Here is a 57,671-nt window from a genome sequence, read left to right as displayed (position 1 = left end):
GGACGGCATGCTCTGGGGCCGCGGCGCTGTCGACATGAAGAACATGGATGCGATGATCCTCGCTTCGCTGACGGACATCATCGGGGCCGGTCAGGCGCCGGAACGCGACCTCGTGGTCGCGTTCTTCGCCGATGAGGAGGCCGGGGGAGTATTCGGCTCGCACTACCTGGTGGATAACCGGCCCGGGCTTTTCGCCGGGGCCACGGAGGCGATCAGCGAGGTGGGGGGCTACTCGATCACCCTCGGCGGTCAGCGCGCCTACCTGCTGCAGACGGGTGAGAAGGCTCTGATCTGGATCAAGCTCATCGCCCGGGGCAGCGCTGCCCACGGTTCGCGGCTCATTCACGACAACGCCGTCACTCGCCTGGCCGAAGCCGTTGCGGCGGTCGGGCGACGGGAGTGGCCGATCCGCCTCACCAACACGACGACCCAGTTGCTCGGCGAGCTGGCCCGCATTCTCGACGTCGACCCTCAGAAGGTCGGTCCCGACGAACTCGCCCTCGCCACGGGCACCGCGTCCGGTTTCATCCAGGCGAGCCTGCGCACCACGACAAACCCCACAAAGCTCACCGCGGGCTACAAGCACAACGTGATTCCCGACACGGCCGAGGCGCTCATCGACATCCGTTCCCTGCCCGGCGAAGAGGACCAGGTTCTGGCGCAAATCGCCGACCTCGTCGGCCCCGACATCGAGATCGTCATCGTGCACCGCGATGTCGGGCTCGAGACCGAGTTCAGCGGCCCGCTCATCGACGCGGTCATCGACACCCTCGGACGCCACGACCCGGGCGCGCCCGTGCTGCCGTACCTGCTTTCTGCCGGAACCGACAACAAGGCCCTCAGCAAGCTCGGCATCAAAGGTTACGGCTTTGCTCCGCTGCGGCTGCCCGCCGATCTGGATTTTCCGGCGATGTTCCACGGTGTTGACGAGAGAGTTCCCCTCGACGCATTAGTCTTTGGCAGGCAGGTCCTCACCGACCTGCTCTCGGGCTACTAGTCTCCAGCCCCGATATCTGAACGGAAGCGGCGCGCGTGGACATCATCAATGCGATCATCCTGGGCCTGGTCCAGGGCCTGACCGAGTTTCTCCCGGTCTCCTCGAGTGCCCACATCACCATCGTCGGGCAATTCCTGGGCACCGGCGAAGACCCGGGTGCACGCTTCACCGCGATCACCCAGATCGGCACCGAACTCGCCGTCGTGCTCTTCTTCTGGCGTGACATCGTGCGCATCATCGGGCAATGGTTCCGCTCGCTCATCGGTCGTGTTCCGCGCACCGACGGCGACGCCCGCATGGGCTGGCTGATCATCCTCGGATCTCTTCCAATCATCGTCCTGGGTCTGCTGTTCCAGGACCAGATCGAGACCGTGCTGCGGTCGCTGTGGATCACGGCGATCATGCTCATCGTGTTCGGGGTGCTGCTCGGCGTCGCCGACTACGTGGGCGCGAAGCGTCGCGCGCTGAAAGATCTCACTGTCGGCCATGGCGTAGTCTTCGGCTTCGCCCAGGCCCTCGCCCTCGTGCCCGGGGTCTCCCGCTCGGGAGGCACCATCACGGCCGGTCTGTTCATGGGCTACGAACGCGCCGCCGCCGCCCGCTACGCCTTCCTGCTGGCCATTCCCGCAGTGCTCGGCAGTGGTTTCTACCAGATCTTCAAAACCATCGCGGACCCCTGCGTCGAAGCGGCGGGCAACTGCACCCCCGAGATCTTCGGCCCGCTGGAAACCCTGATCGCGACCGTTATCGCGTTCTTTGTCGGTCTGGCCGTCATCGCCTTCTTCATGAGTTACATCTCGAAGCGCAGTTTTCTGCCGTTCGTCATCTACCGCATCCTGCTCGGCGGCACCCTGCTCGTACTGCTGGCAAATGGCACCATCGCGGCCTAGTTAGGCTGGATGCATGCGTGCATGGCAACACCCCCAGATTCCGTCCGTCCCCGGCCCCTCCACCGCTCCCTGGCTGCACGATACGGCCAGCGACAGCCTGGTGGAAGCGAAGCCGACCACCGTGGCTCGCCTCTACGTATGCGGTATCACTCCGTACGACGCCACGCACCTCGGCCACGCGAACACCTATCTGGCCTTCGACACCCTGCAGCGAGTGTGGCGGGACGCCGGATATCGCGTGCACTATGCCCAGAACGTGACGGATGTCGACGACCCGCTTCTCGAGCGAGCCACGGCCACCGGCGTCGACTGGCGTGACCTCGCCGAGTCCCAGGTCGACCTGTTCCGTTCCGACATGGCAGCCCTCCGCATCATCCCGCCGGACGACTTCGTCGCCGTGACCGAGGTCATCGATGAGATCGCTGCCGCCGTCGGCCAACTGGTCACGGCCGGAATGGCCTATTCGGTGCCCACCCTGGATGCGCTCCACCCGGGCGGCGCCGATGTCTATTTCGACAATGCCGCCGCCGAACGGCTCACCGCCTGGCGTCTCGGTGACGAGAGCAACCTGGACCGGGTACGCATGCTCGTGTTGTCCGCTGAGCGGGGTGGGGACCCCGATCGCCCCGGTAAGCGTGATCCGCTCGACCCGATGCTGTGGCGCGCCGCTCGCGCCGGCGAGCCGGCCTGGGAGTCCGAGGTCGGGTTGGGGCGTCCCGGCTGGCACATCGAGTGTTCCGTCATCGCGCTCAAGGAGCTCGGCACGGACTTTACGGTGCAGGGCGGGGGAGCGGACCTGATTTTTCCGCACCACGATATGAGCGCGGGCCATGCGGCCGCGCTCTCGGGGCATCCGCTCGCCGGCGTCTACAGCCACACCGGAATGGTCGGCTACCAGGGCGAAAAAATGAGCAAGTCGCTCGGCAACCTCGTGCTCGTCTCAGCGCTGTTGAAGCAGGGGGCGGATGCCCGGGCCATCAGGCTCGCACTGCTCGCCCAGCACTACCGTTCCGACTGGACCTGGACCGACGCCCACCTCACAATCGGAACGGCCCGGCTTGCTCGGTGGAGCGCCGCCTTCGGCGCCGACGCCGTGCCCGGCACCGCGACGAGCTCCTTCGTCGTCGGCGCCGTGCGCACCGCGCTGGTCAACGACCTCGACACGCCGACCGCGCTGGCCCTGCTGGACAGGGCCGCACTCAGCGGAGTCAGCAACCCCCCGTTGGTCGCCCACGCAGTGGACGCCCTGCTGGGCATCGACCTGTAGCGGCGTCGCCCGGCCGGGGTGCGTGGCCCGAACGGGACGGGTCAGGACTGGCGTGGTCCGTCGGGCGCGGTGCCGGGTCCGCCGCTGCGGCCGTCGCGGCCGTCGCCGCGCTTGCGGAGGTATTTCTCGAACTCGTGGGCGATCGCTTCGCCGCTCGCCTCGGGCGAATCGACGGTATCGCGGGCCTGTTCGAGCTGGTTGATATAGGCCGCCATGTCGTCGTCCTCCGCCGCGAGGGCGTCGATTCCGGTCTGCCATTCGGCGGCCTCGGTCACGAGGGTGCCCCGAGGAATGACGACGTCGATGATCTCTTCAAGTTTGTCGATGAGCGCCAGCATCGCCTTGGGCGACGGCGCGTTGTGCACGTAGTGCGGCACGGATGCCCAAATCGAGACCGTCGGGATGCCGAGCTGTTCGGCCAGGTCGGAGAGCACGCTGAGGATGCCGACCGGTCCTTCGTAACTGCTGCGCTCAATCTGAAGTTCGCTTCTCACGGCAGCGTTGTCGCTGGAGACGAAAATGGAGATGGGCCGGGTGTGGGGGACATCGGCGAGCATCGCCCCGAGAAAGACCATGCCGGTGACGTCGGCGGCCAGGGCGGCGTCGAGGATCTCGGACGCGAAGCTCTTCCAGCTGCGGCTGGGTTCGGTGCCGAGCAGCAGGTAGATGTTTCCCGCGTTGCTCTCGCTCACCCGGAGCTGGGCGTCTTCGGCGAGAGGGACGCTGGCGGCGCTCGGCACGGACGGCCCGTAGATGACCGCGCCGGGCCATTCGAGCTGGCGTTGGCCGTCTTCACCCGTTGAGACGGTCGGACGGTTGAACTGGTAGTCGAAGTAGACCTCCGGGTCGACCTCGGCGATCTGGGTCACGTCGAGCAGGTCTTTCAGGGTGCGCACGGCACCGGTCGCCGCCTCGCCGGCATCGTTCCAGCCCTCGAAGGCCACAACGAGCAGTCGTCCACCCAGGAATCCATTGCCGTCAGTCACCGTCGTGAACCCTCGCTTCTTCGGTGTCGTATTCCGCGCCGCGCGACGCGCCATCAGTCAAGGATAGGCGGTGCCCGGTACACTTGAACCCCGTGACACCGATCCCCGCGAATTCAGCCCTGCCCGCCGCCGTACTCTGGGATATGGATGGGACGCTCGTCGACAGCGAACCGTTCTGGATGCGCGCCGAAACGGAACTGGTCGGCTCCTTCGGCGGCACCTGGACCCACGAGGACTGCATGCAGCTCGTCGGGTCGGGCCTCTGGAACTCCGCCGCGATCCTGCAATCCCACGGCGTCGACATGCCCGCGGATGCCATCGTGGCGTGGCTGACCAGCCGCGTGCAGGAGCAACTGGCCGCGGAAGGCATCCCCTGGCGCCCGGGAGCCCAGGAGCTGTTACTGGAGCTCAAGGCGGCCGGCATTCCCACCGCCCTCGTCACGATGTCCGTGGAGCGGATGGCCCGCCAGGTCGCCGATTTGGTCGACGTGTCCGATCTGCACGCCGCGGCCTTCGACACCATCGTCGCCGGCGACATGGTCGTCGAGAGCAAGCCCCACCCCGAGGCCTACCTGACCGCCGCACGCATCCTCGGGGTCGACCCGGCCCGGTGTATCGCCATCGAGGATTCCGTTCCCGGGGTCGCGTCGGCCGTGGCGTCCGGCGCACTGACCATCGCCGTTCCCCACCAGATCGACCTGCCCGAAAGCGCAGACTACGTGCGCTGGGAGTCCCTGGCCGGCCGCGGCCTCGCCGACCTCGCCGCCCTGCTCGCGAACCGTCCCACTCCGCTTCCCACTCCATCACTCACCCTGAACACCGCCGAGGACACCGTTACCGCATGAGCCACAATCAAGTTGTCCAGAACAGCGGGCCGTTTCGCGCCGGCGACCGTGCCCAGCTCACCGGCCCCAAGGGACGCCTGAATACGATCACGCTCGAACCCGGCAAGGTCTTCCACACCCACCGCGGCATCGTTGCCCATGACGACATCATCGGCCTGCCCGACGGTTCGGTCGTGACCAACAACGTGGGCGTCGAGCATCTCGTGCTCCGTCCCCTGCTCGTGGACTTCGTCATGTCCATGCCACGCGGCGCCGCCATCATCTATCCCAAGGATGCGGCCCAGATTTTGGCGCAGGCCGACATCTTCCCGGGCGCGACCGTGGTCGAAGCCGGTGTCGGGTCCGGAGCGCTGTCGCTCTGGCTGCTGCGCGCGATCGGCCCGTCCGGCCGCCTCGCGTCGTTCGAACGTCGCGAGGAATTCTCCGACGTAGCCCGGGATAACATTGCGACGTTCCTCGGATCGGACCCCGAAAACTGGACGATCACCCTCGGTGATCTCGCCGAGACCCTGCCCGACACCCTCCCGGCCCAGAGCGTGGACCGTGTCGTGCTCGACATGCTCGCACCGTGGGAGTGCCTCGAGGTAGTCTCCGATGCCCTCAAGCCCGGCGGGGTGGTGCTCTGCTACGTCGCGACGGTCACCCAGCTGTCCCGGGTCGCCGAAGCCATCCGTGGCACGGGGCTGTACACAAACCCGGATTCCAACGAAACCATGATTCGCGGCTGGCACGTCGAGGGACTTGCGGTGCGTCCCGACCACCGCATGATCGGCCACACCGGCTTCCTGATCACGGCGCGTCGCCTCGCGCCCGACACGATCCTGCCCGAGCTGAAGCGTCGGCCGTCGAAGACCGACTTTGACGACGCCGACTTTGAAGCCTGGACTCCCGGTGCCCTCGGCGAACGCACCGCGAGCCCCAAGAGCCTGCGCAAGCGCGTGCGCGCCGCGGGAACCAGCGCGGCCCTCTCGAAGGCCCGCGACCTGGATGCCCCGGCACCGGCCGAACCGGCACCGGCCGAACCGGCACCTGCGGCCCCCGCGCACGCTCCCACCGTCACCGACGCAGATTAGGATGGGCGTCGCCCGGTTTCGCACAGCCCACACAGGCAGTACAGCCAGCACCGCCGCAGCCTCGCACCACCCGAAACCTTCCTGCACCACCCGCGCCGCCTCCGCGAGCGCTCCCAGATCGAGAAGAGGACCCGTGCGCAAGCAAATCGCACTCATCGCCACCGCCGGCCTGTTGATGGCGGCACTGACGTCGTGCAGCAGCCCCAACGCGAGCGCCGCAGACTGTGACGCTCCGGTGACGGATGGCCCCGCCTCCGACCTCATCGCGGCCACCGGTGACCTCGGCGCGGTTCCCACCGTCGACTTCCCGACACCGCTGAAGTCGGAGTCCACCGAGCGCAGCGTGCTCATCGCGGGCCAGGGTGAGCCGACCGTATCCGGCCAGCGGCTGTCCATCGAACTCAGCGTCTACAACGGTACGTCCGGCGAACTCATCGAGCAGAGCCCCTACGGCCCGACGTCGGCCGCCCCCGTCACTCTGAACGACCAGGCCCTCACCGGCCTGCGCCTCGGCCTGACCTGTGCCCAGGAGGGCTCGCGGGTCGCCGTCGTAGTGGCTCCCGACGACGGTTTCGGCCCGCAGGACGGAAATGCCCAGCTCGGCGTCGCGGCGACCGATTCGCTCGTCTTCGTCGTGGACGTCGTGAAAACCTACCTGACCCGCGCGAACGGCGCGAACCAGGCCCCGGAACCAGGTCTTCCCTCGGTCGTGCTGAACGAAGACGGACGCCCGGGAATCACGATTCCGGCCGGTGACGTGCCCACCGAGCTCGAAATGGGTGTGCTCAAGAAGGGCGCCGGCGAGACGGTCAAGGACGGCCAGGTGGCCACCCTGCACTACACCGGAGTTCTCTGGAACGACGACAAGACCGTCTTCGACTCCAGCTGGGAAAACGGCGCCCCGGTACCGCTGCTCGCGGCCGACGGATCCACCACCCAGGGCGGCATCATTCCCGGCTTCGCCACCGCGCTGATCGGCCAGACCGTCGGCTCTCAGGTCGTCGCGGTCATCCCTCCCGACCTGGCTTACGGGCCGACCGCCTCGGGCACGATTCCCGCCAATTCCACCCTGATCTTCGTCATCGATATCCTCGGCGTGGACGACGCCCCCGCCCTGGGCTAGGCGATCGTGGCGGCGATCGCGGTCGAGGAGCGGCTCTTCAGCCTCGTCCTCGCGCTCATCGCGACCGAAACCGGACTGAGTCGTGACCAGGTCTTGTCCACGGTTCAGGGCTACCGGCAGCGGTATGTGCGCGACAAGGACAATACCGGTCTCGAGCGCCAGTTCGAGCGTGACAAGGACGACCTGCGCGAACTGGGAATCCCGCTCGAAGCGCTCGACCCCTACGACCACGTGCAGGCGCGATACCGCATCCCGAAGGGACTCTACGACCTCCCGAGTGACGTGCGGTTCTCGCCCAACGAACTCATGCTCCTGAAGCTCGCCGCCACGGTGTGGCGCGAGGGCTCCTTGTCCGCCGAGTCCCGCCGCGCGCTCACCAAGCTGCGGTCCCTCGGGGCCGGCGCGAGCGACCCCGTGCTCGGATACGCCCCGCACCTGCGGGCACTCGATTCATCGTTCGAGCCCTTGAATCGGGCGCTCGATCGAGGCGAGGTCGTGGCGTTCCGATACCTGAAACCGGGAGACGCTGCCCCGCGCCGTCGGGTCGTAGCGCCGCGCGCCATCGTGCAGTTCGACGGCCGCTGGCACCTGTTCGCCTCGGACCAGGAGGTCGGGGCGACCCGCACCTTCCTGCTCTCCCGCATCGTCGGAGCCGTGGTTGCCGTGCCGCGCAGCACCTTCGAACCCGACCCGACCCTGACCGCACGGCTGGCCCTCGACGAGCTCGAGGCCCTCTGGCAGTCCAATGTCGCCGAGATCGACGTCGAGCCCGGCAGCGATGCCGCGGTTCGACTCGGCAAAAGGGGCATTGCTCCGGCCGACGCGGCGTCCCCCCGGGTGAGCCTGCACTTCACCGACCTCAACATTCTGGCCGACGAACTCGCGGGCTTCGGCCCCGAGGTGCGGGTTCGTTCTCCCGAGAGCCTGCGCGCCGCGGTGCTTCAGCGTCTGGCCGGCGTCGCCGCCCTGCACCGCGATCCGCCGCAGCCCGGCGATCCGGAACAGCACGGTATTCCCGAGCAACACGGTATTCCGGACCAGCACGGTATTCCGGAGCAGCACGGCGATCCACACGTGCGCCCGGACCGGGAGCAGCGCTGATGCCCGGCGCCCTGCGTGGCCCCGATCGGCTGGCCTTCCTGCTGGCCCTCGTGCCCTACCTCCAGGACCACGACACCGTGAGCGTCACCGACGTTGCAGCCCACTTCGACGTCACCCCCGAGCGCGTGCGCGACGCCGTCACACTGATCGCCGTGTCGGGCGTGCCGGGCGCCACGAACCAATACCAGCATGGGGACCTCTTCGACATCCAGTGGGATGAATTCGAGCTCAACGATCGCATCGTGCTCACCCACCTGGTGGGAATTGACGATGCACCCCGATTCTCCGCACGGGAAGCCGCCGCGCTGATCGCGGGGCTGCAATACCTGTCAGCCCTGCCGGAAAACGCCGACCGGGCCGCGATCGCATCGCTCATGGCCAAGCTCACCCGCGGCGCGTCGGCTCCACCGACCCAGCTGTTGGCCGAAAAGTCCGGGTCGGCGGATGCCCTGGCCCTGATCGCGACCGCGGTCCAGGCCGACGTTCAGGTCGAGTTCGACTACCTCAACGGGGCCGGCGAGCACGAGCACCGGTTCGTCGACCCCCTCCGGGTGGAGTCCGTCGACCGAGACTGGTATCTGCGTGGCTGGTGCCACCTGCGGTCAGCGGTGCGCACCTTTCGGCTGGACCGTCTGGTCGACCTGCGCGTCACCGACCGGCCCCGCACGGGCCAGCCGGTCTCCGCGCTGCCCGATCGGCTCTTCGAGCCCTCCGCCGAAGACCTCACGGTTGTGGTGGAACTGCCGGAGTCGGCCCTTCCCCTCCTCGCGGACTACCGGCCCGAACGCGTCACCGATAAAGTGCATACCGAGAAGGTCGACGGTGATCGTTGCCGGGTTCGGTTGCGCCTCGCCAGCTTCCACGGTCTGAAAAGACTCGTGACCGGGCTTCCCGGTACCGTCACCGTCATCGCACCGGGGGAGGCCCGACGCGTCGTGGCCGACTGGGCCGCCGCCGCAGCGGCGCAGTACGAGACGCCCGCCGCGCCGACGGAGCGAGCCTGATGCCGTGGTGGTCGTGGGTTCTCATCTGGAGTGGCCTCGCCCTGGTGCTCCTCTCAGTGCTCGTGCTCTTCAGCGTGGTCCTGTTTCGCAAACTCATGACGCTCGGGCAGGCTCTCGGCGAGCTGGGCGACCGAGTAAGCATCGGCTCAGCCCACCCCGGGGAGGCCCCCGCTACGGCGCGGTCGGTGCCAGCGATCTTCCAGACTCGTGATCGGCTCGCCGAGGTTGTCGCCGATCGTCGGTTCGACCGGCTCCTGCGCCGCCAGTTGCGTCGTGATCGAGCGATCCGCCGCGGTAAACTGTTCGGAACGCTGCCCGCACTCTCGAAGGATTCCCCTCATGCTCAGTAACCTGACCGGATGGCATTTCCTCGTCATCCTCGTCGTGGTGTTGCTCCTCTTCGGGGCGCCCAAGCTGCCGGGCCTGGCCCGGAGCCTCGGCCAGTCCCTCAAAATCTTCAAGAGCGAGATCAAGAGCGACGAGCCTGCCGCCGACCAGCCTGCCGCCGACCAGCCCGCACCGGTCAAACCCGCAGCAGACCAGCCAGCAGCAGACCAGCCCGCCGGCACGGTCGACCCCCGCACGAAGCCGTAGTCCATGGCACTGCGCGGCACCCGGCGCAGAGCCGGCGGCGAGGCCAAGATGTCGCTCGGCCAGCACCTGATCGAACTGCGCAAGCGGCTCTTCCTGGCGGCCGCCGGCATCGTCGTCGGTGCCATCGTCGGCTGGGTCGTGGCGGACTTCGTTTGGGATGCCCTGCGGCAGCCGATCCTGGCGATCGCGTCCGAGCAGGGCCGCGCGGCTCAGATCAACTACCCCGATATCACGTCGTCGTTCGACCTGAAACTGAAGATCGCGTTCTATGTCGGCCTGGTGGTGTCGAGCCCGGTCTGGCTCTACCAGATCTTCGCCTTCCTGATGCCGGGGCTCACCCGCAAGGAAAAGCAGTACACCTTCGGCTTCTTCTTCACGGCCATCCCGCTGTTCCTGGCGGGCTGCACGGCCGGCTGGTTCGTGCTGCCCAATATCGTCGGCCTCATGACGAGTTTCGCCCCGGTCGAAGATGCGGCGTTCATCAACGCGCAGAACTACCTGGACTTCGTGCTCAAACTCGTCATAGCGATCGGCATCGCTTTCGTGCTGCCGGTGTTCATCGTGCTGCTCAACATGGCCGGGGTGATCAGCGCCGCGTCAATCATCAAGTCCTGGCGCATTGCCATCCTCGTCATCGTGCTGTTCACGGCGATCGCGACCCCCGCCGCCGACCTCATCTCGATGTTCATGCTCGCGATCCCCATGGTGGCGCTCTACTTCGCCGCCTACGGAATCGCGGTGCTGCACGACCGGCGAGCTGCCAAACGGGCACTCGCTTTCACCGACGAAGTGGCGCTGTAGCACCCGTGACACACACCCAATCCCCGGCCGAACGCCAGTCCCCGGCAGACCACCAGTCCCCGGCCGAACGGTTCGCCGCCGCCCGCTCCCGCGCCGTGCAGCCGAAGCTGCAGCAGTGGCGCAGCGGCCTGCGCTTCGACCTGGATCCGTTCCAGGCCGAGGCCTGCGCCTCCCTCGAAGACGGCCACAGCGTGCTCGTGGCCGCGCCCACCGGGGCCGGCAAGACCATTGTGGCCGAGTTTGCCATCTACCTGGCGATGCAGACCCGCTCCGACAAGGTCTTCTACACCGCCCCGATGAAGGCGCTGAGCAACCAGAAGTTCCAGGAATTCGTCGCCGAGTACGGCGCCGACCAGGTCGGGCTGCTCACCGGGGACACCAACGTCAATGCGCAGGCGCGCATCGTGGTCATGACGACCGAAGTGCTGCGCAACATGCTCTACGCCGACTCCGACCTGCTGAAAAACCTCGCCTTCGTCGTGATGGACGAGGTGCACTACCTCGCCGATCGGTTCCGCGGCGCCGTCTGGGAAGAAGTGATCATCCACCTTCCCGAGCCGGTGCGGATGGTCTCGCTCAGCGCGACGGTGTCCAATGCGGAAGAGTTCGGCGACTGGCTGCAGGCGGTTCGCGGCGACACCGACGTGATCGTCTCGGAGGAACGCCCGGTTCCGCTCGAACAGCACGTGCTGGTCAAGAGCAACATGCTCGACCTGTTCGACAGCAGCGCCCTCGCGGCCAGCCACCGGGTCAACCCCGAGCTGGTGCGGCTGAACCAGGCAGCGGGGCGCGGCACTGGGGGGCGTTCCGGCAACGGTGCGCCCGGTCGCGGGCACAATGGCGGCGGCCGAAACGGCCGCGATTACCGCGGCGGCCCTCCGCAGCGGAGCCAGTTCGACGCCGGCCGGATGGACCGCGGCGAAATCGTGCGGATGCTGAACGGCAAGCACCTGCTGCCGGCCATCTTCTTCATCTTCAGCCGCGTCGGCTGCGACCAGGCCGTGCGTCAGGTGCTCCGGGCCGGCGTGCGGCTGACCGACGAACACGAGCGCGAGGAAATCCGCCGCATCGTTGACGACCGTTGCCGCGCCCTGCTCGATGAAGACCTCGGCGTGCTCGGCTACTTCGAATGGCTCGACGGCCTGGAACGCGGCGTGGCCGCGCACCACGCGGGGCTGCTGCCGGCCTTCAAGGAGGTAGTCGAGGAACTCTTCCAGAAGAAGCTCGTCAAGGCCGTCTTCGCGACGGAAACCCTCGCCCTCGGCATCAATATGCCCGCGCGTACGGTGGTCCTCGACAAACTCGAAAAGTTCAACGGCGAAGCCCGCGTTCCCATCACTCCGGGGGAGTACACCCAGCTCACCGGCCGGGCCGGGCGCCGCGGCATCGACACCCTCGGGCACTCGGTCATCCAATGGCAGCAGGGGCTGGACCCCCAGGCGGTGGCCTCCCTCGCATCGAAGCGCACGTATCCGCTCAATTCGAGCTTCAAACCCACGTACAACATGGCCGTCAACCTGCTCGACCAGTTCGGCCGGGAACGCACCCGTGAAGTGCTCGAATCCTCGTTCGCTCAGTTCCAGGCCGATCGCGCCGTCGTCGACCTCGCCCTGCGCGTGCGCAAACAGGAGGAGTCGCTCGCCGGATTCGCGGAGGCGATGACCTGTCACCTCGGCGACTTCAGCGACTATGCCGGCATCCGGCGTCGCCTGTCCGCCGTCGAACGGGAAGGAACCAAGGCCGACCCGGCCAACCGCGGGGAGCGCGACAAACGCCAGCGTGAACTTGTGAGCCTGAAAAAGCGCATGAAGGCACACTCCTGCCATCACTGTCCAGACCGTGAACAGCACGCGCGCTGGGCCGAGCGCTGGTTCACGCTGAAGCAGCAGACGGATGCGCTCAGCCAGCAGATCAACGCCCGCACCGGAGCCATCGCGCGGGTCTTCGACCGCGTCACCGATGTGCTGCTCGGCTACGGCTACCTGGAGCAGAACGAGGCCGGCCTTGTGGTGCTCAGCGAGAGTGGGCGCATCCTGCGTCGGATCTATGCCGAGCGCGACCTGCTCGTGGCGGAGTCCCTGCGCCGCGGGCTGTGGAACGACCTGGACGCGGCCAGCCTCGCCGCCATGGCGTGCGCGCTGATCTTCGAGCCCCGGCGCGAAGAAGGCCTCATCGATCCCCGATATCTCCCCAAGGGCGCGTTCCGGCCTGCCCTCGACGAGACGCAGGACCTGTGGAGCCGCATCGACGACCTCGAGCGTGACCACCAGCTGCCCGGCAGCAATCCGCTGGCGGTGGGACTGAGCCTCGCCATGTGGAAGTGGGCGCGGGGAGCCTCGCTCAGCGACGTGCTCGATGAGGCGGAAATGGCCGCCGGCGACTTCGTGCGCTGGACCAAGCAGACCATCGACCTGCTCGACCAACTCTCGGTCGTGGGGGACGGCACGGTCGGCCGCACCGCCCGCGAGGCCATGGACGCCGTGCGCCGCGGGATCGTCGCGTACTCCTCCGTTGCGTAGACCCGTTGCGTAGACCCGACACGGTGCCCGCGGCGTTCCCGGCATTGTCGCTGCGCCGCGCTCTGAAACTGCCGCTGTGGGCGGCCCTGCTTCTCGCCGTCGGGGCCGGCATCGTCCTGGACGCCGCGTTCCCGGACCGGGACTGGTGGGCCCTGGCGCCGGTCGGCGTGCTGCTGATGTTGCTCGCCCTGCTCGGCCGCGGCCCGTGGACCGGCTTACTGGTCGGGCTGGTCGGAGGCCTGGCCTTCTGGCTGACGCACATCTTCTGGATCACGCTGTACCTCGGCGCGGTCCCGTGGCTTGCCCTCGGTGGACTGCAGAGCATCTTCTTCGCCGTGGGCCTCGCCCTGACCGCCGTGGTGCTGAGCTCCGGGCCACGGGTCTGGCCGACCCGGCTGGGCCGCCTCGGCGTGGTCCCGATCGTCGTCGCCGGGCTCTGGACGGCCCGAGAGGCGATCTCCGCCGTCTGGCCCTATGGCGGCTTCGCCTGGGGACGGGTCGCGCTGTCCCAATCCGAGAGCCCGCTGGGTTCCCTCGTGGGCTGGGTGGGGCTCTCCGGCCTCAGTTTCCTGGTTGTCTTCGTGGCCGCCCTGGTGCTGCAGTTGCTGCGCGAGCCGTTGGCGCTGCCCGCGCCGGAGAGCCCGCCCCGGCTTGGCTGGGGTGCATCCGCGCCGCTCTGGCAGAGCACGCTGGTCGTGGCAGCCATCACCGCATTGCTGGTGGTGCCGGCGTTCCCCATCGTCGAATCCGGCACCGCGCGCCTGGCCGCCGTGCAGGGAGCGTCGGATGCCGGGCTGTTCGCCCAGAACGAGCCCGGCCAGATTCTGAACGACCACGCCTCGGCGACGCTGCCGCTGATCGGTGAACCGGTCGACTTCGTCGTCTGGCCCGAAAATGCCAGCGACATCGATCCCACCCGCTCAACGGATGCCGCCCGGGTCGCCGACTACATCAGCACTGCGATGGACGCCCCGCTGATCACGGGCACCATCACGCTTCAGGACGGCACCTATTACAACAGCTCGCTGCTCTGGAAGTCGGGGGAGGGCGCGGTCGACATCTACGACAAGGTGCACCCCGTCCCGTTCGCGGAATACATGCCCGACCGGGCGTTCTGGCGTCCGTTCGCCCCCGACCTGATCGACCTGATCGGCCGGGATTACGGCATCGGTACCCGCGACAACATCTTCGACATCGACGGCATCATGGCCGGCATCGCGATCTGCTTCGACATCGCTGACGACCAGCTCGTGCACGAGATGATCGACGACCACGCCGAGATCATCCTGGCCCAGACCAACAACGCCGACTTCGGGTACACCGACGAGAGCGTGCAGCAACTGGCGATCGCCCGGCTGCGCGCGATGGAGACCGGTCGCACGGTCGTGAACATTTCCACGGTGGGTACGAGCGCGATCATCACGCCCGATGGGGCCACGCTCGATCAGCTGCCGGTGTGGGAGCCGGGGTCGATGGTGCAGACGGTACCGCTGAGTGCGACGGTCACGCCGGCCATGGAAGTCGGCCGCGGCCTCGAGTGGCTCCTGTCCGGGCTCGGCCTGGCCGGATTCCTGCTCTGCGTGCGTCACGCCCGCACCCGCCGCACTCCGGTTTCGGGCGCACGAAAAGTCCCGAAGCCGCGAGGCCTCGGGACCGTGTATTCGCTCGGTCGTTAGACCGGATATGCGCTGGTGTTGACTACGCGCCGATCTTCTGCTGACCACCGCGACGCTCGCGCAGAACGGTGAGGCGCTCCTCGAGGAGCTCCTCCAGTTCATCGCGGGTGCGGCGTTCCAGCAGCATGTCCCAGTGGGTGCGGGCGATCTTCTCGTCCGAATGGTCGACAACGACCGGCTGGGAATCAACCAACCGGGTTGCGACGTGTGAGCAGTGCTTGCATTCCCATTCATCGGGTGCTTCAGCCTCTGCGGAGAAGATCATCACCGTCTCGCGTCCGCACGTTGCGCACAGATAACTGTGACTAACTCGTGGTGAAAAGGTGACGCCCTCTTCGCTTTGAAGGCTTTGTGCGCCCAACCTCATGCCACGCAAACTGCGATCCGCCATTGTGTGGTCTCCTCTCGATGCTTACCCAGTTGTAAACCATCAAGCTGTATGTTTTCTTCCGTGACGTGACTACTCTGGGGGTATTCCCAGTTTGGGGGACTTGACGCGCGCCGCTAAAAGGTCAGAGCGGTCGGTCACGATTCCGTCCACGCCGAGACCGAGCAGACGGTCCATCGCGGCCGGTTCGTTCACGGTCCAGACGTGCACCTCAACGCCGCTGGAGTGCATCAGCCGCACGAAGCGCGGCGACACGATCCGCAGGATTCCGGCCCGTTCGGGGACCTGAACGGCAGCGAAACCCTGCAGCAGCCGGCGCGTCCGAGATGCTGCATTCACCGCGGCCGCGGCCAATACCCGAGCGAATTCAACGCTCGAGGGTGATGTGGCCACACCGGGCAGCCCGGCCACGGTCTGCCGTCGGCGGGCCTCCGAGAAGGAGGTGATCAACACGCGGTGGGTGGCGCGGTTGTCGCGGATGGCTCGAATCGTGGCGTGTGGTGCGGCATCCGCTTTGACGTCGATATTGAACTGGGCCTCGGGAAAGGTGTCGAGGGCCTCGCTGAGGGAGGGGACGACCTGACCGGCCGGCAACCGGATGCGCCCCAGTTCGGCGAAGCTGAGCTCGTCGATGCGTTCGGAGCGACCGAAGGCGCCGAGGTCGGGGTCATGGCTCAGTACCGCAACCCCGTCGCGGGTGACATGCACGTCGGTCTCCAGGTGCGTCGCGCCGTTGGAGAGCGCGGCGACGAAGGCGAGCAACGAGTTCTCGGGAGCGTTGAGCGCCAGGCCGCGGTGGGCGAATATCCGCGGCCGTGGCCCGTCGAAGAATCCCGCGCGGGCCAACGTCAGGCCTGGTGAGCGGGCGGCGGCGGCGTCGCTGCGGCAGCCGGCGCCGGGACATCCGCCCCGGGAACGGTGTTCGGGCCGAAGGCGCGGCCGATGCCCTTCATCGCTTCGGTCAATTCACTCGGCACGATCCACAGTTTGTTCGCGCTGCCCTCGGCGAGCTTCGGCAGCGTCAGTAGGTACTGATAGGCGAGCAGGCGCGGGTCGGGGTCGCCGTCATGGATGGCCTTGAAGACGGTCGTGATAGCGGATGCTTCACCCTGGGCTCGCAACACGGCAGCCTTGGCGTCACCCTCGGCGGAGAGGATTGCGGCCTGTCGGGCGCCCTCGGCGGTGAGGATCGCGGACTGCTTGGTTCCTTCAGCGGTGAGGATCAGCGCTCGGCGGTCACGCTCGGCACGCATCTGCTTCTCCATGGAGTCCTGAATCGACAGGGGCGGTTCGATCGCCTTGAGCTCGACCCGGCCGACGCGAATGCCCCACTTGCCGGTCGCTTCATCGAGGACGATGCGCAGCTGGCTGTTGATGTTGTCGCGGCTGGTGAGGGCCTCTTCGAGGTTCAGGCCACCGACGACGTTACGCAGGGTGGTGGTGGTCAGCTGCTCGACGGCGCCGAGGTAGTTGTTGATCTCATAGGTCGCAGCGCGGGCATCCGTCACCTGGAAGTAGACGACGGTGTCGATCGAGACCACGAGGTTGTCCTCGGTGATCACGGGCTGTGGGGGAAACGACACCACCTGCTCACGGATGTCGAGAAGCGGCCGCACCCGGTCGATGAACGGCACCAGAATGTTCAGGCCCGGCAGCAGGGTGCGGTGGTACTTGCCGAGGCGTTCGACGACGCCGGCATTTCCCTGCGGGATGATGCGGATGGAACGGGCGAGAACGACGACCACGAACACCCCCAGCACCACGAGGAGGGCGATCACGAAGATCTGACCGATGAATTGGGCCGGCTCAAGCATGGGGCTGGGTCCTTTCCGAGGAATCCGTAGAGGTGACGCTGGAGGGGGTGACGATGGCGATGGAACCGTCGATGGCGGCGACCGACACCGGCACGCCGGGTTCCACGACGCGCAAGGGAGCTGCCGGGCTCAACCGGGCCGACCAGGTTTCGCCGTTGGACAGTTTGACGAGTCCGCCGGCGTCGTTGATGGTCGACATCACGCGTCCGGCCATGCCGATCAGGGCGTCGACGTTGCTCCGGGCGGGATCCTCGCCGCGCCGCATCGCGCGCAGCAGGAAGGGCCGGATGGTGAGGATGAGCAGCATGGACAGAACGGCGGCAACCACGATCTGCAGCCACCAGTCGAGCCCGATCAGGTTCGCGCCGAGGCCACCGAGGCTGCCGATGGACAACATGAGAAAGGTGAATTCCAGGCTCAGAAGCTCGATGATCACGAAGACCAGAATCAGCACGAGCCAGGCAATCCAGAGGTATGCCGTCAGATCGACCATTACGTCACCTTCCGTTGGTTCCCCCTCCAAACTAGCAGGTGGGTCCCAAACCAGCTGGTGAGTCACCAAATTGACGTCTTCTTGATAGGGTCGGGGGCGGCCGTCCTGACGGCCGAGACACTTCGACCTTTCAAGGAGCACGCGTGAGCAACCCACTGGCACCAGGATCACTCGACGGCAAGCGGGTGCTCGTCACCGGTTCGTCCCGAGGGATCGGCGCAGACACGGTGGCCTATTTCGCTGCCGCCGGAGCGCGTGTCGTCATCAACTTCCGCAATAAAGAGGCACGCGCCGTCAAGCTCGCCACCGCCATTCGCACCGCCGGCGGCACCGCCATCACGGTCGGCGCCGACCTCACCGACGCGGATTCGGTGTCGGCCATGTTCGACACCATCACGGCGGAATACGGCGGCCTGGACATCCTGGTGATGAACGCATCCGGTGGGATGGAGAGCGGCATGGCTGCCGACTACGCCATGGTGCTCAACCGCGACGCCCAGGTCAACCTGCTGACCCGAGCCATTCCGGTGCTGAGCGAGGGCGCCCGCGTCGTCTTCGTCACGAGCCACCAGGCTCACTTCATCGCGTCCACGCCCACCATGCCTGAATACGAGCCCGTGGCGCGCAGCAAGCGTGCCGGGGAGGACGCCCTCCGGGCGCTCGTTCCGCAGCTTGACGCGGCCCAGATCGAATTCGTGGTCGTCTCCGGGGACATGATCGAAGGAACCATCACGGCGACCCTGCTCGAGCGGGCCAACCCGGGAGCGATCAGTGCCCGCAAGGATTCCGCCGGCCGGCTCTACAACGTGAGCGAATTCGCCGCCGAGATCGCGCTGGCCGCGGTCGAACAGGTTCCCGAGAACCACACCCGCTACGTCGGCGACACCTCCGACTTCACGCTCGGTTAGTCGGCGCCGGATGCAGCCACCCGACCTTCCGCTGCTCCGGTCCGTTTCTCGACCGTCCCTGCACCCGGACGGTCTCCAAGCGGTCGTCGCCGTCACCCGCCCGGACTTCATCTCGGATGACTACGTCGGCCAGCTCTGGGTCGTCGGGCTCGCTGCCCCGCACGCGGAAGCGGCACCGACCGGTACTGCACCGACAGCGGACTGCGCAGTGCCCCGCCGCCTGACCCGAGGGCACCGAGACACAGCGCCGCGGTATTCCCCGGACGGCCGCCTGCTGGCGTTCCTGCGGGCCGGGCCGAAAACCCCCGCGCAGCTGTTCGTCGTCGCGGCGGCCGGGGGAGAACCGGTACCGGTGACCCACGCCCCGCTGGGGGTGTCCGAGTTTCGGTGGAACCCGGACTCGACGCACCTGGGTTTTCTGGCCCGGGTGCCCGAGACGGGCCGGTACGGCACCGTGCCCGGTCTGGAGTCCGGCTCGGAGCCGCCTCGCCGGGTCACCACGCTCCGTTTCCGGTCCAATGGCGTGGGTTATGTGAGTGACAAACGCACGCACGTCTTTCTGGTGGCCGTGCCCGACGTCTGGGGTGAACCCACCCCGGAGCATGCTCCCGCCGCGGACGATGATGCCGGTGAGGGTGCCCTTAGCGCTGCCGCGGCATCCGCTGAGCGCACGCTCTGGCTCGGATTTCCCGAGGCCCGGCTGCTGAGCTCCGGGGACTTCGACCATGCCGGACTGTGCTTTTCGCCGGACGGATCACGGATCCTCACGATTTCGGCCCGCCATGACGGGCGCGACGGAGATCTGTGCTCCGAGCTGGTCGAAATCCTGACCGATCCCGCCTCCGATGGACCCCGGCTGCCGGAGCGTGTGGTGCTCGACGCGAGCGCCAACCTGAGCATCGACCTGATCGAGTGGGCGGCCGACGGATCGATTGTGTTGCTCGCGACGCACGTCGGAGTCGACGGGCGGGACTTTGTCGGTCGCGGCACGGCCCTGTACCGGGTGGAGCGGGGCAACACGGGAGGCCCGGTTCGTCTCACCGATCCGGAGGCTGTGTCCTTCGATGCGGCGGCCGGGCTCAGCGTGACGGTCGACGGCCGGGTACTGGCGCATCGCCAGCACCGCGGAACCGTGCAGCTGGTCGGCATCTCGTACGACGGAACAATGACAACGATCACCGACCGTGAACTCGTGGTGACCGGCCACGATCTGCGTGGCGATACCGTCGTGTTGAGCTACGAAGACGCCCTCAGCCGTGGCGACATCGCTCTGGTCTCTGTTGCCCCGCGGGCTGGTGCCTCGTCCGTGCCACGCGCGGATGTGGCGCGGCCGCGCCGCCTCAGCGACTTTTCGCTCGCACTGCGCGCCGCAGGGGTCGCCCCGGCGCGGGACCTGGTCGTCACCACGCGTGACGGCCGCACCGTACACGGATGGGTCCTGACACCCACCGGCCCCGGGCCGCACCCGGTTTTGCTCACTATCCACGGCGGACCTTTCGCGCAATACACCGTGGGGATGCTCGACGAAGCCCAGATTCTCGTCGACGCCGGGTACGCCGTGGTGATGTGCAATCCCCGCGGCTCGGCGGGCTATGGGCAGGAGCATGGCCGATCCATTCGCCAGCGCCTCGGCACGGTCGACGAGTGGGACGTGCTCGACTTTCTTGCGGGCGCCCTCGCCGCCGATAGGAGGCTGGATCCCACCCGTCTGGGCATTATGGGCGGGTCCTACGGCGGGTTCCTCACCGCCTGGATCATCGCCCACGACCATCGTTTCGCCGCCTCCATCGTCGAACGAGGGTTCCTCGATCCCGACGCGTTCATGGGGACCTCCGACATCGGGGATTTTTTCGGCCAGGAATACGTCGGCACCGATCCGGAACGGATGCGGGCCCAGAGTCCGCAGGCGCAGGTGGCCGACGTGCGCACACCCACGTTGCTGATTCATTCCAGCCAGGACTTGCGCTGCCCGCAGGCGCAGAGCGAGCGCTACTATGCGGCCTTGAAACGCGGGGGAGTTCCCACCGAACTGGTGTTGTTTCCGGGGGAGAACCACGACCTCACCCGTACCGGAAGTCCCCGGCACCGGCTGCAGCGATTCACCATCGTTCTGGATTGGTGGGCCCGCTACCTGCCCACCAGCCGCAACCCCCGCCAGGCCAGTTCCTAGTCGGTGTCGCGACTCACCACGGGTTTCGCCGGGCTGGTCGCCGCGGCGGTCGCACCGGACCGGGTCGCTGCGCGCGCCTGTCGGCCGAAGGTGAGAGCCTCCAGGAGCTGCACGGCACCGGAGACGATCAGGAAAACACCACCGAGAATGACCAGCACGCCGAGGGACTCCAGCGGCGCGACGAGCACGACGATACCCGCGACCACGCTGACGGCGGCGAGCAGCGTGCCGAACCAGCGGCTGGAGTCCGGGGCGGTCTCGACCAACGCGGCAACGCCCTCGACGATCCAGGAAATCCCGATCACCAGGCCGAGCACGACCAGCGAGTTCAGTGGGTTGCGGATCGTGACGATGCCGGCAATCACCAACAGCACGCCGAACAGGATGCCCAGAACCCGGCCCCCGAGGGAGCCCGACATGGCGACGCCGCGCACGATGCGCAGGGCACCGCTGACGAGGAAGTAGAGGCCGAACAGCAGGGCCGCCACGGCGAGAGTTGCCTCGGGCCAGGCCAGCACCAGGACACCCATCACGACCGCGAGTACGCCGCTGATCCCGAAGGCGAGGCGGGCCCCGGTCACCTCGGTCGTCGAGAGGCGTGCCGGGTCGAGGCGCAGATCGAGCATGACAGATGCCGGTGATCCAGGTGCGTGCGAACCAGGTGCGTGCGAACCAGGTGCGTTGGACATAGGAGCACTCCTCTCGGTACCGCTGATGCGGGCATGCTACCCCCATTCGGGTGCCTGTGCCGGGGCGACTCCACTCGGCGACCGGCTAGTCAACTCGACGTATCATCGAACGGGTCCGATCATTTCGCCGCGCCCGACAGATGGAGACACCATGAGCATGGCCACCGAATTCGACACCCAACAGCATGCCGTGCCCGTCGCAGACAGCCACGATGTGATCCGCGTCCAGGGGGCCCGCGAGAACAACCTCAAGGACATCAGCGTTGACATCCCCAAGCGCCGCCTGACGGTGTTCACCGGTGTTTCCGGCTCGGGCAAGAGCTCGCTGGTCTTCAGCACCATCGCGGCCGAGTCGCAGCGCATGATCAACGAGACCTACAGCGCCTTCCTGCAGGGTTTCATGGCGACGCTCGCCCGACCCGACGTCGACGTGCTCAGTGGCCTCACGACCGCGATCATCGTCGACCAGGAACGAATGGGCGCGAACTCCCGGTCAACGGTGGGCACTGCCACCGACGCCAACGCCATGCTGCGCATCCTCTTCAGTCGGCTCGGCGAGCCGCACATCGGCTCACCGCAGGCGTTCTCGTTCAACGTCGCGTCCATCTCGGGTGCCGGGGCCGTCACGATCGAACGTGGCGGCGCCACGACGAAGGAACGCCGCAGCTTCAGCATCACCGGCGGCATGTGCTCACGCTGCGAGGGCATGGGCAAGGTCAGCGACATCGACCTCAGCGCCCTCTACGACGACTCCAAATCCCTCAACGAGGGCGCCATCCGTATCCCGGGCTACACAATGGACGGCTGGTATGGCCGCATTTTCCGCGGCTGCGGCTGGTTCGACCCCGACAAGGCGATCGGCCGGTACTCCAAGAAAGAACTGCAGGACCTGCTGTACAAGGAACCGACGAAGATCAAGGTCGAGGGCATCAACCTCACCTACCTCGGGCTGATCCCGCAGATGCAGAAATCGATGTTGTCCAAAGACGTCGACTCCCTGCAGCCGCACATCCGCGCCTTCGTCGAACGGGCCGTCACCTTCGCCGCCTGCCCGGACTGTGGCGGCACCCGGCTGAGCGAGGGTGCTCGGTCCAGCCGCATCGACGGCGTCAATATCGCGGATGCCTGCTCCATGCAGATCAGCGACCTTGCCGACTGGGTCCGCGGCCTCGACGAGCCATGGGTCGCGCCGCTGCTCGCCGCCCTGCGGCAGAGCCTCGACTCGTTCGTGGAAATCGGCCTCGGCTACCTGTCGCTCGATCGGCCGGCAGGCACGCTCTCGGGCGGCGAGGCGCAGCGCACCAAGATCATCCGGCACCTGGGCTCGTCGCTGACGGACGTCACCTACGTGTTCGACGAACCGAGCATCGGCCTGCACCCGCACGACATCCAGCGCATGAACGAGTTGCTCCTTCGGCTGCGCGACAAGGGCAACACGGTGCTCGTCGTCGAGCATAAGCCGGAGATGATCGCCATCGCCGACCACGTGATCGACCTCGGGCCCGGCGCCGGAGCGTCGGGAGGATCCGTCTGCTACGAAGGCACGCTGGACGGGCTGCGGGGGAGTGACACCCTCACTGGGCGTCACCTCGATGACCGAGCCCGGCTCAAGAGCGCGGTGCGCGCCCCGACCGGCACGCTGCAGATCCGTGGGGCGACGGCCAACAACCTGCAGAACGTCGACGTCGACATTCCGCTGGGGGTGCTGGTCGTGATGACCGGTGTCGCCGGGTCCGGCAAGAGCTCACTCGTGCACGGATCGATCCCGCCCGGCGCCGGAGTCGTCTCGATCGACCAGGGCGCGATTCGCGGCTCCCGGCGCAGCAATCCGGCCACCTACACCGGCATGCTCGACTCGATTCGCAAGGCCTTCGCGAAGACGAATGACGTGAAGCCGGCCCTGTTCAGCTCCAATTCCGAGGGGGCCTGCCCCAACTGCAACGGCGCTGGAGTGATCTTCACCGACCTGGGCATGATGGCCGGCGTCGCGACAACCTGTGAGGTCTGCGAGGGCAAGCGCTTCGAGGCATCCGTTTTGGACTATCATCTCGGCGGCAAGGACATCAGCGAGGTGTTGGCCCTGTCGGTGGCCGACGCGGCGGACTTTTTCGGTGCGGGGGAGGCGCGCACGCCCGCCGCGCACAAGATCCTGCTCGGACTGGTGGATGTCGGACTCGGCTACATCAGCCTCGGCCAGCCGCTGACCACCCTGTCCGGCGGTGAACGGCAGCGCCTGAAACTGGCCACCCACCTGGGGGAGAAGGGCGGTGTGTACGTTCTCGACGAGCCGACCACCGGGCTGCACCTCGCGGATGTCGAGAATCTGCTCGGCCTGCTCGATCGGCTCGTCGATTCCGGCAAATCGGTCATCGTGGTCGAGCATCATCAAGCGGTTATGGCGCACGCCGACTGGATCATCGACCTCGGACCGGGCGCCGGCCATGACGGTGGCCGGATCGTCTTCGAGGGCAGCCCGGCCGACCTCGTCGCCGACCGATCCACCCTGACCGGCCAGCATCTCGCCGCCTACGTGGGGGCCTGACGGCTGTGGGGGCCTGAAAGCTCAGCGGGCGAATGCCTCCCACCGCCTCCATCCACCCCTTCCGGGAACCATTCGCCTGGTGACCGATAATGCACATTATGTCAAGTAGGGGTGAGAGGCACGTCGTAGATCAACGCAAGTCGACTCCCCCTGGGTTGTCGCCGACACATCGCCGTCGCCGACGTGCTGCTCAGTCATGATGCTGCTCAGTCATGATGCTGCTCAGTCGTGATGGATGACCATTCCGAGTTCATTGACCGGCTGGAACGCATCTCGATCCCAACCGCCCGGATGCGGAACCGGGCAATTGAGAATGGTATTCGGGGTCGAATGGTCGATGGTGTGCTCATGCATCGGGTGCCCGCACACCGGGCAGGGTGGAGATTCCGCGTGTCGAGCCGAGGTCTGGTCCATGCGGATACCATACGCCGAATTGGACACGGCGGAACGATTGTGCTAAGCGAATTTACCCGGTGTGATCTATTCGGTGTGAACTATTCTCCGAAACCGGACTCGATGAGGTCGGTGAGGGCACGGACAGCGGCCTCAGCGTCTGATCCCGTTGCGGAGATCTGCACCGACCTCCCGATGGTGAGGCCGAGGCCCATGATGCCCAGCAGACTGGTTGCGTCCTGGCCGTTGACCGTAATCTGCGCGGAGAACGTGCTGGCAAGTCGCACGAAGTCGGCGGCCGGCCGGGCGTGCAGCCCGTCGACGTTCACGAGCGTCACGGTTCGGCTGACTTCTCCGCCGATAGCGTCTCCCCCGTCGGTATTGGCTGGTTCGGACGCCAGCGGTGCGGCGGCGGCCGGCTCCTGCACCCCGGCCGTACCCGCCGCGGCCTCGATGGCGTCGAGGTCTCCCCCGATCTCCGCGGCGACAGCCGCCGCCACGCCGCCCTCGACCAGGGGCGCATCGAGGATGCGCACCCGCGCACGCAGCGCGTCGTCGAGAAAGTCCAGCGCGGTTTCAGCGGTGAGGATAGCGGATCCCAGGTCGCACAGCACGACGACGCCGGCGCCCGCATCCGCGGCGGCTATGGCTGCCGACACCCGCTCGAAACTCGTCCCCAGACCGCCGTCATCGGTTCCCCCCGCCGCCATGAGCGTGGTCCCGGGGGCCATCTGCCCAGCCAGGTCGACCAGACCTTCGGCTATCTTCGCGCTGTGGGAAACGAAGACGAGACCGACCCGTGCGGCGCTCACGCGCGCGCTGCGGTCTCGGCGGCGGCCCGGAGCAGCAGCGTCGTCGATTCGGCGCCGGGGTCCCGGTGGCCGATGGCCCGCTCCCCCAGGTAGCTGGCCCGGCCCTTGTGCGCCACCAGCGGTTCGGTGGAGACGGCGCCGGCGGCTGCGGCATCCGCTGCCTGCTGCAGCAGGGTAACCACCGACGCGTCTGCGTTACGGGCTGCCGCCGCGGCATCCACAGCGGGAGTCCAGGCGTCGATCATGGTCTTGTCACCGACGACGGCCTTTCCGCGCAGCACGATGCCGTCCCGGGCGGCCGCGATGAGGGCCGCCACGGCCGCAGCGTCGAGGTCGCCGACGGTGCCGACCGCGACCGCCGCTTTCAGGAAGGCCGTACCGAACAGCGGCCCCGATGCCCCACCGACCGTGGAGATCAGAGTGGTCGCGACGAGTTTCAGAACGTCACCTGGGGTTGACCCGGCGGGCAGGGCGTCGAGCTTGAGCACCACCGCCTGGAACCCGCGGTCCATGTTCTCGCCGTGGTCCCCGTCGCCGATGGCGCGATCAAGCGTGTTCAGCTCGGCGCGGTGCTCCGCTATTACGCGGGCACCCTCCCTGATCCAGGCCTCGGCCCAGGTGACGTTCAGATTCATGGTGGTGTTACCTTCCCCAGCGCAGCGCGGCGGTGGCGACGGGGGCGTCCCAGAGGGTCGTCAGCTCGTCGTCTAATTTCAATACGGAAATGGACATGCCCTGCATCTCGAGCGACGTCGTGAAGTTGCCCACGAGGGTGCGAGTCACGTCGATGCCCTGCTCGGCCAGGGCCTCGGCGGCACGCCGGAACACGACGTACAACTCGACCTGCGGCGTGCCGCCCATGCCGTTCACGAAAAGAAGCACCTTGTCACCGCTGGCAAAGGGCAGGTCCTCGAGAATCGGGCCCAGGAGTCGGTCGACGATGGCATCGGCCGGTTCCATTTTGATGCGCTCACGCCCAGGCTCGCCGTGGATGCCGATGCCGATCTCGATCTCGTCGTCGGCGAGGGTGAAGCTCGGCTTCCCCGCGTGCGGCACCACGCACGGTGTCAGCGCGACACCCATCGAGCGCACACTCGCGTTGACCTTCTCGGCCACCGCGGCGACGGATGCGAGGTCGTCGCCACGTTCGGCCGCCGCCCCGGCGATTTTCTCCACGAGCACCGTACCCGCGACCCCCCGGCGCCCGGCGGTGTAGAGGGAATCCTTGACCGCGACGTCGTCGTTGATGATCACGGACGCCACTTCGATGCCCTCCGCCAGGGCCAGGTCGGCGGCGGTCTCAAAGTTCAGCACGTCGCCGGTGTAGTTCTTGACGATGTGCAGCACGCCGGCCCCACCGTCGACGGCCTGCGTGGCGGCGAGAATCGGGTCGGGCGTCGGCGACGTGAAGACCGCTCCGGGAACGGCGGCGTCGAGCATGCCGACGCCCACGAGCCCGCCGTGCATCGGTTCGTGGCCGCTTCCGCCGCCGCTGACGATTCCGACCTTGCCGGCGACAGGGGCATCTGCCCGCACGATGTAGATCGGGTCCAGTGACACGCGGACAAGATCGGGATGGGCGACCGCGAATCCCGCGACGGCCTCCGTGACAACATTCTTCGGATCATTGATGAGCTTTTTCATGGCCATCCATTCATCGGTGGTACGGGAGTGAGCCGGGCGAGAGACCAGAAAGTATCCACGGTCCACGGAGTACCATACGCGCCCGGACGGTTCGTGTTAAGCGTGGAAAGCCGAGCAAATATGGTCGAAAAATCTACTCCGACGGGGCCATTCCCTGATCGAAAAGCCCGCGCTATGGTGTTGCAAACCGCTCACCGCAAGGGGCAGGCTTCGGCATTCCCCGGCCTCAACTGAAAGGTTATCGTGGATAATATCGGAGTTGTATTCCTGTCCGAGGTGGTGGGCACGGCGATGCTCGTACTCCTCGGCACAGGCGTGGTAGCGAACGTGGCGCTGGCCAAGAACAAGGGGCTCGGGGGCGGCTTCTTGATGGTCACCATCGGCTGGGGATTCGCCGTCTTTGCCGGTGTCATGGTGAGTTTCAACTCGGGCTCGCACCTCAATCCCGCAGTGACGCTGGGGCTGGTGACGTCCGGGGCGACCGAATTCGGAAGCGGCGTGCCCGTGAACGTCACCTCCGTGCTGGTCTACATCGCCGGTCAGATGCTCGGCGCGATCATCGGAGCCGTCTTCTGCTGGCTGGCCTACAAACAGCACTTCGACGCCGAACCCGAGCCCGCCAACAAGCTCGGCGTGTTCTCAACCGGTCCGGCCATCCGCTCGTACGCCTGGAACCTGGTCACCGAATTCATCGGTACCTTCGTGTTGGTCTTCGTGATCCTCGGCTTCGGCTCGTGGGGAGACGGCAGCGGGCTGGCGGCGCTCGGACCGCTTCCGGTGGCCATCCTCGTCATCGTGATCGGCACCTCCCTCGGTGGGCCGACCGGTTACGCCATCAACCCTGCTCGTGACCTCGGACCGCGCATTGCTCACTTCATCCTGCCGATCAAGGGCAAGGGCGGCTCGGACTGGGCGTACTCCTGGGTGCCCGTGGTGGGCCCCATCGCCGGTGGCCTCGTAGCCGGTTGGGCTTCGCTCGCCCTGCTCTAGGTCGGCAGCACGTGAGTCGGCCGCACGAGAACAGCACCTCAGCACGACACCTACGGAATCTCAACAGGAGGCAACGAAGCTATGTCTGACTACATTCTGTCGATCGACCAGGGAACGACCAGCTCCCGGGCGATCATCTTTGACAAAGCCGGGTCGATCGTGTCCACCGGCCAGCTCGAGCACGAGCAGATCTTCCCCCAGGCCGGATGGGTCGAACACGACCCCCGCGAAATCTGGGACAACGTGCGCGAGGTCATCGGCCAGGCCCTGTCCAAAGCTAATATCACCCGCCACGACATCCAGGCGGTGGGCATCACCAACCAGCGCGAGACGGCCGTGGTGTGGGACAAGACGACGGGTGTTCCGGTCTACAACGCCATCGTCTGGCAGGACACCCGCACCCAGCCGATTGTCGACCGTCTGGCGGCCGAGGGCGGCGTGGAGCGGTTCAAGAAGAAGGTCGGCCTGCCGCTCGCCACCTATTTCTCCGGCACGAAAATCGTCTGGATCCTCGAGAACGTTCCGGGAGCCCGTGAGAAGGCCGAAGCCGGTGACCTGCTTTTCGGCACCACCGACTCCTGGGTGCTGTGGAACCTCACCGGTGGCGTGGACGGCGGCGTTCACGCCACCGACGTGACCAACGCCAGCCGCACCCTCTTCATGGACCTGGAAACCCTGAAATGGGATGACGAGATCCTCGCGATCTTCGACGTTCCACGCTCGATGATGCCCGAGATCCGCTCATCGTCGGAGGTGTATGGAACCATCAGCGAGAACAGCCTGCTGCGTGAGGTGCCCGTCGCCGGAATCCTCGGCGACCAGCAGGCCGCCACGTTCGGCCAGGCCGCCTTCGACCAGGGCGAGGCCAAGAACACCTACGGCACCGGTAACTTCCTGATCTTCAACACCGGCACCGAGATCGTGCACTCCAAGAACGGCTTGCTGACGACGCTCGGTTACCAGCTCGGTACGGATGCCCCGCACTACGCGCTGGAAGGTTCCATCGCCGTCACCGGCTCGCTGGTGCAGTGGATGCGCGACAACCTCGGCATGATCTCATCCGCTCCCGAGATTGAGACCCTCGCCAACACCGTCGAGGACAACGGCGGGGCCTACTTCGTGCCGGCCTTTTCAGGACTGTTCGCGCCGTACTGGCGCGCGGATGCCCGGGGCGCGCTCGTGGGTCTGACCCGCTTTGTGAACCGTGGCCACATCGCCCGGGCCGCGCTGGAGGCCACGGCGTTCCAGACTCGAGAGGTCATCGACGCCGTCAATGCCGATTCCGGTGTGCCGCTGACCGAGATCAAGGTTGACGGCGGAATGATCGCCAACAACACCCTGATGCAGTTCCAGGCCGACATTCTGGGAGTGCCGGTCGTACGCCCGGTGGTCGCCGAAACGACCGCCCTCGGTGCCGCTTACGCGGCCGGCCTCGCGGTCGGTTTCTGGAGCGGCCTGGACGAGCTTCGGGCGAACTGGCAGGAAGACAGTCGCTGGGAGCCGAAGATGGACGCAGAGGAGCGCGACCGCCAGCTCCGCAACTGGAAGAAGGCGGTCACCAAGACCTTCGGATGGGTCGACGAGGACGTTCTCTAGAACGTCAACCCTATGAACGGGTAGCAGCAACCCACTGCGCCAGTTTGGCCGTGGCCGCGCCGGAGTCGATGGTCTCCGCGGCCACGGCCATCTTGTCGCGGAAACGGGTGACGATGGAGATCTGCGACTGGCCGGGATCGCCGGCCAGCGCGAAAGCCACGAGACCCGCGGCCGCATTGAGCAGCACGATGTCGCGAACCGGGCCGGCGGTGCCGCCGAAGACCGAGCCCACCACCGCGGCGTTGTGAGCCGCATCGCCGCCGACGAGCTGGTCGATCGAGGCGCGGGGAATTCCGAGTTCACGCGGATCAAGGTCGTGTTCGGTGACGAGGCCCCGGGACACCTCCCAGATGTGGCTGTGTCCCGTTGTCGTCAGTTCGTCGAGGCCGTCGTCGCCCCGGAAGACCAGCGCCGTCGCACCGCGTGTCTGGAAGACGCCGACAAAAAGCGGCACCCGATCCAAAGTGGCGACTCCGACCGCGGATGCCTCGGGGCGTGCCGGATTGCACAGCGGACCCAGGTAGTTGAATACCGTCGGGATGCCGAGCTCAGCGCGGACCGGACCGGCGTGCCGAAAGCCGGGATGAAATGCCGCCGCAAACGCGAAAGTGATGCCCGTCTCCGTCAAAATCGCGGCGACCCGTTCGGGCGGCAGCGTGAGGTCGACGCCGAGAGCCGCGAGCACGTCGGAGGATCCGGACGCCGAGCTTGCGGCCTTGTTGCCGTGCTTGACGACCGGAACGCCGGAGGCCGCACACACTATCGACGCCATGGTCGAGATGTTGACCGTTCCAAAGCGGTCTCCCCCGGTCCCGACGATGTCCAAGGCCATCGGATTCACGGCCAGCGGCAGGGCCTGCTCGAGAATCGCGTCGCGAAAGCCCACGATTTCATCCACGGTCTCCCCCTTGGCGCGCAGGGCGACCAGAAAGGCTGCCAGCTGCGCCGGGGACGCCTCGCCGAGCATGATCTGCTGCATGCTCCAGGCGGCATCCCGCACGCTCAGGTCGCTGCCACTCAGGAGGGCGTTCAGAATATTTGGCCAGGACTGAATTTCGAGCATAGTTCGATCCTATGGCGATTCCGATCCTGGCCAGCCCGGCGGCCCGCACCCCCACACAGCCCGGCGTTCCGGGCAAGTGATCCCGGACGAGTGTCCCCCAATCCTTCGCGGATCAGGCCCCCCACGCCAGAAAAGACCGTACTCGCACGTGAGAATGAGAAAAAGCTGTGCAAATATCGGCCATAATGGAGGGGTGACCAGCACCTCAATTACTCAAACGGCCAATGCGCCCGTTGTGAACAGGCCCAACAGCGTGGCTGTGGGCACCATTGTGTGGCTGGGGAGCGAGGTGATGTTCTTCGCGGGGCTGTTCGCCATCTACTTCACTCTCCGATCCACCTCACCCGAACTGTGGCTGTTCCAAGCGGACAAGCACAATTTCACCTTCGCCCTGCTCAACACACTCATCCTGGTGACGTCTTCGGTGACGTGCCAGTTCGGTGTGTTCGCGGCCGAACGCCTGCAGGCCCGCTCCACGGGGTGGAAGCTCAGCGAGTGGGGAATGGTCGAGTGGTTCTTCCTGACCTACGCACTCGGCGCCATCTTCGTGACCGGCCAGGTCTTCGAGTACGCCACGCTCGTGTCGGAAGGTATCTCCCTCAACAGCGATGCGTACGGGTCCGCCTTCTACATCACGACCGGGTTCCACGGAATCCACGTGACCGCGGGCCTGATCGCCTTCCTGCTCGTCATTGGCCGTGCGTTCGCGGTCAAGAACTTCGGACACAAAGAAGCCACCAGCGCCATCGTGGTTTCCTACTACTGGCACTTCGTCGACGTCGTCTGGATCGGGCTCTTCCTGGTCGTCTACGTTCTTAAATAGGATTCAGGAGCGGACAACAACAGCATGACCAGAAAACCCATGAACCCAGCACCCAAGGCTCGCAAGGGTCGCAAAGCCGGCCGGCGCCATCCCCTGGCCAGTGTCGCCCTCATCGCCATCGGGCTTCTGTTCACCGGCGGTGCGTACGCGGCATTCAGTACGACAACGGCAAGCGCCGAGAGTGACGCGAACTCACAGCAGACCATCGACGACGGTGAAAAGCTCTTCGCAGCAAACTGCGCCACCTGCCACGGGCTCAGCGCCCAGGGTTCCGGAGACGGACCCAGCCTCATCGGCGTCGGAGCCGCGTCGGTCGATTTCCAGGTCGGCACCGGGCGTATGCCCCTGCAGATGCAGGGCCCCCAGGCGCTCAAGAAGCCCGTGCAGTTCACCGAAGAACAGACCGCCGCGCTTGCCGCCTATGTTGCCTCGCTGGCTCCCGGCCCCGCAATCCCCGAGGGCGAAGTCCTCGACGGCCAGGGCGATGCCGCCGTCGGCGCCGAGCTGTTCCGCATCAACTGCGCCATGTGCCACAACGTCGCCGGTGCCGGTGGCGCCCTGACCGAGGGCAAGTTTGCCCCCAGCCTGGCTGATGTTTCGGCCGTGCACGTCTACGAGGCCATGGTGACCGGCCCGCAGAACATGCCCGTCTTCAACGACATGAACATCTCCCCGGAGAACAAGCGCGACATCATCACCTACCTCAAGTACATCGAGGACAACCCCTCGCCCGGTGGCCTCGCCATCGGCTCCCTGGGGCCGGTTGCAGAGGGACTCTTCATCTGGATCTTCGGCCTGGGCGCCATTGTCGCCCTCACCGTCTGGATCACGGCAAAGTCCAACTAGCAGGGTTCGCGATCGTGCGTCAGATTTTCACGCGGCAGAGTTTCAGGCCGCGTCAGGTTTTCACACAGTGTAAGAAGGAGAACAATGGCCAAGGACGATAACGGCGGGGCGGACACAACCGCAGCCGACTCGTCGAGCGTCGCGCGCGTGGAGCAGTCCACCGGCACCTCGGTCGTCACCCGCAGTGCCGTGGGCAACCCCGGATTCCCGCCGCACCGCGAACGCGTCACGGATCTCGATCCGAAGGCGGATCGGAATGCGGAGCGTACGGTCTACACGCTCTTCTACCTGTCGATCGCTGGCAGCATCTTCGCCATCGCGGCGTACATGGCGTTCCCGATCGTTCCCGAAGACATGGGTTCCGTTCGGCTGAACAACCTGTTCATCGGCGTGGGCCTCACCCTGGCGCTGTTTGGTCTCGGCATCGGTGCCGTGCACTGGGCTAAGGCCTTGATGTACGCCCACGAGGGCGTCGATGAGCGTCACGAGGTTCGCGGCACCGACGTCGTGCGGGCTCGCGCGGTCGAGATCTTCCAGCAGGCCAATGAGGAGTCGGGCTTCGGCCGTCGTACGCTCATTCGCAACAGCCTGTTCGGCGCACTCATCGCGTTCCCGCTGCCGGCCGTCGTGCTCTTCCGTGGACTGGGTCCGCAGGACCAGGACCCGGTTGCGCTGCTCAAGACCACACTGTGGGAAAAGGGCACTCGACTGACCATGGACCCGACCGGAGTGCCGATCAAGGCCTCCGACGTCACTCTGGGCTCCTCCTTCCACGTGATCCCCGAGGGCCTGATCGACCTCGGCCACGAGAGCAAGCTGGCCGAGAAGGCGAAGTCCGCGGTTCTTCTGATGCGGCTCAAGCCTGAACAGCTGACGGAGACGCCGGAGCGCGCCGGTTGGTCCTACGACGGAATCGTGGCTTACTCCAAAATCTGCACGCACGTGGGCTGCCCTGTTGCCCTCTACGAACAGCAGACGCACCACCTGCTGTGCCCGTGTCACCAGTCCCAGTTTGACGTCACGAATCAGTGTGAGGTCATCTTCGGACCGGCGAAGCGGGCCCTCCCGCAGCTTCCCATTGCCGTGGACGCTGAGGGCTACCTCATCGCACAGAGCGATTTCACTGAACCAGTCGGCCCGAGCTTCTGGGAGCGTTCCTAATGACGTCTGTATCAACCCGTGAACCCACCGAAGTGAAGAAGTCCGGAGGATTCACGGCCTCCGCCGCAAACTACATTGACGAGCGCACGAGCGTGTCCGGGGCGGTGAAGGAGCTCGGTCGCAAGATCTTCCCCGACCACTGGTCCTTCCTGCTCGGTGAAGTTGCGCTCTTCAGCTTCGTCATCATCCTGCTGTCCGGTTCGTTCCTGACCTTCTTCTTCGACGCGTCGATGGCGGAAGTTCACTACGACGGCTCGTATGCGCCGCTCAAGGGCATCGCGATGTCCGCGGCGATGCAGTCGACGATGGACATTTCCTTCGACATCCGTGGCGGCCTCCTCATGCGCCAGGTGCACCACTGGGCTGCGCTGCTCTTCGTCGCCGCCATCGGCCTGCACATGCTGCGCGTCTTCTTTACGGGCGCCTTCCGCAAGCCCCGCGAGATCAACTGGGTCATCGGATTCGTTCTCTTCATCCTCGCGATGGCTGAGGGCTTCACCGGCTACTCGCTCCCCGACGACCTGCTCTCCGGAAACGGACTGCGCATCATCGACGGCCTGATCAAGGGCATCCCGGTCATTGGAACCTGGTTCTCGTTCCTGCTGTTCGGCGGCGAGTTCCCCGGAACCGCAATCGTCGGCCGACTGTATTCGCTGCATATCCTGCTGCTGCCCGCGATCATCGTGGCGCTGATCGCCATGCACCTCCTGTTCGTGGTCGTGCACAAGCACACCCAGTACCCCTCCGCGGGTCACACGAACAAGAATGTCGTCGGCTACCCGATCCTCCCCGTTTACGCCGCTAAGGCCGGTGGCTTCTTCTTCATCGTCTTCGGCGTGGTCATGCTGATCGCCTCGTTCGTCACGATCAACCCGATCTGGAACTACGGCCCCTACGACCCCTCACCGGTGTCGGCAGGAACCCAGCCCGACTGGTACATCGGCTTTGCCGATGGTGCGATGCGTCTGGTGCCGCCGGGGTGGGAATTCGTGTGGCTCAACCACACCTACTCCATGAACATCCTCGTCGTGCTCGGTGTCGTGGGCCTGTTCATCGTCACCGTCATGATCTACCCGTTCATCGAAGCCTGGATCACCGGCGACAAGCGCGAACACCACGTGCTCGACCGTCCCCGCAACGCCCCGACCCGCACCGCGATCGGTGCAGCCGGTGTCACGTTCTACGCCTCGCTCTGGGCTGCCGCGTCTTCGGACATCATGGCCACCCACTTCCACCTCACCATGGAAGGCGTGATCCACACCCTGCAGGCCACCACGCTCCTCGGCCCGTTCCTCGCGTTCTACATCACCAAGCGGGTCTGCCTCGCACTGATGAAGAAGGACCGCGAGATCGTGCTTCACGGTTACGAGTCTGGACGTATCGTTCGCCTTCCCGGTGGTGAGTACGTCGAGGTGCACCAGCAGGTCGACGACTTCGAGCGCTGGAAACTGGTCAGCTACAACGACCAGAAGCCGCTCATGCTGCGTCCGAACGCGAACGGCAAGATCACCGTTCCCGAACAGGTTCGCGCTGGCCTGTCGCGGTGGTTCTTCGAAGACCGGATCGCTCCCGTCGACCAGATTGAACTGGACCAGGCGCACGGTGCCCACCACACGGAGATCGAAGGCTCGGCCGTCCAGCCGGCCCAGATCACCGACAAGTAGGCGGTCAGCCACACAACCGAGCACTAACCAGACGGGCATCGATGTCACTCCAGAATCTTTCGGAGTGGCTTCGGTGCCCGAACTGTGTGCTCCCCCTCACCCCGTCCGCGGCGCTCTCCATCGGCTGCCCCGCCGGCCACTCATTCGACGTCAACAAGCGTGGCTTCGTCAGCCTGCTCTCAGGTCCGCGCAAATTCATCGGTGACAGCGCCGTCATGTTGGATGCGCGGGACCGTTTTCAGGGCGGTGGTTTCTACTCCCCCCTGCGGGAGGCCATCGCACGCATCATCGCCGGCGAACGCCCCAGCCGCATCATCGACGTGGGCTGCGGTTCCGGCTACTACCTACGCGCCGTGCTCGAGGCCGTCTCCGCCTCGCACCCGCCCGACCCGCCGCGCGCCCTGGCGATGGACCTGTCCCCCGCTGCGGTGGCCCGAACGGTGCGCTCCGGCACCGAAACCGACGGGCTCGTCGCCGACGTCTGGTCTGCCCTGCCCATTCGGGATGCCGCCGCGAACGTCATTCTCAATGTCTTTGCTCCGCGTAACGCGGCAGAGTTCCACCGGGTGCTGACTCCCGGCGGGCTCCTGCTGGTCGTGGTTCCGCAGAGTAGCCACCTGCAGGAGCTGCGGGCCGCAGGCCTGGCTGTATCCATGCAGCCGGACAAGGCAAGGCATCTCGTCGACGGCCTGTCCGGCCACTTCGTGCTGCAGAGCCAGCAGTCGTTGAGCGCCGTTCTGAGCCTGTCTGCGGCCGATGTCGGGGCCGTTCTCGGCATGGGACCGTCGGCGCACCACACGGACGGAGAGGCCGTTCTCACAGCGGATGCTGCCACATCCGTCACCGCCGCGTTCGACATCTTCAGCTTCCGTCGCCGCGCGCTCTGACCAGGCGCGCGCTCTGGCCTGGCGCGCGCTCTGGCCTGGCGCACTCTCTGGCCTGGCGCACGCAGCGTCGTGCCAAATGCTGCGTGGGGACCGCAAAAAGCCCCTGCCTCCCCGAATCAACGGGGAGGCAGGGGCTTTGACGTGAGGTCTGTGTTAGCGGGCGAACATGCCGCGGTAGTACTCGTAGACCCAGCCGACGAGGCTGATGACACCGATGCCGAGGCCGATGAACGCGATCCACGGTCCCACGGCGAGGCCGAGGAAGAGCAGGGCGCAGCTTGCGGCCAGGAAGATCGGCCACCAGCTCCACGGGCTGAAGAAGCCGAGCTCGGGGTCGCCATCGTCGATGTTGCCGTCGAGGCGGTCTTCGGGCAGCTCTGCACCCTGGGCGCCGTGCACCTTGCCCAGGTAGAACGCGATGAACGCCACCAGCAGGGTCGAGAGGGCGAGCATGAACGTGCCCGCCCACTCGATGCGGCCGTGATTGGGATCCACCAGGCTCCAGATGACGTACGTCACCGTGACGAGACCGAAGAAACCGGTCAGCACCCAGAGGAGGTTGATATTGGTCTTCATACTTATTTCACCCTGTTTTCTGCGGCGTCGAAGACGGCCGTGTCCGGTGCGTCCTTGCCCGGGCCGATGCCAACGGGAATTCCCACCTCGGGGTGATTCAGGTCGAACGCGGGGCGCTCAGACCGGATTCGCGGGATCGAGGTGAAGTTGTGGCGCGGCGGCGGGCAGGACGTCGCCCACTCCAGCGACGAGCCGTAACCCCAGGGGTCGTTCACGGTCACCTTGGGTGCGCGGCGCGCGGTCAGGTACACGTTGAGGAAGAACGGAATCATCGACACGGCGAGGATCATCGATCCGATCGTCGACAGCTGGTTCATCCAAGCGAAGCCGTCCTCGGGCGAGTACGTCGCGTAACGACGCGGCATTCCCATGACACCGAGCCAGTGCTGCACGAGGAACGTGGTGTGGAAGCCGATGAAGAGCAACCAGAAGTGCCACTTGCCGAGGCTCTCGTTGAGCATCTTGCCGGTCCACTTGGGCCACCAGAAGTAGAAACCACTGAACATGGCGAAGACGACGGTACCGAAGACCACGTAGTGGAAGTGCGCGACCACGAAGTACGTGTCCGACACGTGGAAGTCGAGCGGCGGCGAGGCCAGGATGACGCCGGTCAGTCCACCGAACGTGAAGGTGATCAGGAAGCCGATAGCCCACAGCATGGGGGTCTCGAACGTCAGGGATCCCCGCCACATGGTGCCGATCCAGTTGAAGATCTTCACCCCAGTCGGCACCGCAATCAGCATCGTCATCAGGGAGAAGAACGGCAGCAGGACGGAACCCGTGACGTACATGTGGTGAGCCCAGACCGACACCGACAGGGCGGCGATGGAGATGGTCGCGTAGATGAGTGTCTTGTACCCGAACATCGGCTTGCGGCTGAACACCGGGAAGACCTCAGAGACGATGCCGAAGAACGGCAGGGCGATGATGTAGACCTCGGGGTGGCCGAAGAACCAGAAGAGGTGCTGCCACAGAATGGCTCCACCGTTCTCCGGGTCGTAGATGTGCGAACCGTAGATACGGTCCGATGCGGCGGCCAGCATTGCGGCGGCCAGCACGGGGAAGACCATCAGGCTGAGCAGCGCTGTGATGAGCGTGTTCCAGGTGAAGACCGGCATCCGCCACATCGTCATGCCGGGGGCGCGCATGGTGATGATGGTCGTGATGAAGTTCACGGAACCAAGAATCGTACCGAAGCCTGACAGGCCGAGTCCGACCATCCACAGGTTTCCACCGACACCGGGTGAGAACGTGGTGCTCGCCAACGGTTGGTAGGCGAACCAGCCGAAGGATGCCGCGCCCTGCGGGGTCAGGAACCCGGCGACGGCGATGAGGCTGCCGAAGAAGAAGAACCAGAACGCCAGTGCGTTCAGCCGCGGGAAAGCCACGTCGGGAGCACCGATCTGCAGCGGCACCAGGAAGTTGGCAAAGCCGAAGAACAACGGTGTTGCAAACATGAGCAACATGATCGTGCCGTGCATGGTGAAGAGCTGGTTGTACTGTTCCTTGGTCTGGACGATTTCCAGGCCCGGGGCGAACAACTGCGCACGGATGATGAGGGCCATCACGCCGCCGATGCAGAAGTACGCGAAGGAGGTGATCAGATACATGTACCCGATGACCTTGTGGTCGGTGGACGTGATCCAGCGAACGAGGGTGTTGCCCTTGTCCTCGGCGGATCGCGAAACCGGGGGCGTGGAGCGTGTCTCCACGGCGGCAATGGTCGTGCTCATGGCTTAGTTGTCCTCCTGAGCTGTCGGGGCACCAGTGCCCGGCTGGGTCTGATTGCGGTCGAACTCGTTGTCGAGCTGACCGTCATTGCCTGCGGCGCGCAGGGAGTCGATGTAGGTGTCGTAGTCCTCCTGGGACACGACCTCCACGTTGAAGAGCATGAGCGAGTGGTACTCGCCGCACAGTTCAGCGCACTTGCCGGCGTACGTGCCGATGCGCTCAGGGATGACCGACATGTAGTTGGTCTTGCCCGGTACCAGGTCCTTTTTGTAGAGGAAGTCGATGACCCAGAAAGAGTGGATGACGTCCCGGGCTTCCAGGGCGATCTCGATTTTCTGGTCGACCGGCAGAACGAGCGTGGGGAGCTCCTCTTGGAGGATGGCTCCAGTCTCGCCGTCGGGGTCAGGCTGGGCCTGAACGCCGGCGGAGTAGACATTCTCATCCACATAGTTGAAGTCCCAGGCCCACTGCTTCGCCTGTACCTCGATCTGCACGTCGGGTGCGTCGAAACGCGCCTCGATAGCGGCCTGATCGCGGGCCGTGAAGGCGAAGAAGCCTACGACGAGGATGAGGGGCACGACCGTGTAGAAGATCTCAATCGGCATGTTGTACCGAAGCTGGGGCGGCAGACCGGTCTGGCCCTTACGCCGTCGGTAGACGACGACGGTCCAGATGGTGAGACCCCAAGTGATGATGCCCACGATGAGGAGCACGATCCATGAGGTTGTCCAGAGTCCGGATACTCGTTCGGTCTGGTTGGTGACTGCCTCCTGCCCCTCCTCAAAGCCAGGCAGGTAGCCGTTCAGCTGGGCCGTGGAGCACCCTGCTAGGAAGATTGTTAACGTCGCTGCGATCGGGATTGCAGCCCATCGGAGACGGTGATTCATGCGCACCGGGGACCTTTCGGAAGACTCGAGGGCACTTCACAGGAAGTGCGGTGACCGTTTCTAGCCTACTCCGAGACGCGGTGGCTAATGTGCGCTGTGGCACCTGATCAGCGAAGTTTCCCTGTTCGGGTGCCGAGATTCTCACTTAAATTGCGTTTCGGGGCTGCGGGGGCGCTGAAGACCAACTTTAAACACCTCTGGGAGGCCACCGGATCGGTGGCCTCCCAGAGGACGATGTCTCGCGGGTGCTCAGCTGAAGGAGTCTCCGCACGCGCAGCTGCTGCCGGCGTTCGGGTTGTCGATCGTGAAGCCCTGCTTCTCGATCGTGTCTTCGAAATTGATCGTGGCACCGTCGAGGTACGGCACGCTCATCTTGTCGACGACGACCTCGACACCGTCGAAGTCGACGAGGGCGTCGCCCTCGAGAACGCGCTCATCGAAGTAGAGCTGGTAGATCAGGCCGGAGCAGCCACCGGGCTGCACGGCAACCCGGAGGCGCAGGTCTTCGCGCCCTTCCTGGGTCAGCAGGCTGCGCACCTTGAGTGCGGCGGTCTCGGTGAGGCCGACACCGTGGGCAGCGGGCTCGGCCTCGGTCGCGGTTTCAGTGGCTACTGCGGTGTTGGCAACGGTGCTGTCAGTCAGGGTGTCAGTCATGGGTCTCCTCGGGTTCGCACAGGTCACGATCCCGCTTGCACGAGATCTGAATCGATGGATCCAAATACACGGATCTGTATGGATTCTACCGTCGACAACAAGAAAGTCATCATGGACATTCCCGTTCCGGGCATCCCGGCTGAACTAGGAGCCGGTTCGGTGGTTGAGCCGACCGAGCAGCAAGGCTTCGCTCAACACGGCGCGCGCGAACACGCCGAGGTGAAGTGACTCGTTGGGGCTGTGCGCTCGGGAATCCGGGTCTTCAACCCCGGTCACCAGAATCTGCGCCGCCGGGAATACCCGCACGAGGTCTGCGATGAAGGGGATGGAACCACCGACGCCGATGTCGACGGGCGGGGTGCCCCAGGCATCCGTCATTGCAGCAGCGGCCTCGGTGACCGCCCAGCCGCTGGTGTCCACCAGGAAGGGTTCCCCCACGTCGATGTCGTCGAACTCCAGCACGGCGCCGTAGGGCGCGTGGGCGCGGAGGTGCGCTTCGAGAACGACCGCAGCATCCGTCGCCTTCTGGCCCGGTGCGATCCGCGCGCTGATGCGCACCGTGATCGATGGGGACAGCGTGTTCGAGGCGTTGTCGACCGTCGGCGCGTCGATGCCGGTCACGGTGATCGCCGGCTGGAACCAGACTCGGCTGAGCAGGGAGCCGCGCCCGATCGGCGAGACGCCCTCGAGAAGCCCGGTTTCGGCGCGCAGCTGGGCCTCGTCGTAGTCCGGAGTGGACGCGTCGTGGCTGGTGAGTCCGTCCACGGCGACGGATCCGTCGGCGTCGTGCAACGTGGCGAGTAATTGAATGGTGGCGAGCATGGCGTCGGGAACCACTCCCCCGAACATGCCGGAGTGCGAGGCGTGGGCAAGCGTGCGCACGGTGAGGCGCAGGGTGACGTTGCCGCGGAGGCTGACCGTGATGGCCGGTGTCGTGACGTCCCAGTTATTGGAGTCGGCAACGACGATCACGTCGCCGCGCAGGGCGTTGAGATTGTCTTCGAGGAAGGTCGTGAACGACCGGCTGCCGAACTCCTCCTCACCCTCGATGAAGAGTGTGATGCCCAGGTCGAAGTCCTGTCCCTCGGCGGCCACGAGGGCACGAATGGCTGCGATGTGGGCCATGACGCCGGCTTTGTCGTCGGCCGCGCCGCGCCCGTAAAGCCGGTCACCGCGAACGGTCGGCTCGAACGGGGGCGATTCCCAGTCGGCGTCATTGCCGGGAGGCTGGACATCGTGGTGGGCGTAGAGCACGACCGTCGGGCGGCCGTTGCGGGCGGGGCGAACGGCCAGCACTGCCGGCTGGCCGAGCTCGCCGTCTGCACCCGGGATGAGGGCCTGGCTCACGGTGACCGTGTCGAACACCCCCAGGTCGCGGGCGAGGGTCGCCACGGCGTCAGCGCTGGCCGCGACGGGGTCACGATCAAACGCCGACCACGACACTGACGGGATGCGCACGAGGGCACACAGGTCCGAAATTGTGGTGGGAAGCCCCTGTTCCACGGCTTGGCGCAGTGCCATAGTCGGGATTGTCTCTGGTGTAACCGTCATACGGGTAATCTTAAGGCACCCAATTGCAAGGATTTGATGTGGCTAAAGTAAACCCCGACGGCAAACCGTCGATCGAAACCGTGGAAGAAACGGCGGCCCGACTGGCCGGATCTCCCGCCGGCAAGGGTCAGGCGACCCCGACCCGGAAGCAGCAGGAAGCGGGCAACAAGCGCCCCCTCGTGCCCGATGATCGCAAGCTCGCCGCGAAGCAGGCGCGCGCGAAGTCGATGGCGGCCCGGGATCGTGCCCGCGTGGGCATGGCCGCCGGCGACGACAAGTACCTGCCGCAGCGTGAACGCGGGCCGCAGAAGAAATTCGCCCGCGACTACGTCGACGCGCGATTCAACGTGGGCGAATTCATGATCCCGGTCATGTTCCTCGTGATCCTGCTGACGTTCTTTCCCGACCCCTCGGTGCAGACCTACGGGATCCTCGCCCTGTGGGGCTTCTTCATCGTCGCGATCATCGACTGCATCGTGCTCGGCTTCATCCTCACGAAGAAGATCGAAGCGAAATTTGGAGCGGCGAAGGCGGAGCGCATCCGTTGGTACTCCGCGATGCGCGCGCTTCAGCTGCGTCCGATGCGGCTGCCGAAGCCCCAGGTCAAGCGCGGCCAGTACCCGAGCTGATAGCGCTCGAGTTGGCTCGCTAGCGTTCGAAGGCGCCCGCCCGGATCAGCGGCACGCGAAGTTCCTCATCGGTGAGGGACCCGTGCTGGCCGATCATGGTGCGGGCGCTTTTTTTGGGGTCCCGGGAATCGTAGTAGGCCACGAGTCTCCGCGCGGCGATGATGACATCGCCGATCCGCGGCAGCACCTCGGGTGCGACGCGACCGAAAATCCCGGCCGCCACGGCCTCGTCCCGGGTGAAGATCCAGGCCCGCTCCCCCTCGACCGCGCGCCAGGCCGCAGCGAGCGTCTCGGCCGTCACGGCATCCTGATCGGGGTCCAGGTAGAGCTGGACACATCGCGGGTCGCCGGCGACATGCCGCACCCCGGCGACGAGGTCGGGCACGGTGTCGAAGAGGATGTGCTTGGCTGCGGGCACGTCGAGCACGCCGTGGTCTGCCGTCAACAGGAGCCCTTCGTCGCGGCGGAGGCCCGCGGCGAACGTCGCCATCTCAGCGTCCAGGGTTTCCAGCTGGGCCAGCCACCGGCCCGACTCCCAACCGTGCGCGTGCGCGGCAACGTCGAGTTCAGCCACGTAGAGGTAGATGAGTGCGGTGGGCTGCTCGTTCAAAATCGTGCGGGCAGCGCGGAACCGGTCGGCGATGCTCTCGGCGGGCACATACGTCGCGCCGCGCAGCACCGCCCCGGTGAACCCGGAGTTCGTGAAGCGTTTCGGGCCGATGGCGAAGCTCGGAACGCCCTGCTCGGCCGCGGTGTCAAAGACGGTGCGGGCGCGCTGCCAGGTCTCCGGGACCATGTCGGCATCCCAGCCGGTGAGCTGGTTCACGACACGATCACGCTCGGCGTCGAGAACCTGATACCCGACGAGGCCGTGCTGGCCGGGCTCGACGCCCGTGGTCAGGGTGGCGATGCCGGCGACCGTGGTGGCCGGGAAGACCCCGTCGATGATGCTCGTCTTGTTCAGGCGCGAGGCCAGGAACCGGGCGTGTCCGGCGCGGGCGCGGATCGAGCTGACCCCGAGGCCATCGGCGAGGACCACAACGGCCTTGCTCACGGCCGGGAGCCCCAGCGGGTTTGGCCGGGACAGCACGGCATCAAGGGAACTTGTGAGAACGTCGGCAAGGCGCAGAGTGCTGAATTCGCGGGCCGGTAACATGGAAGACATCGGCCCCAGTCTGACATAGGGCGGGCCGCTCCTTTCGTGTGCATGCCCGTGCATACGCGCCTCCACAGCAGAAGTCACGAATGAGCCGCTCACCCAGCACGCCGCCCGCCGCCGCCACCGAACGCATCGAAGACGTCGACGTCTCGGTGGAGATGCAGGGATCTTTCCTCGAGTATGCCTACTCGGTCATCTATTCGCGGGCACTTCCCGACGCGCGGGACGGCCTCAAGCCCGTTCAGCGCCGCATCCTCTACCAGATGAGCGAAATGGGCCTGCGACCCGACCGTGGACACGTGAAGAGCGCCCGCGTCGTCGGCGAGGTCATGGGCAAGCTGCACCCGCACGGAGACACGGCCATCTACGACGCAATGGTGCGCATGGCACAGGCCTTCTCGCTGCGGGTGCCGCTGATCGACGGGCACGGAAACTTCGGGTCCCTCGACGACGGTCCCGCGGCTCCGCGATACACCGAGGCGCGCCTCGCCGCTCCCGCACTGGCGATGACCGAGAACCTCGACGAGGACGTCGTGGATTTCGTGCCGAACTACGACAACCAGCTGACCCAACCCGACGTGCTGCCGGCCGCCTACCCCAACCTGCTCGTCAACGGGGCGAGCGGAATCGCCGTGGGCATGGCCACCAACATGGCCCCGCACAACCTCATCGAGGTCGTCGGCGCCGCCCGCCACCTGCTCAAGTATCCGGATGCCTCGCTCGAGCACCTGATGGAGTTCATCCCGGGACCCGACCTGCCCACCGGCGGAACCATCGTCGGCCTCGCCGGAATCAAAGACGCGTACCTGACCGGGCGCGGCAGCTTCAAGACCCGAGCCCGGGTATCCGTCGAAGCGATCACTGCCCGTAAGACCGGACTGGTGGTCACCGAACTGCCCTACCTCGTCGGCCCGGAAAAGGTCATCGAGAAGATCAAGGACGGGGTCAACTCCAAAAAGCTCAGCGGTATCTCGGACGTCACCGACCTGACCGACCGCACCAAGGGCCTGCGCCTGGTGATCGGGATCAAGACCGGCTTCAGCCCCGACGCCGTACTCGAGCAGCTCTACCGGTACACTCCGCTCGAAGACTCGTTCAACATCAACGCCGTCGCCCTCGTCGAGGGCGCGCCGCAGACGCTGGGCCTGCGTGAGCTGCTGCAGGTCTACGTCAACCACCGCATCCAGGTTGTCACCCGGCGGTCTGCGTATCGCCTGGCCCGTCGCAAGGAACGCCTGCACCTGGTCGAAGGGCTGCTGGTCGCCATCGTCGACATCGACGAGGTCATCCAGGTCATTCGCGCCAGCGACGACACCGAACAGGCCCGGACCCGCCTGATCGACGTCTTCGACCTGAGCCAGGTGCAGGCCGAATACATCCTGGAGTTGCGCCTGCGCCGCCTGACCCGGTTCTCCCGGATCGAACTCGAAGCCGAGCGCGACCAGCTGCTCGCCGAAATCGCCGCCCTCGAGAAACTCCTCTCGAGCACGGGAGCGATCCGCAACCTGGTCTCTGACGAGCTTGCCGCCGTGGCCGAGAAATTCGGCACACCGCGCCGCACCGTGCTGACCGAGGCCAAGCCGAGCATTGCGGGCGTCTCCGCCGCGGCCGCCAAGCGCAACGCCGCGGTGCTCGAGGTGCAGGACATCCCCACCCGGATCTTCCTGAGCTGCACCGGCCGGATTGCCCGCGTCGACCTGCAGGTCGAAGACGACACCCAGCCCCAGCGAATTGTGCCACCACAACGGCGCAGCAAGCACGACGCGGTCCTCTCCTCCCTCGAGACGACCAGCCGTGCCGAGGTGGGCGCCGTGACCAACCGGGGCCGGCTCATCCGCTTCTCCCCCGTTGACCTGCCGGTGATGCCACCGACGTCCATCCAGCTCGCCGCCGGGGTGCGGGTGGTCGACTACCTGGTGCTGGGCAAGGGCGAACGCGTGCTCGCGCTGGTGTCCCTCGAGAGCGACCAGTCCATCGCCCTCGGTACCCGGCAGGGAATCGTCAAGCGGGTGACCCCCGGGGATTGGGCGAACCGCCCCGACTTCGAGATCATCGCCCTGAAGCCCAAGGACGAAGTGGTGGGTGCGGCCCAGGGCGGTGACGACGACGAGCTCGTCTTCATCGCCTCGGACTCGCAGCTGCTGCACTTCCCCGCTGCCGGGGTGCGCCCGCAGGGCCGCGCCGCGGGGGGAATGGCGGGGATCAAGCTCGCCGCCGGGAGCGCTGCGGTGTTCTTCACGAGCCTGACGGTCGAGGACGCGGCCACCGCTGTGGTCGCCACCGTCGCCGTCGGAGGGGAGATGCTGCTGCTGACGGATTCCGGCAGCGCCAAGGTTTCCGACTTCTCGGAGTACCCCGCGAAGGGGCGCGCCACCGGCGGAGTGCGTTCCCAACGCTTTCTCAAGGGTGAGGACACCCTGTCCGTGGCGTGGGTCGGGCCCGCGCCGGCGCGTGCCGTGGGACCGGATGGCGTGGCGCGGCCGCTGCCGGACTCGGGTTCTCGCCGCGACGCATCCGGAATCATGCTCGACGCGGTCATCGGCGCGATCGGCGCCCAGATCTGACGCGTGCCCAGATCTGACGCGTGCCCAGATCTGACGCGTGCCCAGATCTGACGCTGCGGCCAGATCTGGGCCCGGTGACTAGACGTCGATGCGGTCCCGGCTGAGCTTGTCCGAGCTCTCGATGATGAACTCCTTGCGCGGGGCCACGTCGTTGCCCATCAGCAGTTCGAACACCTTTCCGGCCATCTCGGCGTCGTCGACCCGCACCCGTCGCAGGGTGCGGTGCGCTCGCTCCATGGTCGTGGTCGCCAGCTGGTCGGCATCCATCTCGCCGAGGCCCTTGTACCGCTGGATGGGGTCCTGGTACTTCTTGCCGCGCTTGTCGAGCGCCGCGAGGACGCTGTGCAGCTCGACCTCCGAGTAGGTGTAGATGGTCTCGTTGGGCTTGGAACCCGGGTTCATGACGATGACTCGGTGCAATGGAGGGACTGCTGCGAAGACTCGGCCCTCGGTGATCATCGGTCGCATGTAGCGGAAGAACAGGGTCAGCAAGAGGGTGCGGATGTGTGCTCCGTCAACATCAGCGTCGCTCATGATGATGACCTTGCCGTAGCGGGCGGCCGAAATGTCGAAGCTCCGGCCGGACCCGGCGCCGATCACCTGGATGATCGAGGCGCACTCCGTGTTTGAGAGCATGTCCGAGACGGATGCCTTCTGCACGTTGAGAATCTTGCCGCGAATCGGCAGCAGCGCCTGGTGTTCGCTGTCGCGGGCTAGTTTCGCGGTGCCGAGCGCGGAGTCGCCCTCCACGATGAACAGTTCGCTGGTCTTGACGTCGTTGCTGCGGCAGTCGACGAGCTTGGCCGGTAGGGAAGAACTCTCGAGAGCGTTCTTGCGCCGCTGGGTCTCCTTGTGGGCGCGGGCCGAGATGCGCGATTTCATCTCGGCGACGATCTTGTCGAGCACGACCGCCGACTGCGTCTTGTCATCGCGCTTGGTGGATGCAAAGCGTTCGGTCATCGACTTCGCGACCACGGCCGCGACGATGGCCCGCACGGCGGGCGTTCCGAGCACTTCCTTGGTTTGCCCTTCGAACTGCGGCTCGGGCAGGCGCACGGTGAGCACGGCCGTCAATCCGGCCATGACGTCGTCCTTGTCGAGCTTGTCGGAGCCGACCTTCAGCCGGCGGGCGTTGAGCTCGACCTGGGCGCGCAGGAATTTGAGCAGCCCGGCGTCGAAGCCGGCCTGGTGGGTGCCGCCCTTCGGGGTGGCGATGATGTTCACAAAGCTCTGCACGATGGTGTCGTAGCCCGTTCCCCAGCGCAGGGCGATGTCGACCTGGCATTCCCGTTCGAGTTCGGTCGGGATCATCGCCCCGGAGTCGGTCAGCACGGGGACCGTTTCTCGGAACGACCCGCTGCCGGTGAGGCGCCAGGTGTCGGTGACCGGGGCATCCGTCGCCAGGTGGTCAACGAACTCGGAGATTCCGCCGTCGAACTGGAAGGCGTGCAGCACGGGTTCGTCGGTGCGTCGGTCGTCGACCTGAATGGCGAGGCCCGGCACGAGGAACGCCGTCTGGCGGGCACGGTTCAGCACGTCGTCGGTCTGGAAGCTCGCGCCCTCGGTGAAGATCTGCCGGTCGGCCCAGTAACGAATGCGGGTACCCGTCACTCCGCGGGCGGCCTTGCCGACCACCCGGAGCTCGCTCTGGTTCTCAAACGGGGTGAAGGGAGAGTCCGGGCTTTTGACGCCGCCGTCCGAGAACGGCGCGGCATCGGCGAACATGCCCGGCTCGCCACGGTGGAAGGACATGGCCCAGGTCTTGCCGCCACGGTCGACTTCGACGTCGAGACGTTCGGACAGGGCGTTGACCACGGATGCCCCCACCCCGTGCAGCCCACCCGAGGCGGCATAGGAGCCGCTGCCGAACTTACCGCCGGCATGGAGTTTCGTGAAGACCACTTCAACACCGGTCAAGCCGGTCTTGGGCTCAATGTCCACGGGGATTCCGCGAGCCGTATCGCGAACCTCGACGCTGTCGTCGGCGTGCAGCACGATTTCAATACGATCGCCGTGGCCGCCCAGGGCCTCATCGACCGAGTTGTCGATGATCTCCCACAGGCAGTGCATGAGACCGCGGGAGTCGGTTGATCCGATGTACATGCCGGGACGTTTGCGCACCGCCTCGAGGCCTTCGAGAACTGACAGGTGGCGGGCGGAATAGTCGGAACTCACAACGGTTAAGCCTAGTGACCCTCGTGCAAACCACCCGGATCAACACCCGCACAATATCGCCCGGGACGCAGTGAACTACGCGGTGAGCGAAATGCCGTGTAATTGCTCCCAAACCACAGCCTGCCGTGTTNTTTACATTACGGTTAAGGGTTTTAGAAATTTCGTCTGGAGGAGGAGATTATGTCCCAGATCGCCACTGAGAATGGTGCAGTTGACCAACAGGGCGCCCCCCACCAGCTCACCGCAGCCGACCGCTGCGACGCTTGTGGAGCGCAGGCGTACATACGCGTCGTCGTGAACAACAGTGAGCTGTTGTTCTGCGCGCACCACGGTCGCAAGCACCAGGAGAAGCTGTCGGCCATCGCCGAGAGCTGGCACGACGAGTCGAGCCGACTCCTGGAGGACAAGCGCTCCTAGGCCTCAATCGCAAGTTCGAGCCGCACCGCAATCTGATTGCGTGCGGCTCGAGCTATGTCATCGACCGGTTCGCTTCGGGCTCCGGCCACATAGTCGACGCCGACGCGCTTGAGCATGAGCGTCACAAGATGATCGGCGAGACCCGGATTGCGAGCCAGTACCGGGCCATGGAGGTGAGTTCCGACGAACTCGCCCATAACGACACCCTCCGGGGCCCCTCCGCCGGCGGCCCCGTTGCCGAAGCCGGATTCAACCCGGCCCAGCGGTGAGCCCTCTGCCCCGACGTAGTCGCGGGCGTGGTTTTCAAAACCGATGAGCCGGCCGTACCGGGTGGCCACGACCAGGTCCCCGGTTGCGCGCGCGGCGCGAGGCACCGCCCTGCCGGGTACGATTCCGAGGCCCTCGACGGTGTTGCCGGGCAGCTCGATGCCCCAGCTGAGCAACTCCCAGCCGGTTCCGACCGCGAGGACCGGCACTCCCCCGGTCAGCCACTCACGGATCTGGGTCGCCATGGTCAGCAGGACATCGCGGGCCGCGACCAGGTCTGAGTCCGTCCCGGTGCCGATGACGACCGCGTCGACTCGTTCGGGCAGGTCGGCGACCCCGTTCACGGCGACGACGGATGCGTCAACGCCGCTCCACCGCGCACGTTGCGCGAGCACGCGGGCATTCGCGGCATCGCCGTTGTTACCGAGCAGTTGCGGCAGCAGGGACACGATGGTGACGGAGGTCAAACGGGCTCCTCGGCGTTCGTCGCCAGGCCGAGGTGCGCGCGGGCGCGCCGCATCCCGTCGGCGGAAAAGATGATGGTTTTCAGTCCCTGCGTCGGTCTCGGCAACGCCAGGAAGGCGTCCAGGGCGACCCCGACATCCGGTTCAATCCGGTCTACCACGACGTCGTCGTAGACGAGTTGCAGGGCGATGTCGTGGGCTTTCGACCCGGAGGCGATGAGCACGTGCCGCAGGCTCGACGTGTCGACGGGCCAGAAGTATGACGGGTCGCGCACATCGGAGCCGATCGCGATAAGGATCTGCTCCGTATCCGGCTCGAGGCTGTCGACATTGAGCTGGAAACTCGCCGGATTCTGAACGAGCACGAATTCAAGGTCCTCGCCCTTCACGGTGACGATCTCTCCGCGACCGAACACCGGCGGGATCGATCCGACGGCCGCGATGGCGACCTCGGCATCAAAACGGGAGCCGAGTGCGGCGCGGGCGGTCGCGACGGCGGTGGCGGCATCCACGGCGTAGTGGGTTCCGCGCGCGGGCAGGGTGACCGGGTAGTTCACGCCGCCGAGTTCGAACTGGGCAGAGCGACCGTTCACCGCGGTGACCAGAAGCCCGTCACCGGGCGCGAGCCGTTCGGACCGGGTGTGCGTGTAGCCGAGTCCGCGGGGATTCGCCTCGAAAACGGCGGCGGTGACCCCGTAGCGGTCCACACGGGCACCGGTCGGACCGGCCTCGACGTCGGTGCCGAGGTCGGCGAGGTAGTTGTCGTCGGCGTTGATGACGACAACCCCGGTTGCCCGCAGGGCGATCTTGCGCAGCAGCGCGGCGACCATCTCCGAGTCGTGGAACCGGTCGATCTGGTCGACCATCACGTTGGTGAGGGCGACCACTCGTGGCGTCAGGGTGGGCGCAATGGCCGCGCCGTGCCCCTCATCCATTTCGAGTACCGCGATGTCGCCGGCAACGCGGCCGGTGAGGCTGGCCCGTTCAAGCAGCGCCGATGTCAGGCCCTGCTTGATGTTCGCGGTCGACGAATTGGTGAAGACCGTGAGTCCGTGGGCGCGCAGTGCCGCGACGAGCATCTTCGTGGTGGTGGACTTGCCGCTGGACCCCGAGACAATCACGAGGCCCTGCGGGAAACCGTTGAGGGCACTGGCGAGGAACCCGGGCGCAATTCTGTTGACCACGAGCCCGGGAACGGCTGAACCGCCGCCCGGCTTGCGCAGCCGGGCGAGCACCCGAACGCCCCTGCCGATGAGGATCGCCGGCGTGTATCGCACCCGACTCCTACTCGAGATAGTCGCGCAGCGACTGGGACCGGGACGGGTGACGCAGCTTGGCCATCGTCTTCGACTCGATCTGGCGGATGCGCTCACGCGTCACGCCGAAGGTGTCTCCGATCTGGTCGAGGGTCTTGGGCATGCCGTCGCCGAGCCCGAAGCGCATGCGGATGACGCCGGCCTCACGTTCGGACAGCGAATCCAGCAGGCTCTCGAGCTGCTTCTGCAGCATCGTGAAACCCACGGCGTCGGCGGGAACCACGGCCTCGGTGTCCTCGATGAGGTCACCGAACTCGCTGTCACCGTCTTCACCGAGCGGAGTGTGCAGGGAGATCGGCTCGCGGCCGTACTTCTGAACCTCGACGACCTTTTCGGGGGTCATATCGAGTTCGCGGCTGAGCTCTTCGGGCGTGGGCTCGCGGCCCAGGTCCTGCAACATCTGGCGCTGCACGCGGGCGAGCTTGTTGATGACCTCGACCATGTGCACCGGGATGCGGATGGTGCGGGCCTGATCGGCCATGGCGCGGGTGATGGCCTGGCGGATCCACCAGGTGGCGTAGGTGGAGAACTTGAAGCCCTTGGTGTAGTCGAACTTCTCGACCGCGCGGATGAGGCCCAGGTTTCCCTCCTGAATGAGGTCCAGGAACTGCATGCCACGGCCGGTGTAGCGCTTGGCCAGCGAGACCACGAGGCGCAGGTTGGCACCCAAGAGATGGCTCTTCGCGCGGGCGCCGTCCTTGGCCACCCACTGCAGTTCGCGGCCCAGCGGGGTCTTCTTCTCGGCCTCGGTCATCTCGGAGAGCTTGTCCTCGGCGAACAGTCCGGCTTCGATGCGCATGGCCAGCTCGACCTCTTCGGCCGCGTTGAGCAGGGCGACCTTACCGATCTGCTTCAGGTAGTCCTTGACCGGGTCGGCCGTCGCGCCGGTGATGGCGCTGGAGTAGACCGGAACTTCGTCTTCGTCGTCGACGAGGGACAACACGAGAGCGCCCTTGGGCAGCGGCTCGGTGGACGCGGCACGCTTGCCCTGGTCGTCATCGGCGTCGTCGTCATCGTGCGCACCGGCCGGATCCTCGGCTGAGGTGTCGTCGTCTTTGCTCGCCTTGGCGCGCGTTGACGCAGCACGCTTGCGGGGTGCTGCCTTCTCAGCGGCCGGGGCATCCGCGCCCGCGGCCTTCTTGGCGGCAGCGGCCTTCGCGGCGGCGGTCTTGGCCGCGGCGGTCTTCGTCGCCGGCTTCTTGACTGCCGGGGCCTTGACGACCGGGGCCTGGACGACGGGGGCCTGGACTGCAGGGGCCGTCTCAGGCGCGGCAGCAGCCAGCTCGGTCGCCTCGGATTTTTCGGGGGTTGCCATTCGAATACCTCTCATGCCGCCACCAGACGGCGCTGCTTCGCAGCCACGGCCCACGCAAACCGGGACGGACTGGCTCTGAGCAGGGTGAATTTTGGGCAGTACTTGGACCCATGTCAAGTCCCGGGCAATCAATTTCACGCTGTCGCTGTACCGCGAAGGCGTGAAATTCCCCGGACCTGAACGGGTCCTAGAGATAATTATCGCACGGTTTACAGCGGAGACAAGCCACGGCTAGAATCTTTGCCGTCTTTGTCGGGCCCCGACATCGCCGGCGGTCGTGCCATCACCGCGGTCGTGCCACCACTGCGGTCGTGCCATCACCGCGGTCGTGCCATTATGGGCGGCCGTCCCGGCGACCATCCCGGCGCGAACGCCAGGCTCGAGCCGCGGCGACCCAGAGCGGGGCGACCTCGAGCCCCTCCTCGTGCAGGAGCAGGCGCCGGGTGCTGCGGCGCGCCCGCACCAGAAAAACGACTCCGATGCCCACGACGATGTACTGCACGGCGAATGCGATGCGAAAGGAGTCGAGCGCATACAGGTCGCTGGGCTGTCCCCCAGCCACGCGCCATCCGTTCTGGAGATCAAGGAGCAGCCCGATCAGGTACATCGTGACGAAGCTGGCGAGAAAACCGCCCACGTTGACGACGCCGTTGGCTGATCCCAGGCTGCGTTGCGGATTGAACGTGCGGGCGAAGTCGAAGCCGATCAGCGAGCCTGGCCCGCCGACCCCGACCACCACGAGCAGCAGCACCAGCAGCCAGAGCGGGGGAACGCCCGGCCAGAGGAGGAAGATGGCCCACATGGTGCCCATCGCGGTGACGATGGCGAGAACGATGTTGCTGCGCCGCTGCGGATAGCGGGCGGTCAGCACGCCGAGGACGGGGCCGAAGACGAGTCCCGTGCCCACGAGGATGGTGAGCAGACCCGCGGCGAGCACCGGGTCCAACTCGAGGGCATAGACCATGAAGGGGAACCCCCAAAGCAGGCTGAACACCGTGCCCGAGGACTGGGTGACGTAGTGCGACCAAAAGCCCAGTTGGGTTCCCGGCCGCTTGAAACTGTGCCGCAATTGCACGAGAGCGCTGCTCCAACTCGTCGCTCGGTGCGGGTCCACGACTCCGGCGGGTCGGTCGCGCACGAAGATGACGGCCAGGATCAGGGCCAGCACGGCGACGGATGCCGCGGACAGGAACGCGGGTGTCCAGCCGGCCGCGTGCAGCAGCCAGGCCAGGGGCACCGCGGAGAGCACCTGGCCGAGTTGGCCGATGTTGCCGAGCCATTGGGAGAGCAGGGGAACGATCCGCCCCGAGAACCACGAGCTGATCAGACGGATGATCGAGATGAAGAGCGCCGCGTCGCCCGCACCGACGAGAACGCGCCCGACGACGGCCAGGGCGACCGTGGGGACCAGAGCGAGGGTGACCTGGCCGGCAATCATGAACGTCGTGCCGAAGAGTATGAGGGTGCGCGGTCCAAAGCGATCGATCAAGACCCCGACGGGAATCTGCATGGCGGCGTAGACGATGAGCTGCACCACCGCGAGGCTTGACAGCACGGCAGCCGATCCGCCGAAGCGTTCGGTCGCGGCGACGCCGGCGATGCCGAGCGATGTGCGCTGCAGGACCGCTGAGAGGTACGCGAAGGAGCCGACAGCGAATACCAACCAGGACCAACGGGAGTTCATTACCCCCAAGTTACCCCCAGCGGGGCACCGCCCGGCACCAGGGGCGGAGCGGGTTACGCCGCGGAGCCGTCGTCTTTGCTGCGACGTATCGCGAGGAATTTCTCCAGTTCGGCGGCGATTTCGTCGGCACTCGGCAGCTCGCCGTCTTCGTCGGTCAGGGGCGACCGCAGGGTGCTCCCCTCCATATAGGCGTCATAACGCTGCTCGAGCGTGCCCACGAGCTTGGCCAGTTCCGGGTTGTCGCGCACCTGTTCGTCGATGCGGGCAACGAAGTCCCGATTCTGTTCGCGCAGGCGATCGGTCGGAAAGATCAGTCCGGTCGATGCGCTCGTGCTTTCGAGGGCGGAGAGCGCCGCCGACGGAAATTCGGTATCGCCGAGGTAGTGCGGCACGAGCAGCACAAAGCCCACGGTCGAGGCTCCACGCTCCTGCAGGCGATACTCGACGAGGTGCAGGGCGTTGGCCGCGACCTGGGTGTGCGGTCGCCAGACGGACATGCTCTCGATGAGATCCGAGCGGTTGCCGCTGACCGTCACGCCGATCGGCCGCGTGTGCGGAACCGGCATCGGAATTGCGTGCACCCATGTCGTGGACGCGACCTTGAAGCGAGCCACGAGCTGCAACATCGCCGATGCGAATTGGTCCCAGCGAAAGTCCGGCTCGAACCCCGTCAGAAAGAGGAACTGCTGCCCGATCTCGTCGAGCGCCAGGTACAGCCGCAGCGTCGGCGGCTGGTAGTTCGTGAGGTGGTCCTGGTCGAAGTAGATGATCGGACGACGGGCGCGGTAGTCGAGCAGCGTATCGGCGTCGAAGGTCGCGATGACGGTGTGCTTGAGGGTGCCGAGCAGGTACTCGGAAAACTGCGAGACCGCCCCGCCGGCATCCGCGAAGCCCGTGAGGCCGGCCACCAGGTGCAGGCCCTCGGGCACGCTGTCAGCATCTGCGGTCAGCTCGTATAGTTCACCAGGATCGCGCATGTCCCAACTCTAATCCGAGGCTCGCGCAGGTGAGGGGCAAACCGCGCCTTCCGCATGGTGCCCTCAGCGAACACACCCCCACCGGCGTCGGTGGTTACCATCGACTATGACCATTCCTACCCTGTCACTGTCCAGCCAGCCCGCCATCGACGCCGACGTCGACGTGGTCGTCGTCGCGGCACTTCAGACGGATGCCGGCCCCGCGCTGCACGCCGACGCGAGTTTCGCGGGCCTGGCCGACCAGCTCGCCGCGCTCGGGGTCACCGGCGCCCGCGATGAGGTCGTGAGGCTGGCACCGTCCGCTTCCCTGGCTGCGCGAGCCGTCGCGGTCGTCGGTCTTGGACGTGAGGCGACCGTGCACTCCCTGCGACACGCGGCGGGTTCTGCTGTGCGTCAGCTGACCGGAGTCACCAGCCTCGCGATCGCGATCCCGGTGTCGACGACCGATGAGGCCGAGGCCGTGCTCGAGGGGGCCGCGCTCGGTGGCTACTCCTTCACCTCGTACCGGAACAGTTCCCTCGCCGAAACCAAGCTGCCGGCCTCTCAGATCAGCGTGCACACGGCCCTCGACGAGACACGACTCGTCGACGCGGCGGCGCTGGCGCGCGCGCTGGCCTCCGCCGAAGCCGTCAGCCTCGTGAAGGATCTCGTCAACACCCCTCCGCTCGACCTGTACCCGGCATCTTTCGCCGAGCGCGCCGTCACGGCCGCCGCGGGGCTGCCCGTCGACGTCACCGTGTGGGATGAGGCCGAGCTTGTCGCCGATGGTTTCGGCGGCATCGCGGGTGTCGGCCAGGGGTCCACGCGCCCGCCCCGCCTCGTGAAGCTCAGCTATTCCCCCACGGGGGCGGCCCAGCACCTCGCGCTCGTGGGAAAGGGCATCACCTTTGACACCGGCGGGCTCTCCCTCAAGCCGCCGGCATCCATGGTGGGAATGAAATACGACATGACCGGAGCCGCGACGGTGCTCGCGGTGACTCTCGCCGCCGCCCGGCTGGCCCTGCCTGTGCGCATCACCGCGTGGATGTGCATAGCCGAGAACATGCCGTCGGGTTCGGCCATTCGCCCGAACGACGTGCTGCGGATGCGCGGTGGACGCACCGTCGAGGTGCTCAACACGGATGCCGAGGGTCGCCTCGTTCTCGCCGACGGCCTCGTCGCGGCGAGCGAAGAACAGCCCGATGCGATCATCGACGTCGCCACCCTCACCGGTGCCGCGATCGTCGCCCTCGGCAATCGCTACTTCGGGACCATGGGCGATGATGCGCTCGTGCAGCGGGTGCTCGCCTCCAGCGCGGCCGCCAACGAACAGGTGTGGCCGATGCCGCTCCCCGATGAGCTGCGCGCCCTGCTGAATTCAGACGTAGCGGACATCGCCAACGCGAAGATCGGCACCCCGGCCGGCGGAATGCTGCTCGCGGGCGTCTTCCTACGCGAGTTCGTGGGCAAGAACGAGCACGGCGTGACCATCCCCTGGGCCCACCTGGACATCGCCGGTCCGGCCCAGAACACCGGCAGCGCCTGGGGTTTCACCGGAATCGGACCGACCGGAGTCTCGGTGCGCGCCCTGCTCCGACTGGCCGAGGACTTTTCACGCCCGTAGTACAGTCGAAGGGGCAAGAAAAGCTTGCCACTAATCGTTTGCGCGGCGGCTCGAATCGGAAGCCGTCGTGGCATGGTTTGATGCACGAGGGAGTAACTGAGTGTCGGAGCAGAATTTTGACGTTGTCGTTCTTGGCGGAGGAAGCGGCGGGTACGCAGCGGCGCTGCGCGCTGTTCAGCTCGGCCTCACCGTTGGTCTGATCGAGAAGGGCAAACTCGGCGGCACCTGCCTGCACGTCGGTTGCATTCCCACCAAGGCGCTGCTGCACTCGGCCGAGGTCGCCGACGTCAGCCGCGACGCGGGCAAGTACGGCGTGAAGACCACGTTCGACGGGGTCGACATCGCTGCCGTCACCGCCTTCCGCGAGGGCATCGTGGCCAGCAAGTACAAGGGACTTCAGGGCCTGATCAAGGCCCGGGGCATCACGGTCATCACCGGCGAGGGCCACCTGGTCTCCCCGACGACCGTGCAGGTCGGTGACGACACCATCGTCGGCAAGAACGTGATTCTCGCGACCGGTTCGTACTCACGCTCGCTGCCCGGCCTCGAAATCGGGGGCCGCGTCATCACGAGCGAGCACGCCCTCGAACTCGACTACATCCCCAAAAAGGTCGCCGTGCTCGGCGGCGGCGTCATCGGCGTCGAGTTCGCCAGTGTGTGGAAATCCTTCGGCGCCGACGTCTCGATTGTCGAAGCGCTCCCCCACCTGGTTCCGAACGAAGAAGAGTCCGTCTCCAAGCAGTTCGAGCGTGCGTTCCGCAAGCGCGGTATCGACTTCACCCTCGGAGTTCGTTTTCAGAGCGTCACCCAGAACGACCAGGGCGTCGTCGTGACACTCGAAAATGGCGCCACCATCGAAGCGGACATTCTGCTCGTTGCCGTGGGCCGCGGACCGGTGACAGCCGGACTCGGCTACGACGAGGTCGGCATCACCATGGATCGCGGCTTCGTGCTCACCGATGAACGCCTCGCCACGAACGTGCCCGGCGTCTATGCCGTGGGCGACATCGTTCCCGGCCTGCAGCTGGCCCACCGCGGTTTTCAGCAGGGTATCTTCGTGGCTGAAGAGATCGCCGGACTCAACCCCATCGTGGTCGAGGACATCAATATTCCCAAGGTCACCTACAGCGACCCCGAAGTCGCCTCGGTCGGCTACTCGGAGGCCAAGGCCGCCGAGAAGTTCGGTGCGGACAAGATCGCGACCTACGAGTACAACCTGGGCGGAAACGGCAAGAGTTCCATTCTCGGCACCTCCGGCTCGATCAAGCTCGTGCGCGTCACCGATGGCCCCATCATCGGCGTGCACATGATCGGTGCGCGCGTTGGTGAGCTCATCGGCGAAGGCCAGCTCATCGTGAACTGGGAAGCGTACCCCGAGGACATCACCCCGCTCGTGCACGCACACCCCACTCAGAACGAGGCGCTCGGGGAGGCCTTCATGGCCCTCGCCGGCAAACCGCTCCACGCAATGTAGCGCCACGCGAACTGTACGCGGTTCGCCACCTATTCCTATCCAATTTTTCAGCACACATATGGTTTTGAAGGAGACATGCGCATGAGCGAATCCGTCAGCCTCCCGGCACTCGGAGAGAGTGTCACAGAGGGCACGGTCACCCGCTGGCTCAAGAACGTGGGCGACCGCGTAGAGGTCGACGAGCCTCTGCTCGAGGTGTCGACCGACAAGGTGGACACGGAAATCCCGTCCCCGGTCGCCGGCATCATTGAGGCCATCCTGGTTCAGGAAGACGAGACCGTCGAGGTCGGCACCGCCCTCGTCGTGATCGGCGACGGTTCTGCGCCGGCCGCCGCCCCCGAGGCCCCCGTCGCTGAGGTTCCCTCGACCGAGGCCCCGGCCCCGGCCGAAGAGCCCGTGGCAGCACCGCCGGCAGCGGCACCGGTGGCCGCCCCGGCACCCGCCGCTGCACCCGCACCCGCCGCTGCAC

General features: G+C 66.2%; 52 protein-coding genes (1 of these 52 running past the window's edge). 29 read left to right on the top strand and 23 right to left on the bottom strand.

All coding sequences use genetic code 11. From position 1 onward, the window contains the following. The 3 genes in view from D6T64_RS07575 to mshC are tightly spaced (at most 35 nt apart) and all read left to right on the top strand, a layout consistent with a single transcriptional unit that may run on beyond the window. Nucleotides 1–997, top strand: the 3' portion of a protein-coding gene (locus D6T64_RS07575; RefSeq protein WP_119973821.1) for a M20/M25/M40 family metallo-hydrolase. The gene continues 374 nt to the left of window position 1, outside the view; the window shows 997 of its 1,371 coding nt (coding positions 375–1,371); the start codon falls outside the window, past its left edge; its stop codon occupies nt 995–997. A gap of 35 nt (nt 998–1,032) precedes the next feature. Further along, nucleotides 1,033–1,887 (top strand): undecaprenyl-diphosphate phosphatase, encoded by an 855-nt coding sequence (locus tag D6T64_RS07570; RefSeq protein WP_119973819.1) that lies wholly within the window; start codon nt 1,033–1,035, stop codon nt 1,885–1,887. 13 nt (nt 1,888–1,900) lie between these two features. Next, nucleotides 1,901–3,154 carry a cysteine--1-D-myo-inosityl 2-amino-2-deoxy-alpha-D-glucopyranoside ligase gene (mshC, locus tag D6T64_RS07565; protein WP_119973816.1) on the top strand — a complete coding sequence of 418 codons (1,254 nt, stop codon included), beginning with the start codon at nt 1,901–1,903 and terminating at the stop codon, nt 3,152–3,154. 41 nt (nt 3,155–3,195) lie between these two features. Here mshC and D6T64_RS07560 read toward each other — a convergent pair whose 3' ends face one another. Next, nucleotides 3,196–4,140: a proteasome assembly chaperone family protein gene (locus D6T64_RS07560; RefSeq protein ID WP_119973814.1), complete on the bottom strand. Its 945-nt coding sequence runs from the start codon at nt 4,138–4,140 to the stop codon at nt 3,196–3,198. 83 nt (nt 4,141–4,223) lie between these two features. On the opposite strand from D6T64_RS07560, the gene D6T64_RS07555 reads away from it, so the two are divergent. The 10 genes from D6T64_RS07555 (at nt 4,224) to lnt (ending at nt 14,876) form a co-directional block, all read left to right on the top strand. After that, the gene (locus tag D6T64_RS07555) at nt 4,224–4,985 is read left to right on the top strand and encodes an HAD family hydrolase (RefSeq protein WP_377012075.1); all 762 of its coding nucleotides are present in this window, start codon (nt 4,224–4,226) and stop codon (nt 4,983–4,985) included. Next, entirely contained in the window at nt 4,982–6,058 is a 1,077-nt protein-coding gene (locus tag D6T64_RS07550) for a tRNA (adenine-N1)-methyltransferase (RefSeq protein WP_119973810.1), read from the top strand. The genes D6T64_RS07555 and D6T64_RS07550 overlap by 4 nt, the downstream gene beginning before the upstream one ends. 133 nt (nt 6,059–6,191) lie before the next feature. Continuing rightward, nucleotides 6,192–7,181, top strand: coding sequence for an FKBP-type peptidyl-prolyl cis-trans isomerase (locus D6T64_RS07545; protein WP_119973807.1), 990 nt, complete (start codon nt 6,192–6,194; stop codon nt 7,179–7,181). Between the two features lie 6 nt (nt 7,182–7,187). Then, the gene (locus D6T64_RS07540) at nt 7,188–8,282 is read left to right on the top strand and encodes a helix-turn-helix transcriptional regulator (protein ID WP_233550914.1); all 1,095 of its coding nucleotides are present in this window, start codon (nt 7,188–7,190) and stop codon (nt 8,280–8,282) included. Continuing rightward, nucleotides 8,282–9,286: a helix-turn-helix transcriptional regulator gene (locus D6T64_RS07535; protein ID WP_119973803.1), complete on the top strand. Its 1,005-nt coding sequence runs from the start codon at nt 8,282–8,284 to the stop codon at nt 9,284–9,286. The genes D6T64_RS07540 and D6T64_RS07535 overlap by 1 nt, the downstream gene beginning before the upstream one ends. Continuing rightward, nucleotides 9,286–9,636 carry a hypothetical protein gene (locus D6T64_RS07530; protein WP_119973800.1) on the top strand — a complete coding sequence of 117 codons (351 nt, stop codon included), beginning with the start codon at nt 9,286–9,288 and terminating at the stop codon, nt 9,634–9,636. The genes D6T64_RS07535 and D6T64_RS07530 overlap by 1 nt, the downstream gene beginning before the upstream one ends. Next, complete coding sequence (gene tatA / locus D6T64_RS07525; RefSeq protein WP_119973798.1) at nt 9,626–9,880, top strand: Sec-independent protein translocase subunit TatA; 255 nt, start codon at nt 9,626–9,628, stop codon at nt 9,878–9,880. The genes D6T64_RS07530 and tatA overlap by 11 nt, the downstream gene beginning before the upstream one ends. Before the next feature lie 48 nt (nt 9,881–9,928). Next, a complete protein-coding gene (tatC, locus tag D6T64_RS07520) occupies nt 9,929–10,681 on the top strand; it encodes a twin-arginine translocase subunit TatC (RefSeq protein ID WP_119973837.1) in 753 nt (250 codons plus the stop codon). Between the two features lie 5 nt (nt 10,682–10,686). After that, entirely contained in the window at nt 10,687–13,200 is a 2,514-nt protein-coding gene (locus D6T64_RS07515; RefSeq protein ID WP_119973796.1) for a DEAD/DEAH box helicase, read from the top strand. Between the two features lie 5 nt (nt 13,201–13,205). Beyond that, nucleotides 13,206–14,876: an apolipoprotein N-acyltransferase gene (lnt, locus tag D6T64_RS07510; protein ID WP_233550913.1), complete on the top strand. Its 1,671-nt coding sequence runs from the start codon at nt 13,206–13,208 to the stop codon at nt 14,874–14,876. Nucleotides 14,877–14,898: 22 nt separating this feature from the next. Here the strand turns inward: lnt and D6T64_RS07505 are convergent, their stop codons facing one another. The 4 genes from D6T64_RS07505 to D6T64_RS07490 form a co-directional block, all read right to left on the bottom strand. Next, the gene (locus D6T64_RS07505; RefSeq protein WP_119973792.1) at nt 14,899–15,267 is read right to left on the bottom strand and encodes an RNA polymerase-binding protein RbpA; all 369 of its coding nucleotides are present in this window, start codon (nt 15,265–15,267) and stop codon (nt 14,899–14,901) included. Between the two features lie 69 nt (nt 15,268–15,336). Beyond that, nucleotides 15,337–16,110, bottom strand: coding sequence for a glycerophosphodiester phosphodiesterase family protein (locus tag D6T64_RS07500; RefSeq protein WP_119973789.1), 774 nt, complete (start codon nt 16,108–16,110; stop codon nt 15,337–15,339). Nucleotides 16,111–16,112: 2 nt separating this feature from the next. Continuing rightward, entirely contained in the window at nt 16,113–17,078 is a 966-nt protein-coding gene (locus D6T64_RS07495) for an SPFH domain-containing protein (RefSeq protein WP_119973787.1), read from the bottom strand. Further along, on the bottom strand, nt 17,071–17,571 hold the full coding sequence (locus tag D6T64_RS07490) for an NfeD family protein (protein WP_119973785.1): 501 nt from the start codon (nt 17,569–17,571) through the stop codon (nt 17,071–17,073). Before D6T64_RS07490 ends, D6T64_RS07495 begins: the two co-directional genes overlap by 8 nt. Before the next feature lie 143 nt (nt 17,572–17,714). Here D6T64_RS07490 and D6T64_RS07485 point away from each other — a divergent pair, with 143 nt between their 5' ends. Next, nucleotides 17,715–18,479 (top strand): SDR family oxidoreductase, encoded by a 765-nt coding sequence (locus tag D6T64_RS07485; RefSeq protein ID WP_119973783.1) that lies wholly within the window; start codon nt 17,715–17,717, stop codon nt 18,477–18,479. Between the two features lie 10 nt (nt 18,480–18,489). Then, complete coding sequence (locus D6T64_RS07480; protein WP_119973780.1) at nt 18,490–20,649, top strand: S9 family peptidase; 2,160 nt, start codon at nt 18,490–18,492, stop codon at nt 20,647–20,649. Here D6T64_RS07480 and D6T64_RS07475 read toward each other — a convergent pair. Then, the gene (locus tag D6T64_RS07475) at nt 20,646–21,275 is read right to left on the bottom strand and encodes an HdeD family acid-resistance protein (protein WP_158594842.1); all 630 of its coding nucleotides are present in this window, start codon (nt 21,273–21,275) and stop codon (nt 20,646–20,648) included. The two genes, D6T64_RS07480 and D6T64_RS07475, sit on opposite strands and share 4 nt — an antisense overlap. Nucleotides 21,276–21,489: 214 nt before the next feature. On the opposite strand from D6T64_RS07475, the gene D6T64_RS07470 reads away from it, so the two are divergent. After that, a complete protein-coding gene (locus tag D6T64_RS07470) occupies nt 21,490–23,880 on the top strand; it encodes an ATP-binding cassette domain-containing protein (protein ID WP_119973775.1) in 2,391 nt (796 codons plus the stop codon). A 222-nt stretch (nt 23,881–24,102) separates the two neighbouring features. Here the strand turns inward: D6T64_RS07470 and D6T64_RS22230 are convergent, their stop codons facing one another. The 4 genes from D6T64_RS22230 to dhaK form a co-directional block, all read right to left on the bottom strand. Further along, nucleotides 24,103–24,294 (bottom strand): hypothetical protein, encoded by a 192-nt coding sequence (locus D6T64_RS22230; protein ID WP_147364502.1) that lies wholly within the window; start codon nt 24,292–24,294, stop codon nt 24,103–24,105. Between the two features lie 80 nt (nt 24,295–24,374). Then, complete coding sequence (dhaM, locus tag D6T64_RS07465; RefSeq protein ID WP_233550912.1) at nt 24,375–25,085, bottom strand: dihydroxyacetone kinase phosphoryl donor subunit DhaM; 711 nt, start codon at nt 25,083–25,085, stop codon at nt 24,375–24,377. After that, nucleotides 25,082–25,720, bottom strand: a complete 639-nt coding sequence (gene dhaL, locus D6T64_RS07460; RefSeq protein ID WP_119973772.1) for a dihydroxyacetone kinase subunit DhaL — start codon at nt 25,718–25,720, stop codon at nt 25,082–25,084. The genes dhaM and dhaL overlap by 4 nt, the downstream gene beginning before the upstream one ends. A gap of 7 nt (nt 25,721–25,727) precedes the next feature. Continuing rightward, a complete protein-coding gene (gene dhaK / locus D6T64_RS07455; protein WP_119973770.1) occupies nt 25,728–26,729 on the bottom strand; it encodes a dihydroxyacetone kinase subunit DhaK in 1,002 nt (333 codons plus the stop codon). 243 nt (nt 26,730–26,972) lie between these two features. Between dhaK and D6T64_RS07450 the strand changes: the two genes are divergently transcribed. Both D6T64_RS07450 and glpK read left to right on the top strand, forming a co-directional pair. Further along, the gene (locus tag D6T64_RS07450) at nt 26,973–27,719 is read left to right on the top strand and encodes an MIP/aquaporin family protein (protein ID WP_119973768.1); all 747 of its coding nucleotides are present in this window, start codon (nt 26,973–26,975) and stop codon (nt 27,717–27,719) included. Between the two features lie 81 nt (nt 27,720–27,800). Then, on the top strand, nt 27,801–29,315 hold the full coding sequence (gene glpK, locus D6T64_RS07445; RefSeq protein WP_119973766.1) for a glycerol kinase GlpK: 1,515 nt from the start codon (nt 27,801–27,803) through the stop codon (nt 29,313–29,315). Nucleotides 29,316–29,325: 10 nt separating this feature from the next. Here the strand turns inward: glpK and trpD are convergent, their stop codons facing one another. Further along, on the bottom strand, nt 29,326–30,378 hold the full coding sequence (gene trpD / locus D6T64_RS07440) for an anthranilate phosphoribosyltransferase (protein ID WP_119973764.1): 1,053 nt from the start codon (nt 30,376–30,378) through the stop codon (nt 29,326–29,328). Between the two features lie 154 nt (nt 30,379–30,532). Here trpD and ctaE point away from each other — a divergent pair, with 154 nt between their 5' ends. The 5 genes from ctaE to D6T64_RS07415 all read left to right on the top strand — a co-directional run bounded on the left by ctaE (nt 30,533) and on the right by D6T64_RS07415 (nt 35,759). After that, a complete protein-coding gene (ctaE, locus tag D6T64_RS07435; RefSeq protein WP_119973762.1) occupies nt 30,533–31,201 on the top strand; it encodes an aa3-type cytochrome oxidase subunit III in 669 nt (222 codons plus the stop codon). A gap of 24 nt (nt 31,202–31,225) precedes the next feature. Beyond that, on the top strand, nt 31,226–32,047 hold the full coding sequence (qcrC, locus tag D6T64_RS07430) for a cytochrome bc1 complex diheme cytochrome c subunit (RefSeq protein ID WP_233550911.1): 822 nt from the start codon (nt 31,226–31,228) through the stop codon (nt 32,045–32,047). A gap of 84 nt (nt 32,048–32,131) precedes the next feature. Beyond that, nucleotides 32,132–33,208, top strand: a complete 1,077-nt coding sequence (gene qcrA, locus D6T64_RS07425; protein ID WP_119973757.1) for a cytochrome bc1 complex Rieske iron-sulfur subunit — start codon at nt 32,132–32,134, stop codon at nt 33,206–33,208. Then, the gene (gene qcrB, locus D6T64_RS07420; protein WP_119973754.1) at nt 33,208–34,872 is read left to right on the top strand and encodes a cytochrome bc1 complex cytochrome b subunit; all 1,665 of its coding nucleotides are present in this window, start codon (nt 33,208–33,210) and stop codon (nt 34,870–34,872) included. The genes qcrA and qcrB overlap by 1 nt, the downstream gene beginning before the upstream one ends. A gap of 41 nt (nt 34,873–34,913) precedes the next feature. After that, the gene (locus tag D6T64_RS07415; RefSeq protein WP_119973752.1) at nt 34,914–35,759 is read left to right on the top strand and encodes a putative RNA methyltransferase; all 846 of its coding nucleotides are present in this window, start codon (nt 34,914–34,916) and stop codon (nt 35,757–35,759) included. A 153-nt stretch (nt 35,760–35,912) separates the two neighbouring features. On the opposite strand, the gene D6T64_RS07410 is transcribed toward D6T64_RS07415, so the two are convergent. The 5 genes from D6T64_RS07410 to D6T64_RS07390 form a co-directional block, all read right to left on the bottom strand. Next, a complete protein-coding gene (locus tag D6T64_RS07410; RefSeq protein ID WP_119973750.1) occupies nt 35,913–36,335 on the bottom strand; it encodes a cytochrome c oxidase subunit 4 in 423 nt (140 codons plus the stop codon). A 2-nt stretch (nt 36,336–36,337) separates the two neighbouring features. Beyond that, nucleotides 36,338–38,068, bottom strand: a complete 1,731-nt coding sequence (gene ctaD, locus D6T64_RS07405) for an aa3-type cytochrome oxidase subunit I (RefSeq protein WP_119973748.1) — start codon at nt 38,066–38,068, stop codon at nt 36,338–36,340. Between the two features lie 3 nt (nt 38,069–38,071). Beyond that, nucleotides 38,072–38,959, bottom strand: coding sequence for an aa3-type cytochrome oxidase subunit II (ctaC, locus tag D6T64_RS07400; protein WP_119973745.1), 888 nt, complete (start codon nt 38,957–38,959; stop codon nt 38,072–38,074). A 243-nt stretch (nt 38,960–39,202) separates the two neighbouring features. Continuing rightward, nucleotides 39,203–39,607 (bottom strand): HesB/IscA family protein, encoded by a 405-nt coding sequence (locus D6T64_RS07395; protein WP_119973743.1) that lies wholly within the window; start codon nt 39,605–39,607, stop codon nt 39,203–39,205. Nucleotides 39,608–39,751: 144 nt separating this feature from the next. Then, nucleotides 39,752–41,128 (bottom strand): dipeptidase, encoded by a 1,377-nt coding sequence (locus tag D6T64_RS07390; protein ID WP_233550910.1) that lies wholly within the window; start codon nt 41,126–41,128, stop codon nt 39,752–39,754. A gap of 68 nt (nt 41,129–41,196) precedes the next feature. Between D6T64_RS07390 and D6T64_RS07385 the strand changes: the two genes are divergently transcribed. Next, nucleotides 41,197–41,787, top strand: a complete 591-nt coding sequence (locus D6T64_RS07385; RefSeq protein WP_119973738.1) for a DUF3043 domain-containing protein — start codon at nt 41,197–41,199, stop codon at nt 41,785–41,787. A gap of 19 nt (nt 41,788–41,806) precedes the next feature. On the opposite strand, the gene D6T64_RS07380 is transcribed toward D6T64_RS07385, so the two are convergent. Then, on the bottom strand, nt 41,807–42,952 hold the full coding sequence (locus tag D6T64_RS07380; protein ID WP_199719100.1) for an alkaline phosphatase family protein: 1,146 nt from the start codon (nt 42,950–42,952) through the stop codon (nt 41,807–41,809). An 80-nt stretch (nt 42,953–43,032) separates the two neighbouring features. Between D6T64_RS07380 and D6T64_RS07375 the strand changes: the two genes are divergently transcribed. Continuing rightward, nucleotides 43,033–45,510 (top strand): DNA gyrase/topoisomerase IV subunit A, encoded by a 2,478-nt coding sequence (locus tag D6T64_RS07375; RefSeq protein ID WP_119973735.1) that lies wholly within the window; start codon nt 43,033–43,035, stop codon nt 45,508–45,510. Between the two features lie 78 nt (nt 45,511–45,588). On the opposite strand, the gene D6T64_RS07370 is transcribed toward D6T64_RS07375, so the two are convergent. Continuing rightward, nucleotides 45,589–47,685 (bottom strand): DNA gyrase/topoisomerase IV subunit B, encoded by a 2,097-nt coding sequence (locus tag D6T64_RS07370; RefSeq protein WP_119973733.1) that lies wholly within the window; start codon nt 47,683–47,685, stop codon nt 45,589–45,591. Nucleotides 47,686–47,865: 180 nt separating this feature from the next. On the opposite strand from D6T64_RS07370, the gene D6T64_RS07365 reads away from it, so the two are divergent. Next, nucleotides 47,866–48,102 (top strand): DUF7455 domain-containing protein, encoded by a 237-nt coding sequence (locus tag D6T64_RS07365; RefSeq protein ID WP_119973730.1) that lies wholly within the window; start codon nt 47,866–47,868, stop codon nt 48,100–48,102. On the opposite strand, the gene D6T64_RS07360 is transcribed toward D6T64_RS07365, so the two are convergent. From D6T64_RS07360 to D6T64_RS07340, 5 genes are all read right to left on the bottom strand, one after another. Beyond that, the gene (locus tag D6T64_RS07360) at nt 48,099–48,836 is read right to left on the bottom strand and encodes a type 1 glutamine amidotransferase (RefSeq protein ID WP_119973728.1); all 738 of its coding nucleotides are present in this window, start codon (nt 48,834–48,836) and stop codon (nt 48,099–48,101) included. The genes D6T64_RS07365 and D6T64_RS07360 overlap by 4 nt on opposite strands. Next, nucleotides 48,833–50,110, bottom strand: a complete 1,278-nt coding sequence (locus tag D6T64_RS07355) for a MurT ligase domain-containing protein (RefSeq protein WP_119973725.1) — start codon at nt 50,108–50,110, stop codon at nt 48,833–48,835. The genes D6T64_RS07360 and D6T64_RS07355 overlap by 4 nt, the downstream gene beginning before the upstream one ends. 7 nt (nt 50,111–50,117) lie before the next feature. Continuing rightward, complete coding sequence (locus tag D6T64_RS07350; RefSeq protein WP_119973723.1) at nt 50,118–51,464, bottom strand: RNA polymerase sigma factor; 1,347 nt, start codon at nt 51,462–51,464, stop codon at nt 50,118–50,120. A 334-nt stretch (nt 51,465–51,798) separates the two neighbouring features. Continuing rightward, nucleotides 51,799–53,148, bottom strand: a complete 1,350-nt coding sequence (locus D6T64_RS07345) for an MFS transporter (protein ID WP_119973720.1) — start codon at nt 53,146–53,148, stop codon at nt 51,799–51,801. A 53-nt stretch (nt 53,149–53,201) separates the two neighbouring features. Next, the gene (locus D6T64_RS07340; protein ID WP_119973717.1) at nt 53,202–54,125 is read right to left on the bottom strand and encodes a proteasome assembly chaperone family protein; all 924 of its coding nucleotides are present in this window, start codon (nt 54,123–54,125) and stop codon (nt 53,202–53,204) included. Between the two features lie 106 nt (nt 54,126–54,231). On the opposite strand from D6T64_RS07340, the gene D6T64_RS07335 reads away from it, so the two are divergent. From D6T64_RS07335 to D6T64_RS07325, 3 genes are all read left to right on the top strand, one after another. Then, nucleotides 54,232–55,728: a leucyl aminopeptidase gene (locus D6T64_RS07335; RefSeq protein ID WP_119973715.1), complete on the top strand. Its 1,497-nt coding sequence runs from the start codon at nt 54,232–54,234 to the stop codon at nt 55,726–55,728. Nucleotides 55,729–55,828: 100 nt separating this feature from the next. Further along, nucleotides 55,829–57,202 (top strand): dihydrolipoyl dehydrogenase, encoded by a 1,374-nt coding sequence (gene lpdA / locus D6T64_RS07330; RefSeq protein ID WP_119973713.1) that lies wholly within the window; start codon nt 55,829–55,831, stop codon nt 57,200–57,202. A gap of 81 nt (nt 57,203–57,283) precedes the next feature. Continuing rightward, nucleotides 57,284–57,671 (top strand): biotin/lipoyl-containing protein (locus D6T64_RS07325; protein ID WP_325049781.1); only part of this gene is annotated, 388 nt, incomplete at its 3' end.

This window comes from Cryobacterium melibiosiphilum (assembly GCF_003602235.1).
GTDB classification, from domain to species: Bacteria; Actinomycetota; Actinomycetes; order Actinomycetales; family Microbacteriaceae; genus Cryobacterium; species Cryobacterium melibiosiphilum.
This window is presented reverse-complemented; position numbering and strand designations above follow the sequence as displayed.

Bases quoted from the DNA above. Each gene is read 5' to 3' on its own strand.
- mshC (WP_119973816.1), top strand. From the start codon at position 1,901: ATGCGTGCATGGCAACACCCCCAGATTCCGTCCGTCCCCGGCCCCTCC.
- D6T64_RS07550 (WP_119973810.1), top strand. From the start codon at position 4,982: ATGAGCCACAATCAAGTTGTCCAGAACAGCGGGCCGTTTCGCGCCGGC.
- D6T64_RS07535 (WP_119973803.1), top strand. From the start codon at position 8,282: ATGCCCGGCGCCCTGCGTGGCCCCGATCGGCTGGCCTTCCTGCTGGCC.
- D6T64_RS07530 (WP_119973800.1), top strand. From the start codon at position 9,286: ATGCCGTGGTGGTCGTGGGTTCTCATCTGGAGTGGCCTCGCCCTGGTG.
- tatA (WP_119973798.1), top strand. From the start codon at position 9,626: ATGCTCAGTAACCTGACCGGATGGCATTTCCTCGTCATCCTCGTCGTG.
- tatC (WP_119973837.1), top strand. From the start codon at position 9,929: ATGTCGCTCGGCCAGCACCTGATCGAACTGCGCAAGCGGCTCTTCCTG.
- D6T64_RS07505 (WP_119973792.1), bottom strand. From the start codon at position 15,267: ATGGCGGATCGCAGTTTGCGTGGCATGAGGTTGGGCGCACAAAGCCTT.
- D6T64_RS07495 (WP_119973787.1), bottom strand. From the start codon at position 17,078: ATGCTTGAGCCGGCCCAATTCATCGGTCAGATCTTCGTGATCGCCCTC.
- D6T64_RS07490 (WP_119973785.1), bottom strand. From the start codon at position 17,571: ATGGTCGATCTGACGGCATACCTCTGGATTGCCTGGCTCGTGCTGATT.
- D6T64_RS07480 (WP_119973780.1), top strand. From the start codon at position 18,490: ATGCAGCCACCCGACCTTCCGCTGCTCCGGTCCGTTTCTCGACCGTCC.
- D6T64_RS07475 (WP_158594842.1), bottom strand. From the start codon at position 21,275: ATGCTCGATCTGCGCCTCGACCCGGCACGCCTCTCGACGACCGAGGTG.
- D6T64_RS07470 (WP_119973775.1), top strand. From the start codon at position 21,490: ATGAGCATGGCCACCGAATTCGACACCCAACAGCATGCCGTGCCCGTC.
- D6T64_RS22230 (WP_147364502.1), bottom strand. From the start codon at position 24,294: ATGGACCAGACCTCGGCTCGACACGCGGAATCTCCACCCTGCCCGGTG.
- dhaL (WP_119973772.1), bottom strand. From the start codon at position 25,720: ATGAATCTGAACGTCACCTGGGCCGAGGCCTGGATCAGGGAGGGTGCC.
- dhaK (WP_119973770.1), bottom strand. From the start codon at position 26,729: ATGAAAAAGCTCATCAATGATCCGAAGAATGTTGTCACGGAGGCCGTC.
- glpK (WP_119973766.1), top strand. From the start codon at position 27,801: ATGTCTGACTACATTCTGTCGATCGACCAGGGAACGACCAGCTCCCGG.
- trpD (WP_119973764.1), bottom strand. From the start codon at position 30,378: ATGCTCGAAATTCAGTCCTGGCCAAATATTCTGAACGCCCTCCTGAGT.
- ctaE (WP_119973762.1), top strand. From the start codon at position 30,533: ATGAGAAAAAGCTGTGCAAATATCGGCCATAATGGAGGGGTGACCAGC.
- qcrC (WP_233550911.1), top strand. From the start codon at position 31,226: ATGACCAGAAAACCCATGAACCCAGCACCCAAGGCTCGCAAGGGTCGC.
- qcrA (WP_119973757.1), top strand. From the start codon at position 32,132: ATGGCCAAGGACGATAACGGCGGGGCGGACACAACCGCAGCCGACTCG.
- qcrB (WP_119973754.1), top strand. From the start codon at position 33,208: ATGACGTCTGTATCAACCCGTGAACCCACCGAAGTGAAGAAGTCCGGA.
- D6T64_RS07415 (WP_119973752.1), top strand. From the start codon at position 34,914: ATGTCACTCCAGAATCTTTCGGAGTGGCTTCGGTGCCCGAACTGTGTG.
- D6T64_RS07410 (WP_119973750.1), bottom strand. From the start codon at position 36,335: ATGAAGACCAATATCAACCTCCTCTGGGTGCTGACCGGTTTCTTCGGT.
- ctaD (WP_119973748.1), bottom strand. From the start codon at position 38,068: ATGAGCACGACCATTGCCGCCGTGGAGACACGCTCCACGCCCCCGGTT.
- D6T64_RS07395 (WP_119973743.1), bottom strand. From the start codon at position 39,607: ATGACTGACACCCTGACTGACAGCACCGTTGCCAACACCGCAGTAGCC.
- D6T64_RS07390 (WP_233550910.1), bottom strand. From the start codon at position 41,128: ATGGCACTGCGCCAAGCCGTGGAACAGGGGCTTCCCACCACAATTTCG.
- D6T64_RS07380 (WP_199719100.1), bottom strand. From the start codon at position 42,952: ATGTCTTCCATGTTACCGGCCCGCGAATTCAGCACTCTGCGCCTTGCC.
- D6T64_RS07375 (WP_119973735.1), top strand. From the start codon at position 43,033: ATGAGCCGCTCACCCAGCACGCCGCCCGCCGCCGCCACCGAACGCATC.
- D6T64_RS07365 (WP_119973730.1), top strand. From the start codon at position 47,866: ATGTCCCAGATCGCCACTGAGAATGGTGCAGTTGACCAACAGGGCGCC.
- D6T64_RS07350 (WP_119973723.1), bottom strand. From the start codon at position 51,464: ATGGCAACCCCCGAAAAATCCGAGGCGACCGAGCTGGCTGCTGCCGCG.
- D6T64_RS07345 (WP_119973720.1), bottom strand. From the start codon at position 53,148: ATGAACTCCCGTTGGTCCTGGTTGGTATTCGCTGTCGGCTCCTTCGCG.
- D6T64_RS07340 (WP_119973717.1), bottom strand. From the start codon at position 54,125: ATGCGCGATCCTGGTGAACTATACGAGCTGACCGCAGATGCTGACAGC.
- D6T64_RS07335 (WP_119973715.1), top strand. From the start codon at position 54,232: ATGACCATTCCTACCCTGTCACTGTCCAGCCAGCCCGCCATCGACGCC.